Consider the following 41,593-nt stretch of genomic DNA (forward strand, 5'->3'; position numbering starts at 1 on the left):
CTTGCCGGGCCAGAACGCCTTGGTGGCCAGGTGCAGCATCACCACGGAGTCCTTGCCACCAGAGAACAGCAGCGCGGGCCGCTCAAACTCAGCGACGACCTCGCGAATGATGTGTATCGCTTCGGACTCCAAAGCGTCGAGGCTTGAGAGCCCCTTCGCTACGATCGGGTCCTCAATGGTCTGGGATGAATGGCTCATTGGTGGATTCCGCACTCTGTCTTCGCTAGACCGGCCCAGCGGCCGGCTCTTGGGTCTTCTCCTGGGGCTACCGGCCGGGTGCAGGGCTTGCATCCGATGGAGGGGTAGCCGCTGGACAGGAGCATGTTCACGGGCACTTGATGCTCGCCGGCATAGTCGAGGAGTTCATCGAAGGTCCAGGCGGCAAGCGGGTTGATCTTCACCAGGCTGTGGACGTGGTCCCAGGTCACCAACGGGGTGTTGGTGCGGGTGGGGGCTTCGTCGCGGCGCACACCGGTGAACCAGACCTCGTATCCGGACAGGGCCTTCTTGAGCGGGTCCATCTTCCGCATGGCGCAGCACTGGGCTGGATCACGGCCGAACAGGTCCTTGCCGAACTGGGCATCCTGCTCAGCAACAGTCAGTTCCGGCATCACGTCGACGATGTTGATGTCCAACTGTTCCGCGACTTCGTTTCGGGTGATGTGGGTCTCCGTGAAGTGGTAGCCCGTTTCGAGGAACAGTACGTCCACTCCGGGGAACTGCTGCGACACCAGGTGCGGCAGCACGGCGTCGGCCATGGAGCAAGCCACAGCGGCCTGGGTGAGATCGAAGTTCCGGGCAACCCAGGCGATTACGCTTTCGGCGGGCGAATCCCAGCCAAGCTCCTCGGCTCCTCTGACGGCGAGCGCCCGCAACTCTTCCTCCGGGCGGCGGGCAGGACGCGCAGCGATCTGGCCTGACGGCAGACCCGTAACACTGTGAGCACTCACTGCAGCACTCCTTCCTCGGCGCGGTGCGCCCATTGGGCGAAGGTCTCGTTGTCCTGGCGATCCGCCGCGTACTGGCGGACTACCCGCTCCACGTAGTCAGGGAGGTTTTCGACGGTGACTTTGAGGCCGCGGATGGTTCGGCCGAGGCCAGCTTCTTCGCGGCTGGAATCTGCGAGCCCACCGCCCAGATGCACCTGGAAGCCGGGTGTGGGGTCACCGTCGGGCGTTGGCAGCATCATGCCTTTGAGGCCGATGTCAGCGGTCTGGATGCGAGCGCAGGAGTTGGGGCAGCCGTTGATGTGAAGGGCAATCGGCTGGGTCAGGGTCCCGTTGTCCACCAAGTCGGCGAGCCGCCGCTCAAGCTCGGAAATCGCGGTGGCCGCGGTGACCTTGGTTTCCACGATGGCGAGCTTGCAGTATTCGATGCCGGTGCACGCGATGGTGGAGCGGCGGAACAGCGATGGCCGGGCGGAGAGCCCAAGCGCATCCAGTTCGGCTACCAGCGGCTCAACGTGGTCCTTGTCGACGTCGAGCACCACGAGTTTCTGGTGCGGCGTGGTGCGCAGGCGGGTGGAGCCGTGCGCTTCAAGCGTGTCCGCGAGCCTCGTCAGGATCTCCCCGGAGACTCGGCCCACGGTGGGCGCGACGCCGATGTAGAACTTCCCGTCCTTCTGCTCGTGGATACCCACGTGGTCGCCCGGCGTCGGCGGTTTGGGGGCAGCCGGGCCCTCGGGCAGCTCGAATCCCAGATACTCGTCCTGCAGGATCTGGCGGAACTTCACCGGTCCCCAGTCATTGAGGAGGAACTTCAGTCGTGCCTTGGTACGCATGCGGCGGTAACCGTAGTCGCGGAAAATGCTGGTGACGCCGAGCCACACCTCAGCGGCGACATCCGGTGAGACGAAGACTCCAAGCCGCTCAGCGAGGCGGGGGTTGGTGGAGAGGCCGCCGCCAACCCAGAGGTCATACCCGATACCAAGTTCAGGGTGAGTGACACCAACGAGGGCGAAGTCGTTGATCTCGTGGACTACGTCCTGGCTGGGGTGCCCGGTGATTGCGGTCTTGTACTTGCGAGGAAGGTTGGCGAGTTCGGGATCGCCGATGAAACGCTCGCTCAGCTCGTGGATGAGTGGCGTGGGATCGATGATTTCGTCCTTGGCGATGCCCGCTACCGGGGAACCGAGGATGACGCGCGGCACGTCGCCGCAGGCTTCGGTTGTGGACAGGCCGATTGCTTCCAACCTGTTCCAGATCTCGGGAACGTCCTCCACACGGATCCAGTGCAGCTGAATGTTCTGGCGGTCTGTGAGGTCCGCGGAGCCTCGGGCGAATTCGGTGGAGATTTCACCGATCACCCGCAGTTGCTGGGTGGTGAGCGCACCGCCGTCGATCCGAACTCGGAGCATGAAGTACTTGTCTTCGAGTTCGTGCGGCTCCAGTGTGGCGGTCTTGCCGCCGTCGATGCCCGGGCGCCGCTGCGTGTACAGGCCCCACCAGCGGAAACGTCCATGGAGGTCGGTGCCTTCAATCGAGTCGAAACCGTTCTTGGAGTACACCTGCTCGATGCGCTCGCGGACGTTGAGCCCGTTGTCTTCCTGCTTCCAGGTTTCATTGGCGTTGAGCGGAGTGGTCCCGTCAACCTTCCACTGGCCGTGCGGCTTTTGGGCAGGCCTCGTCTTGGCCGCTGGTTTCCGCTCGGCTGGGCTCGCATTGGTCACGACTGAACTCGTCATAGAAAAACAGTAGGTCCGGCGTTTGAACCCCATCAAAGGACCGGCAACACCCGTTCACGTGACGACTCCTCGCGTCACAATCACGTCAAAAGGTTGACATGCCCGGCCCACGCGAAAACGGGGACGCGGTCAGAGCCTTGCGCAGACCTCCACCAGCGGCCTGCACGGACGGCCGCAATCCCGGTTTGGGTTAGGGGTAATAGCCCGACGGACCGCCTCGTCGTAGCGCGCGAGCGCCACTTTCGCGATGTCCGTGGACGGCAGCAGCGGCGCGCTCACCACCGATCCGCCGGCCTTGAAAAGCTGGTCATGAAAGTAGCCCGGCGCCAGGAGATATGCCGCGACAGCCGGAGCTTTCCCCGTCAGCGATTGTTCCTGCACCGCAACAGACACCGACGGCTTCGCGCTGGCTCCGTAGCCGGGCTGGATGCGCCCATTCCGCAGGCCGCCCAGCTGACTGGCGAGCTCTTCCACGTCCACGGCCGCGCAGGCATCCGAGGAGCCGGCGGCCGCGAGGACGACGGCGTCATCCTCCTCGACTCCGGCCTCCTCCAGCCGCTGCTGCAGCAGTGCCGCGAGCCGGGGGTCTGGGCCGAGCGGGGCGGCCGCCACGGTCTGCGGGCGGCTTGCCACCGCTTGTGAAATGTCCACCTTCACGTGGTACCCCACGGACAGGAGCAAGGGCACGACGACGGCCGGGCCTTCCGGCAGCGCAGCAACCACTGACGGAAGGTCAGGTTCCTGCACATCGACGTAGGCCTCACGAATGTCCAGCTCGGGGCGCAGCTCGGCCATCTCCTGACGGAGCCGATTGACGGCCGCCTGCCCCTCGGCGCTGCTGGTGCCATGGGAACAGGCAATCAGCACGGGATTTTGAGCCGGCTGGTTCGGAGTGTGCATGTTGGCCATTGAAGCACCCGCCTGCGACCATTGTCAGTTGTGCCCCGTAATCCAAGGACCTCATGACTGCCGCGCTGATCCTCGACCTGTTCGGTGTTTTCTTTTTCGCGGTATCAGGTTCCCTGCTTGCTGCCCGCAAGGGATTCGACCTCGTCGGGTCTCTGCTGCTCGCCTCACTGGCCTCGCTGGGAGGCGGCGTTGCCCGCGACGTGATCATCGGCGTCGTCCCTGTTGCGTTCTCCAACCCGCTGTACCTGGCTCCCCCTCTGCTCGCGACACTGCTGGTGTACTTCCTGTACTCCCGCCTCGAGCGGGTGTCCAAGCTGCTCGTCCTGTTCGACGCCGGCGGGCTGGCACTGTTCTGTATTGTCGGCGCGCTCAAAGCCGTTGACGCCGGGCTGCACCCCATAGCGGCCGTCCTGCTGGGGGTGACCACCGCCGTCGGGGGCGGCCTGCTGCGTGACGTCGTCGCCAATGAAGTGCCGCAACTGTTCAACCCAGGTGACATTTACGCCCTGCCCGCCTTTCTCGGCGCGGCACTGACGGTGGTGCTCGCCCGGCTGGACTGGTTCAACGCCCTCACGGGAATCGCCGTCGCCATCCTGGTCTTCGCGCTGCGCGTGCTTGCCTGGCGGGCGGGGTGGCATGCACCGCTGGCGGTCCTGTCCCACCTGCGCGGGACGCGGGACCCCGAGCCGCCGCGGGCGGGATAGGATTGCAGCAATCCCCCCAACCCCACCTGGAGCCACCCGTGACCGAGCTGTTCCTGGAAAAATTCCGCGCCCTGGTGCCCGCCTATTTTGACGAGCCCTGGGTGGCGGAAGACGGCCTCTCCGAAGACGAGCTCACTGAACTGCGTGAGGGCCAGGACTTCCCGCTGCCGTTGGCGCTTCGCGAGTTCTACCTTGCAGTCGGAGCGTCCGAGGACCTCATGGAGGCATTCCACTACGTCTGGGATCCTGACGAGCTGGAAATCGAAGACGGCTACCTGCTGTTCATGGAGGACGTCGACGAGAAGTTCGTGTGGGGAGTCCGTGCCGACCAGCTCGCCGTACCGGATCCCATTGTGTGGCGCCGCAACAACGCGCGTGCTTCCTGGAAAGACGAGGAAGGCACCTTCAGCGAATTCATGCTCGACATGTTCGAGTGGGTGTTCGAGGACGAAGAGGACGCGTGAGCTGGACACACCACGCACCTGCTGGGTACGAGTGCCCATTCTGCGACCTTGCATCGGGTGAGTTCCGCTTTGCGTCGAACCTGTGCCAGCCCGGTGACCTGATCTACTCCGATGACCTGGTGCTCGCGTTCATTGCTTCGCACGGTTTTGAACCGGAACCAGGGCACGTGCTGGTCACGCCGCGGGATCACTACGAGCTGTTGTATGAACTGCCCGACGACGTCGCCGGCCGCATCATGACGGTCAGCCGGGACATGGCCATCGCCATCAAACGCGCGTGGGACCCCGACGGCGTTTCCACCCGCCAGCACAACGAACCGGCGGGAAGCCAGCACGTGTGGCACTATCACCAGCATGTGCTCCCGCGCTGGCACAAGGACGGTTTCTACTTCACACCGAAGCGTCCCATCGTGGATCCTGCGGTACGGGCACGGAAAGCCGCCGAACTTCGCGCTGTGCTCTAGGCCTGCCTCGCATCAGCTTCCCGGCCTTTACACTGGACGTTTCTGAAGTGCTCATTCTGCAAACTGGACAGCACACCTGCGACCCCGAGGACGCACGGCCCATCAAGGTGAGTGCGGCCAAAAGTCAAACGTCCCGGCTCACGACAGCGTGCGCGAAGCTGGCCAGGGCACTCTTGACCGTGCTGTCCGGCAGCGGTTCGAGAGCAGCGACGGCGTCATCGGCCCACTGCTGGGCGACCGCCCAAGCCTGCTGGGTCGCGGGGTGTTCCCGCAGGGCGGACACCGCGCCGGCCAAAGCCTCATCGGAGGTCAGGTCGCCGTCGACAAGTTCCAGCACCCGTGTAGCCGATTCGTCGCCGTCGGCCGCTGCATGGCGGAGAAGGAGTACCGGAAGCGTCGGGACGCCCTCGCGGAGGTCGGTTCCCGGGGACTTGCCGGACTTAACTTTGAGGCCAGTGACGTCGATGACGTCGTCAGCGAGCTGGAACGCCACGCCCACCTTCTCGCCATAGGAGACCATGACGTCGATGGCTGCTGCCGGTGCGTCCGCAAAGATTGCCCCCAGTTGGCCGGAAGCGGCAACCAGCGAGCCGGTCTTGTCAGCGATAACCGAGAGGTAGTGCGCTACGGGGTCTTCGCCGTCCTGCGGTCCCACTGTCTCGTGGAGCTGGCCCAGGCAAAGCCGCTCGAAGGTGCGTGCCTGAATGCCGAGCGCGCGGCTTCCCAGCTCGGACACCAGGATGGACGCGCGGGCGAAAATGAGGTCGCCCGTGAGGATGGCGACCGAGTTGCCCCATACTTCATGCGCAGTGGGCGCACCGCGACGGAAAGGGGCGGAGTCCATAACATCGTCGTGGTAGAGCGTCGCCAGGTGGGTGAGTTCGACAACGACGGCGGCAACCACCACCTCCGGCTTGGTCGCGTCGCCGAGGTGGGAGGCGAGGATGGTGAGCAGCGGGCGTATGCGCTTGCCGCCGGCTTCCACCAGGTGCCGCGAGGTGGCGTCCGCGATGGGGTCCGAGTTGGCTATCGCTTCCCTCAGCTGCTTCTCGACCTTCGCGAGGCAGGTCGAGACAGCCGGCCCGAGCTCCGGGTCTTCTGCAATCAGCGCGAATCCGGCGGGCAACCGCAGACCGGTGGCAATGACGCCGGTCGAAGGGTCCAGCTCGTCGATGAGCGGACGCGGGTGGCCGGCGCTGGTCCAGCTGGTCTGGGAGGAATCCGTCATGGGGCTAAGCCTATCGGCAGGATCCGGGTGCGAGCGCAGCGAGCCCCTGGGAGCCGGTAGGCGCTATCGGCAGGATCCGGGTGCGAGCGCAGCGAGCCCCTGGGGGCCGGTAGGCGCTATCGGCAGGATCCGGGTGCGAGCGCAGCGAGCCCCTCGGGGCCGGTAGGCGCTACTGGGCGAGGGACCGCGACGAGCGCTACTGGTTCGACGTCGCCGGCACCAGGCTTTCGAGCACGCGGATCACCCGGTCCTCGAAGCCCTTCCCGGACGCGTCAGTCAGATTCGCGAGCATCCGCACCACAAAACGCATGAGCACGGGGATCGGCATACCGGTGCGCAGTGCCAGCTTGAGGATGGCGGGTTTGCCGATCAGCGTGGCGAACATCCGGCCCAGTGTGAAGTGGCTCCCCCACTGGTCCCGGATGTAGGGCGAGTAGTCGGCAAGCACTTGGTCACGCGCGGTTCCTGGCGCCACGGCCAGCGACCGCTCGATGAACTCCGCGGCGTAACGGGCAGATTCCATGGCGTAGGAGATGCCCTCCCCGTTGAAGGGCGACACCATTCCGCCGGCGTCCCCAAGGAGCAGCATCCCTGGCACGTAATGCGGCGTGCGGTTGAACCCCATCGGCAGCGCCGCCCCGCGGATCTCACCGACCTGGTTCTCCTCGGTGAATCCCCAACCGGCTGGCATGCCGGCGGTCCAGTCGCGCAGCACTTGCTTGTAATCGAGCTTCCCGAATGACGCCGAGGAATTCAGGATCCCGAGCCCAACGTTGGACGTTCCATCACCCACACCGAACACCCAGCCGTACCCGGGCAGCGGCTTGCCCGTGGCGTCCGGCAGTTCCAACCAGCCTTCCATCCACGGGTCTTCGTGCCGCGGGCTGGTGAAGTAGGTGCGTACTGCCACGCCAAGCGGGCGGTCGTCGCGCTTTGCCATTCCGAGGCTTACGGCCGTTCGGGTGGAGTTGCCGTCAGCCGCCAGCACGACGTCGGCGGTGAGGGTCTTCTGCTCGCCGGTGCGGCGCCCATTCGGTGCAACGATATTGACGACGACGCCGGTCACTCGTCCGGACTCATCGCGTACCGCTTCGGTGACCGAGTGCCCCTCCAAAATCTGCGCACCAGCGGCGCGCGCATGAGCGGCCAGTTGCTCGTCGAAACCGAGCCGCGTGCGCACCAGCCCGTAGGAGGGGAAGTCGCTGAGTTCGGGCCAGGGCAACTCCACAGTGCGCCCACCAGCCAGCAAACGCAGCCCGACGTTCCGCCGCCAGCCGAGCTCCTCACCGTGCGGGAGGCCGAGCAGCTGTATCTCTCGGACGGCCCGGGGCGTAAAGCCATCACCGCACACCTTTTCGCGCGGGAAGAAGGTCTTCTCGACGACGGTTGTCTCAATACCCGCAGCAGCGAGGTAGTACGCAGCGGTTGACCCTGCGGGCCCAGCACCGACGATGAGGACGGACACCTAGTTTGCAGCCCTGCTGCTGCGGCGGCGCCCTCGCGTCTGGGAAGCTGCCGCCGTCGTCGTAATGGTGTTTACAGGTTTGGTAGCGCGGTGTACCGCTACGATGCCGCCGTTGAGGTTGCGGTATGCCACCGATTCCCAGCCGCTTTGGGTGATCCAGGCCGCGAGTTCGTCCTGGTTGGGCCACGCGCGGATGGACTCGGCGAGGTAGACGTACGCGTCAGGGTTGGAGCTGACCTTCGTCGCGATGGCAGGCAGGGCGCGCATGAGGTACTCGGTATACATGGTGCGCCACAGCGGGACGGTGGGCTGTGAGAATTCAGCAATCACCAGGCGGCCACCGGGCTTGGTGACGCGGAGCATCTCCTCAAGCGCCTTGATGGGCTGGTCAACGTTGCGCAGGCCGAACGAGATGGTGCTCGCGTCAAAGGAGTTGTCCGCGAAGGGAAGGTTGGTGGCGTCACCGGCGATGAAGTCGATGTCGGGCCGCCGCCGTTTGCCCACGCGCAGCATTCCAAGTGAGAAATCACACGCCACGACGTTCACGCCGGCGTCAGCGAACGGCTCGCTGGAGGTGCCGGTACCGGCTGCCAGGTCCAGGACCCGGTCACCGGGTTTGGCGTCCACCGCGTCGACCACAATCCGCCGCCATCGGTGCGTTTGCCCTAGCGAAAGCACGTCATTGACGACGTCGTACTTAGGAGCCACGTCGTCAAACATGGCCGCAACTTCCTCGGGACGCTTATCCAGCGATGCTCGATTCACCCGCCCATTGTCTCAAACAATCCGGCCGCACCTGCAATCCGGCCCGATCAGGAGCTGCAGCGGAGCGGAGTACGCTAATGCATCATGAGTAACCCCTCCCCTGCTGCAGTGGCAACGCCGCTGAATCAGGCGCCGGCGCTTCGGAGCATCACCGTCGAGCGGGGTGATCTCGAACTGAGCACCGGCCTCCTTGACTATGTGATGCGCAACGACGTCCATACCTGGATCCGCCGCGGTGGAGGAATGGTGGGCTTCGGCGAAGTAGCCCGCTTCACCACTCACGGACCCAGCCGGTTTGCGCAGGGACAGGCATGGTGGCGCGACATCGTTGCCGCATCCGACGTCGTCGATCCCCTCTCCCAGCCTGGTACCGGCCTACTGGCTTTCGGCTCCTTCGCCTTCTCGAAGACTTCCCGGCACCTCTCGCGCCTGATCGTGCCCCAGCTGATCGTCGGCAGCCGTGACGGCAAAAGCTGGCTCACCTATATAACGGACGACGGCGATGCAGAGCTGAGCGCCGACGCCGCCGAGGCAGCGTTAGCGTCCTACCTGGACGACGTCGATCCCGAACGGGAACCGTCCCCGGAGGACCGCCTCGCGCCCGGAGTGCTCACCGAGGAACAGTGGATGACGGCGGTGAGCCGCGGCGTCGCGCACATCCGGGAGGGCGAGCTGAGCAAGCTCGTGCTCGCGCGGGACGTTGTTGCTGAGCTGGGATCACCGGTATCGACGGCGCAGGTGCTGCGGGAACTCGCCGTCCGGTACTTCGACTGCTGGACGTACGCCGTGGACGGCCTGATCGGTTCCACGCCGGAGATGCTCATCAAGGTGGAGAACCAGACCGCACAGGCTCGTGTGCTCGCCGGCACCCTCGACCGTTCCTCAGCTCCCTCCAGCGAGAGCGGCTACGCGGACCGCGTGCTGGCAGGGTCCGAAAAGCAGCAGCACGAGCACGAAATAGCCATCGATTCACTCACCCGGCAGCTCGAACCGTTCACCCGGACAATGACGTCCCACAGCGAGCCCTTCGTGCTTGAGCTCCCCAACGTGTGGCACCTTGCCTCTGATGTGAGCGCTGAACTGACGGTCGACGACGACGGCCAGGTGCCGTCGTCGTTGGCTCTCGTGGAGGCCCTCCATCCCACCGCAGCAGTGTGCGGCACGCCCACCACCGTCGCGGGCGAGCTGATCCGCGAACTCGAACACCTGGAGCGCGGGCCCTACGCCGGCCCGGTCGGCTGGATGGACGCGCATGGCAACGGCGAGTGGGGAATCGCGCTGCGGGGCGCCGTCGTCGAAACCCCAACCCGGGTGCGCATGTATGCGGGCTGCGGAATTGTGGAGGCATCACAGCCGGTGGCGGAGCTCGCGGAAACGTGGAGCAAGTTCCGGCCGATGATCGAGGCTCTTGGCCTCCGGGTCCCCATCAAGTACTGACCGATGCCTGAGGGTGACAGCGTTTTCCGGCTGGCCGTGCGGCTCAGGAGGGCGCTCGACGGCCGCACCCTCAAGCGCGGCGACCTGCGCGTTCCAGCCCACGCCACCGAGCCGCTGGACGGTATGCGCGTGACCGGGCATGACACCCACGGGAAACACCTGCTCACCCGTCTCGACAGCGGCCTCACCCTCCACACGCACCTGCTGATGCAGGGCTCGTGGACGGTTACGGCTCCGGGCAAGCGGCTGCCGCGCACGCTGCTTCCTGACGCCTGGGTGATCCTCGAGGTCGACGCCGGTCCCACGGCCTACGGGATGCACCTTCCCGTCGTCGAACTCCTTCCCACGCGGGCAGAGCACGACGTCGTCGGGCACCTCGGGCCCGATCCGCTGAGAAGCGACTGGTCGCCAGGGGAAGCGGTGGACCGGCTACTGCGGGACCCCGGACAGCGGGTTGCCGCGGCGTTGCTGGACCAACGCAATGTCGCGGGCTTCGGCAATCTGTGGGCCAACGAGCTTTGCTTCCTGCGCGGAATTCATCCCGATACGCCGGTTGCCGACGTCGATGTGCCCGCGCTAGTGGCACTCGGGGCTCGTTGCCTGCGCTTCTCTGCCACGCAGCCCGGCGCCCATCAGGTGACAACAGGGAACACGCGTAAAGGTGAGCAGCACTGGGTCGCTGGACGTGCAGGCAAGCCGTGCCTGCGATGCGGCGCGGCTGTCCTTGTCCGCACCGAAGTCCCGGGCGATCCCGGGCGTCGCCGCACCTGGTGGTGCCCGAGTTGCCAGCCACTCAAACCTCACTAGCCGGAAATGTGGGCTCGACTGTTGGTTACTAATAGGCAATGCCTGTAGCCTGTGATGAACATCTCTATTCCGGCTAGAATCGTCCATGACGTTTCTTTACTCTGTCCCCTTACCCCCTTCAAAGCTGAGGTACCGCATGTTCTCGAAGATCTCCAAGTCGCTTGCCGTAGTGGCAGTCGGCGCACTGACCCTGACCGCCTGCGGCGGCGGAAGCGAATCGGAAGGCGGTGGAGAAGCAGGCAGCTCGGAACTCGGCCTCGTTTCCGCAGGCACGCTGACCGTTTGCTCTGATATCCCCTATGAGCCGTTCGAATACGAAGAAAATGGCGAGTACGTCGGTTTCGACATGGACTTGATGAAGGAAATTGCCGCCGGCCTGGATCTCGAGTTCACCGTGCAGGATGTTGGCTTCGATGGCCTGCAGTCGGGCGCGGTGCTGGCTGCCGGCCAGTGCGACGCCGGAGCAAGCGCCATGACCATCACTCCTGAGCGGGAGGAAAATTTGACGTTCTCCGAGCCTTACTACGATTCGCTGCAGTCCCTTCTAGTACCCGCTGATTCTGACATCGCGACTCTGGAAGACCTTGCGGGCGAGTCGGTTGGAGTCCAGCAGGGCACCACCGGTAAGGCATATGCCGAGGAGAACTCACCGGAGGGTACCGAGGTTGTGTCCTTCCCGAGCGACGCGGAGCTATACGCGGCTCTGCAGGCCGGGAACGTGGCGGCGATCCTTCAGGACCTTCCCGTCAACCTCAATCACACTCAGGACGGCGAGTACACCATCGCGGCGGAATTCGAAACGGATGAGCAGTACGGTTTCGCCTTCTCGAAAGAGGGCACTGAGGCACTCGTCGAGGCCGTAAACACTCAACTCACCGAACTGCGCGACAGCGGGACGTATGACGAGATTTACAACACCTACTTCGAGGAGAAGTAACCCCTTCCACACCCCTTGCGGCAGTTCCAGCTCCTGGAACTGCCGCAGTCGTGTTCACCTCTTTCCAAAGATAGGTAGAAGTCGTGAGACCCACCACCCGCAAGCGGTTGTTCCGCGGTGTTCTGTATGCGATCTTCGTCATCGCCGTTGCCCTCATCATCTTCATCGCCGACTGGGAGGCGATACGCAAGAACTTCTTCAACCTTGATGTGGCGGCAGCGACTTTCCCAACGATCATCGTCGAGGCGGCGAAGAACACCGTTGTCTACACCATCATCGCCTTCATCGGGGGCATGCTCGGGGGCCTGATCCTGGCCTTGATGAAACTCTCCCCCATCGGGCCTTACCGCTGGGTTGCCACTGCTTACATCGAGCTCTTCCGCGGTCTTCCGGCGCTCCTTGTCATCTTCGGCTTCGCTTTCGCAATTCCAATCGCGTTCCAGTGGCGCCCGCCGGGGGGTGCAGTCGGCGCCGGTTTGATCGCGTTGATCGTCGTTTCCGCCGCCTACATTGCGGAAACCATTCGCGCAGGCATTGAGGCTGTGCCGAAGGGACAGGTTGAAGCTGCCCGTTCCCTTGGCATGCGTCCATCGTGGACGCTGGTGTCCGTGGTGCTGCCGCAGGCGTTCCGCATCATCACTCCTCCGTTGACCAACGAATTAGTCATCCTGATCAAAGACACCTCGCTGCTGTTCATCGCCGGTATGGCGCTTGGTGAGCGGGAACTCACCACCTTCGCCCGCGACACCGTCTCCTCCCAGGCAAACTCGACGCCGTTGGTAATCGCAGCGCTGCTGTACCTGGTCATCACCCTCCCGCTCACCCAGCTGGTTGCCAAGCTGGAACGCCATAACAAGAGAGGCCGGTAACCATGGCCGAGTTACAGAAGACCGGCGTGCCCGCAATCGAAGTACGCAACCTGCACAAGAGCTTCGGCGAGAACGAAGTGCTCAAAGGCATCGACTTCCACGTCGATCAGGGTGAAGTGGTGTGTGTCATCGGCCCGTCGGGGTCCGGCAAGTCCACGCTGCTGCGCTGCGTCAACCGGTTAGAAGAGCCGACGTCGGGCACCATCATTGTTGAGGGCGTAGACATCACTGACGTGGACACCGACCTCGATCAGGTGCGCACGCGAATCGGCATGGTGTTCCAGCAGTTCAACCTGTTCCCGCACCTGAACGTAACCGGCAACCTGACGCTCGCGCAGATGCGCGCCAAGAAGCGCAAGAAGCCCGAAGCCGTCGAAATCGCGAAACGTAACCTCGCGAAAGTGGGCCTCGCGGACAAAGCCGACGCCTTCCCCTCGCAGCTCTCCGGCGGCCAGCAGCAGCGCGTCGCCATCGCGAGGGCGCTGTCGATGGACCCTGACATGATGCTCTTCGACGAGCCAACCAGCGCACTTGATCCTGAACTCGTGGGCGACGTGCTGGACGTGATGAAGCAGCTGGCACGGGACGGCATGACCATGATGGTAGTGACCCACGAAATGGGCTTCGCCCGTGAGGTCGGTGACCGTGTGGTGTTCATGGACGGCGGCGTCGTCGTCGAGCAGGGCAACCCCGAGGACGTCCTCGGCAACCCGCAGCATGCGCGGACGCAGGAGTTTCTTTCCAAGGTCCTCTAGCGAATCCATTCCGGTTTGGGTTGGTGCGTGGGAGGATGGGCGCACAACCCCATGCACCAACCCAAACTCCGCGTGAAACGGGATTCCCATGTCCGAGGTGACCACCGCCGAACGTCCGCGCCTACAGGCGCGGGTTGCCGCCGTCGTCGTACTTTGTCTTGCACTACTCACCGGCCTGCTCACGGCACCCACTGCCCAGGCGGCTGTGCCGATCGGCGACCCGAACAACATTCAGGTGCTGGTCACGAAGTCCCGGCCGCTGAATCCCCTGCGCTACGTCGCCCCGGATCTGGTCTATTACCCCGGAACCAACTTTGTGCTGCGCCGCGAAGTGTCGGCGAACCTGCAGTCCCTTTTCAGTGCGGCCCGGAACGCCGGCTCTCCCCTTGCAGTGGTGAGCGCGTACCGCTCCTACGACCAGCAGGCGGCGCTCTACAACCACTACGTCTCGATCTACGGCCAGGCCACCGCCGACACCATTTCCGCGCGGCCCGGGCACAGCGAGCACCAGACGGGGCTGGCCGTCGACGTCGGGAACGTTGACGGCAGCTGCGGCCTTGGCGCGTGCTTCGGGAACACACCGGGCGGCCGCTGGGTGGCTCAGAACGCCCACCGCTACGGGTTCATTGTGCGGTACCCGGACGGCTATCAGTCCACCACTGGATACACGTACGAGCCGTGGCACCTCCGCTATGTCGGCAAGTCCATCGCCACCGAGATGAAGACCCGCGGCTTCCCCACCATGGAGCACTATTACAACGGCTCCAACCCGTCGATCAAGGATGCGGCCGAGGTTCTGGCACTAGATTCGGCAGGCGTCCTATACCGGTACCCGCCGGACTACCTGGGCGGATTCCGTCCACGTACCCGGCTCGGCACTGTGTGGGCAAACGTCAAAGCCGGTTTCAACGTCGACTGGAACGATGACGGCGTGCAGGACATCCTCGCCCAGTGGAAAGACGGCAGGTTGACCCTGTACCGCGGCCAGAAAGGCGGCGGCTACCTGGCTCCGATAGCGATCGGCCATGGCTTCCAATCCTTCGAGCTCGTCGTCGGGAAATGGGTTCGAGGAAATCGCTTCCCATCGGTGGTCGCGAAGAACACAGCTGGGGACCTCCGACACTACTCAAACAACGGCGGTGCGCTCTCCGTTGACCGATCGGCACGGATAGGCATGGGATGGCAGCAGCTGCGCATCGCGATGGCTGACTGGGACCGCGACGGAAACCAGGACATCCTCGCCATCAGACCGAGTGGCGACATGCTGCATTACCGCTCCAACGGCCGCGGGAGCTTCGTCATTGAACCCCGGCGCGCCATTGGGAGCGGATGGCAGAGCCTGAATAACCTGACTGCTATTTCCGGGTTCAAGGGCCCCGGGTCCTATGGGCTGCGCGCGAGGACGAGCTCCGGGTCGATGCGCTACTACCCCCTGCCGGGCAATTCGTGGGGGGCCCTCTCCTCAATGGGCCACGGCTGGCAGACCTACCGCCCGTTCCAGTAGGTCTAATCCAAAGCGCTGAAGACGGCGTTCTTCACCCGCGCGTGAAGCGCGCGCAGCCCAGCGCGCTCGGTCCGCACCTCCACGATCGAGCGGCCCTTGATTGGCGCCTCCAACGCCTCATCGAGTTCGTCAGGCGTGCTCACCAACCGGTGCCCGACGCCGTACCCGCGCGCGATTGACGCTATATCCGCGGTGTGCGGCGTGCCGAACAGACGCTCGACGGCGGCGCCGTAGCGTTCCAGCGTTGCCGGTTGGCCGTGCTCCAGCAGCCCGAAGATCCCGCCACCGGAATCGTTCAACACCACCACCTGCAGGTCCGCTTCCTCTTCGCCGGTGCCCAGCAGCAAGCCACCGGCGTCGTGCAGGAAGGTGAGGTCTCCCACCAGCAGCCTGGTGGGGATGCCCGCTGCGAGGGCAATACCGCTCGCTGTCGAAATTGTGCCGTCGATGCCCGCAAGCCCCCGGTTCGCGTACACCTCGAGCGGATGCCAGTCACCGGAGGCAACGAGGTCGACGTCGCGGATCGGGTTCGACGAACCAAGCACCAGATTCCCGCCCGTGTGCTCCCACACAGCATCGGCGACGTGGAGCCCGGTCAGGGTCTGATCCTCTTCGAGGAGGAGCCGGATTGCAGCTTCCGCGCGGGCCGAAGCGTCCTGCCACTCCCCAAGCCAGCCCGGTGCACCCTGACCGGCAAAAGCAAGCAACTCATCCAGGGAGCGCAATTGGAGCTCCGTGCGACGCCCCTCCTCGAACCACGGCTGGGGCTCCGGAACAAACATGGCGCGTTCGACGTCGGTGCGCGCTAGCAGCGCTGCCACCGGACGGGACAGCGTAGGCCGGCCGAACACCACAACCTTCTCGATCCGCGGTCCGAAGTCCGCCAGGAGCAACCGGTACGGCGCGATCACTGACGAACCGAACCGTGCGTTCGACGACGGCTCTGCCAACAGCGGCAGGCCCAGATGCTGCGCGAACACGGCGGCAAGTTCCCCGGCTCCATGCCCGGCGAGCACTACCGTCCGGGCGTCAGCAGACGGCGAAATACCCGCCGTCGCCGTTGTCAGGTCCAGCGGCGAATAGGCTGTCGCCGTCGCGCCAGCCGGCCCACCGGCGTCGTGCGTTGGCACCAGCGGGTCGCGGAAAGCGAGATTGACCTGCACCGGTCCGGCAGGGGCGACTCCCCCACGCGCCGCCGCAAGCGCCCGTTCCAGGAACGGGACGGGATCAGTTCCGGCGGGGATGTCGACGGCGGCGCGGACGTGGACACCGAACAGGCCGTCCTGGCGCGTGGTCTGGTTGGCGCCGGTGCCGCGGAGTTCGTCCGGGCGGTCGGCGGAGAGGATCACGAGCGGAACGCCTGCGTGGTTCGCTTCCATCACGGCGCACAGCAGTTCGCCCACAGCGGTACCGGAGGTGGTGAGGACGGCGGCGGGCCTGCGGGACCCAAGTGCTAGACCCAGCGCCGTGAAACCAGCAACGCGCTCGTCGATGCGGACGTGCAGTTTCAGCTGGCCGGCTGCCTCTGCCTCCGCGAGCGCGTACGCCATGGGCGCGCTTCGGGATCCGGGTGCGACGACGACATCGGTTACACCATGAGCGGCGAGGGTTGCGGCCACGCGGCGGGCTGATTCGGTTGCGTCCACTCCCCCATCCTCACACTGATGTGAACCAGAATGGAGTCAGGCCCTGCAAACGCCGCAGATTGGCTGCAGCTTAGAAGAGAAATTCAAAGACGAAGGGTCCGCACTCCCCCAGAGTGCGGACCCTTCAGCGTTGGAGCCTTTTGAGCTACTGGCGACCGCCGCGGTTGTCATCGTTGCGGGGCTTGCCCTTGCCGCGGCCGCGGCCCGGGCGGTCATCACCCTTGCCTGCCCGCTCCTGCGGGAAGACCTGGATGACCGATGGGCGGGGCAGAGCACCCTCGCCGCGGGCGGGCGCTGCGCCTGCCGGTACGTAGTCCGGGAAGAGCGAGCTCTGCGCGCCCCAGGTGCCATCTTCTCCCGGGTGCTGCACGGCGACGAAGACGTTGCGCTCATCGTCGTGGATGATCGGTCCGCAGGTTTCGCCGTCACGTGGCACTGCGAGGAACTGATCCACGCGCCCGCGGTCCGCGCCTTCCAGCCCAACACGGAAGAGACCGTCGCAGAGGCCGATTGTGCCGGGCTGACCGTCCGTCGAAATCCACAAGTTGCCGACGGAATCAAATGCCAGGTTGTCCGGGCAGGAGATCGGTGAGACTTTGTCAGCGGGGTACCCGCTGAAGTAGGTGCTCGAGTTCTTCGCCGGATCGCCGCACACCATCAACAGGTTCCAGGTGAAGCGGGTGGCAGTCTGGTCACCGCCGTTCTCCATGATTTCGACGATGTGGCCGTCACGGTTAAGGGTGCGCGGGTTGGCTTCATCAGCTGGTGCGTTGGTTCCGACACCGCGGAGGATGTTGTTGGTGCAGGCGACGTAGACCTTGCCGGTGGCGAGGTTGGGCTCAACGTCCTCGGCGCGGTCCATCTTCGTGGGGCCCACCTTGTCAGCTGCGAGGCGGGTGAACACAGCGACTTCGGCGGCGGTCATGCCAGGGACAGCCGACGCGTTATTGATGATCAGCGGCAACCACTCGCCGACGCCGTCGAACGCGCCGTCGGAGGGAAGCGCGCCGGTTCCGTTGATCTCCGGGGCCGAGTTTCCCTGGAAACGTGCAACGTACAGTGAGCCCTCAGAGAGCAGAGTCATGTTCGCGCGGCGGTCCTCGGGGCGGCCACCCTTACGGACCTTGTTCTTCGAGACGAACTTGTAGAGGTAATCGAAGCGCTCATCATCACCGGAGTAGGCGACAACCCGACCGTCGTCGGCCACGATCACGTTGGCGCCCTCGTGCTTGAAGCGTCCCAGCATGGAGTGCTTCTTCGGAGTGGACGTCGGATCGAACGGATCGACCTCGATGATGTAGCCGAAGCGGTTCGCTTCGTTCTCGTATCCGGCGTTGCGGGTGTCGAATCGGGGGTCGTCAAGTTCCCACTGGCGTGCGGTGGGCTTTGCCGTAAGTCCGTAGCGGCGGTCCGCTGCGGAGGTACCCGGCGTAGCGAAGTAGCCGTTAAAGTTTTCTTCACCGGAGAGAATGGTTCCCCAGGGGGTGGTGCCGCCGGCGCAGTTGCCGAGCGTGCCGCGGATGGTGCGGCCCTGAGGGTCGTCGATGGTCTTGACGAAGTTCGAGCCGGCTGCTGGACCGGTCAGTTCGTACGGGGTGTCGAGGAGGAAGCGGCGGTTGAGACCCGCACCAACAACGTAGTTCCAGGGAGCGTTGGTGTTCTTCCGCTCAAGTTCGACGACGGACAGTCCGTGTGCCGCACGTGCAGTCGCTCGCACCTCCGCGGCAGGCATGGTCGGCGGGAACATGATGTTTTCGTTGGTGTACTCATGGTTCGCGAACAGGGCAGCGCGGCGGCCCTTGGTGCCCGGAATCTCGATGATGTCCGTGTAGTCGCAGTTGTAACCGAACTGCTGTGCCTGGGCAGCAGCGTTCTGGTTGTTGGCATCAAATGCGGGGGCTCCCTTGAAGATCGGGTCACCCCAGCGGATCACTGGCCGCCAAGCGAATCCCTCAGGCACGGTGAAATCATCGACATCCCATTTCACGGGATCGATGGGCGTGAAGGCAAGCTTGCTCTTCGCTGCGCCGCGCTTTGCGGAAACCGCTGGGGCCAGACGCGTTCCACCCTGACCAGCGTTGGCTCCAACGAGCATGGTCAGTGCACCGACGGCGCCTGCACCCATCACGCTGCGGCGGGACAGTTCATTGGACACAATGTCGCGGAAATAGTTGTTGTCGCTGGTGTTACAGACGGCTGAGGCGCAGGCATTGTCACACTTGAGAGCGCAGGTCACTGCACTGCGCTTTCCGCTGGTGTGGCCGAGCATGGGTAGGAGACGGCGCTTGGTGTCGCTCACTGGTAGACCTTCCGGATACGTTCGGTGTGGGGTGTGTCTCACACTCCCAACCGAAATGAACTGTCACGGGGTCCTTAGGTGAACGCGAGTTCAACCCGCGGCGAATACCGGGTGCCGCCACCAGGGTTCAGATCTTGCCCGAAACCCGCTCAAGCCGGTCCAGCCACCAGGTGGTCAGGTCCGCCGGGGCGCGGTACCGCTCAAGCAGCTCCTCGTCGACTGTCGCCGCCCGCACGGGCAACCATCCGCCGTCGGGCAGCAACGGTTCCGCTGAGACATCCCCTTCCATCAGCGAAAGCGTCCCCAGCCCGCAGGCAAACGGGAGTTCCGGCAGGGCAGCTGCCAGCGCAACGCCGGCGCGGATCCCCACGGAGGTGTCGAGGGCCGAGCTGACGACGGCGGGGAGTCCCGACTGCGCGACAATGTCCAGCGCACGGCGAACCCCGGCGAGCGGCGCCACCTTCACGACGATCAGATCGGCGGCGTCCTCCCGCGCAACCCGGAGGGGGTCCTCGGCCTTGCGGACGCTTTCATCAGCCGCGATCAGGACCGGGATCTGCCGGCGCTTCAGTTCCAGGCGGACCGCCCGCAGGTCCGCGATCTCCATCACGGGTTGTTCCGCGTACTCAAGGTCATACGGGGCGAGGTCCGTGAGCGCCTGAAGCGCTCTTCCCACGTCCCAACCGCCATTCGCGTCCACCCTGAGACGGGCGTCCGGCAGGAGGCGCCGTACCTCGGCCACCCGGGCGACGTCGTCATGCAGTGTTTGCCCAGGTTCAGCAACCTTGATCTTCACCGCGGTCACTTCGCCGAAGCGCGACAAAACGGGTTCGACGTCGGCAGGCGCCACGGCGGGGACCGTCGCGTTCACCGGGATGCGCGTGCGCACTGGAGAAGGGAAACCGTCCCAGCCCGCCTCGATGGCCGAGCGCAGCCAGGCGGCGGCTTCGTCGTCGTCGTACTCGGGGAAGGGAGCGAACTCGCCCCAGCCTGCAGGCCCACGCAGCAGGAGCGCCTCGCGATGCGTCACGCCGCGAAAACTGACTCGCATCGGAATCGAGACAACGCGGGCCGTGGAACGCAGTTCGGCGCTGGACGGGTGCGGCATCCGTCCAGCGTACGCCGAAGCGTTGGGGCGGTCAGGAGAGGGTGGAAACGCCGAGCGTTGCCAGTACACCGAATGCAACGCCCCAAATGATGATCGAGATGACCTGCCACAGGATCACAACGTTCTTGGCGGCTCCGAAGGAGACCATCGCAGCGGACGTGATCTGGCTGGGAAGGACAGTCTGGCCGAGGAGGCTGACACCCGCAACGCCGTACTTGTCGAAGCGCTGACGCAGTTTTTCCTTGCGGGGAGACAGCGGCTTCGGTTCCTTGTTCTGGATCGCCTTCGAGCGCACACCGTGTGCACTGAGCACGAAGATCAGCATCGAGGCAACATTTCCCACAATCGCCGCTGCGATAGCAACGATTGGGTTGATGCCGGCAAGAATGCCGATCACTGACCCGGCATACGATTCCACGAACGGGATCGCCCCAGCCAACATCACTCCCACCCACTGCAATACGTCCGGGAGTGAAGAAGTGAAGTTCTGCAGGTTCTCGATCATGAGGCACGCCTTTCGTTGATGCTGTGAACTGTTGATTCAATCCTTGTCGCCTCCTTCGGGCTCCTGTAGTGCCGCACTGTCACAGCATTGACGGACGGATTGCACGCCCGGTGGATGACAAATGTCATTGCTCTACGCTGGACCCATGGTTCAGTCAGCGCTCCCGCAGAGCCGGGCGGAGGTGTCTTTTCCTCCCGAAACGAACGACGACGGCGGCGGGCCCTCCGCGCAAGGGCGCAGCGTTCACACCACCTGGCTCTACACCCTCGGTTCCATCGTCTTTTTCAGCCTTATCCTTGACGCCCTGCTGCTGATGATGGCTTACTCGGCCATCGAGACACGCACCGCGGGACCGTTGATTTTTCTCCTGCTTGCCGCAAGTGCAATGCACGTCCGCTACAGCTGGTTCCTTCGGGTTGGGCGCGGTGGCGGCCAGCCCCGGACGGCTTGGACACTTGCGCTCCTGGCACCAGCGGCGGCCATCTGGGTGCTCGGTTTCTTCTGGCCCGTCGGTGAGTTCCCTGCGGCGCTCCCGCTGTGGATGGCAATGTGCCTGTGGGCTTCGCTGCTCCCGAAGCGGCAACGCTGGCTCATGCTGGCGGCCGGACTGGCGCTAGTGGCCATTCATCTGTTCCTAGCTTCCCACCCGCCCGATTACTGGCTCGGATTTGGTCCGGATTCCGGGCTCGGCCCAACTCTGGTCTATTCGCTGGGATTCCCTGTGATGCTGTTGAGCAGCCTCTGGTGGTGGGAAATTGTTGTGAAACTCGATGAGCACCGGCGCACTGCAGCGGAGCTCGCGGTCACTCAGGAGCGGTTGCGGTTTGCAGCTGACCTACACGACATTCAGGGCCATCACCTGCAGGTCATCGCCCTCAAAGCGGAACTGGCCGAACGGATGCTGGCGATCGATCCCGACACTGCTCGGCAGCACCTCCACGACACCCGTCTCATCGCGAAGCAGGCGTTAGAGGAAACCCGCTCGCTGGTCTCCGGGTACCGGGACAGCGCTCTGGACGATGAATTGGAGAACGCTCAGGCCGTCCTGACCGCAACGGGCGCCGAGTGTGACCTCGAGGTCGGCGTTCTCCCTACTGATGCCGGTGTGCTTCACGCACTGGCGATGGCCGTCCGCGAGGCAACCACCAACATCCTCCGGCACAGCAACGCCTCGAAGGTCTCGATCCAATTCGCCACATCCCCTAATGGGAGCTTGCATCTTGAGATCGTCAATGACGGCCTTGTGCCGGGCCCACTCACCGGACGGACTTCCGGGACAGGGCTTGCCGGTCTTCGGGACAGGGTGACCGCGCTCGGCGGCACGCTTGAGACCCGTCTGGACGTTGAGGGTGACCGGTTTGAGCTCCGCCTGTCCATTCCGTCAGGAACTGCAGCGTGAGCGAATTGCTCGACCAGAAAATTCGGCTGCTCATTGCCGACGACGAACACCTGATCCGGGGCGCCCTCGAAGCGTTGCTGGCCCTCGAACCGGATATCGAAGTGGTTGCCAGCGCCGACAACGGGCTGGCCGCCGTCGAGCTTGCACAGAGCGCTAAACCCGACATCTGCCTCCTCGACCTCGAAATGCCGGGCGCCGACGGATTGGAAGCCGCCGCGCGGATCCTCTCCACAGTTGCCACCAGGGTGGTTATTGTGACCAGGCATGCCCGCCCAGGGGTGCTCAGGCGGGCGCTGGCAACGAGGGTTTCCGGTTTCGTTCCGAAGTCCACTCCGGCTGAGGAACTCGCGGACGTGATCCGGGACGTGGTTGCCGGCAAGCGCTATATCGATCCCGAGATCGCTGCGACGGCGTTGACTGCCGAGCGGTGCCCGCTCACCGAGCGCGAACTCGACGTCCTGCGCCACAGCCGAACCTCCGCACCGGTGCAGCACATTGCCGGGCAGCTGCACCTGGCACCGGGCACGGTGCGCAACTACCTTTCCTCCGCGATGGCCAAGCTGAACGCAACGTCGAGGCACGATGCCGCCGAGAAGGCCTGGCAACAGGGCTGGATCTGATCGGAACCATCTTCGGGCTGTGTCAGTGTTAACCAGGTGATCTCCACCCAGTCGACTACTGAACACCGCTATCGGATTGCCGCCAGGCAACCCGCGCTCTTCCTACTCGGCGCACTGGGTTGTTTTGCTGCCTTGGGCTACACCTACTGGGCTTTCGTCAGGACCACCACCGGCCAGTTCGCGGATGAATCGGCGTGGCGGGAGGCGGACATTGCCGCCCCGGACAGCGAGTTGCCGCTGCTTCAGTTCCTGGACAGCCTGCCCCTGATCTCGGTATTCATCGCCGCCGCAGTGATCCTGTTCGTGACGCTGGGACGACGCCGGTGGGTCGCCGCGGTGATAGCGCTGGGGACAATAGTCGGGGCCAATCTGACCACTCAGGTGCTCAAGAACCTTGTTCTGGATCGGCCTGACCGCGGCGTGCCCACCCTCGACTTCAACTCCCTGCCATCGGGCCACACCACGCTCGCCGCGTCAGCAGCCGCGGCCATCTTCCTCGTGGTCTCCCCCCGGTGGCGCCCGCTTGCGGCAGCCGCCGGTGGAGCATATTCGGTGCTGGCCGGAGCCGCGACGTTCATCAACCTCTGGCACCGCCCTGCCGACGTCGTCGCCGCTTTCCTCGTGGTGGGTGCGTGGACACTGCTCGGCGGACTGCTCATCATGCGCACCGGCAATCCTTGGAATGTGTGGTCGGGATACGACGAGCACTGGGCCGCGTCCCGGCTGTGGCTCATGGTGTGTTGTGTTCCCGGGTTGCTCGGGCTGGCACTGTCATTGGGCTTGTACATCTACGTTCAGTGGATCGGACCGGCGCCCGTCCCCGGAACAGCGAGTGTGCCGTTGTTCTTCTGGTCCGGTCTGGCGCTGATTCTCGGTGTCGGATTCACCCTCAGCGGGACGGCCTGCTGGCTGTTCTCGGCTCAGGCTCGTCTCCGCAGCGAGGAGTGAGCACGTATCCCTTGCCTGTCTAAAGGGCCCGGGAACCGAAAACGGGTAGACCATAAGTGCCAGCCATCCGAGTGCGAAGAGTGTCTGATAGGGCCAATGGGTACGGCGAAGATTCGAAGCAGCATCTGATCGTTCCCTCGCGTAGAAGGGAGACCCTGGTGGAAGACGGGTGCTCAGCTTGCTGGCTGGGGGACTTGCTCTAGCCAGTTCCAGAGGGCGGACTCGCGGGCGGCGTCGTAGGATTCGACCGATGACGCCGTGGCCTTGGTTTTGTGGATGTACTCACCGGTGACGGCGGCGGTAATGGCGAGGTCCGCGTCGGCGAGCTTCGAGCCTGCTGGCCCCGGGGTGTCCACGAGGGACGTAGCCGAGAGCAGCGGGATGATCTTGCTCATCAGGAAAGGAAAGGCACCACCGGCCTCACGCGCGAGCCCCGTGCCGAGGTCGAACCCGCTTGGACGGAATATTTTCGGCAAAGCCCAGCGGGGTGCGGGCATTGTTCCCGCGGTGTGGCGGAGATCTCCGAAGTGGGCGTCACTGACCGTGACGACGATGCGCGCCGGCGCCTGGAGGTGCGGATGCAATTGCCGAGGGAGCTGATGGGTGGACATGACGTTCATCGCGAAGGTCTTCTCGTAGCCGTCGATCGTGGTTTCGAGCGAGCACCCTTCGGGTACGAGCCCGACGTGATTGTCTACCATCCCAAGGTTTTGTCGGCTCCGCTGGTAGCGGATGCCATGCGAGTGCCGCATGTCGTGGTCGAGATTGCGCCGGCGCTTACGCCTACCGGAGCTATTCCTGCCGCAGGCACAGTTGCTCGCAGCCTCAGACCACTATATTGAATGACCTACAGAGCAGCTGGCGCCGCAGCGACCATGTTACGGTCCCTGCTCGAAGTCGTGCGCACCACTCTCGGGTGCAAAGAAGCGCAGATCCTCCTCACCCGCAATCACCCTCCTGCCCATCAACCCCGCCATCCTTCCGCGTCCACGACTGGCCGGACTTGGTATACCTGGGAGCGGCCGGCACCACGCAGGGCGAAGCGCAGTGCAGGACGGCTTGCATGCAAGGGCTGGGCTGGATCACCAAGCTCTTTCGCGTGGCTGGGCCGGGTATCGCCCCCACCAATACCGGTGAGTGGCAATTTCTAATCGCCACTCACCGGTAAGTACAAGGAAAGAAGAAATTCATTTAAGCACTCCTGTGCAGTGCGGTGGTCCGGGTAAGACTTAGGTCATTAAGCCCACTGGGGGCTTTCTTTATGGGGAGTATGAATTGAAGTCTCTTCTTCGTCGCGCCGTCATGCCGATGTCAGTTTCAGTAGCCGTTCTTATTGGCGGGCTAGCAGCGCCCGCTACGGCTCAAACACCTTCCGTCAACCCGATCCTCAGTGAGGTTGGGCTTGAGGAGCAAGAAGCCGCGAAAGCAGCCGAGGTCAATGAGTGGGTGGTCCCTGCAAAGGTGAACAGAACCACTAAAGGCGGGAACCCGAAAGGCGATTACCAGGAGCAGAGCGTCTCCCCAGATTCCATCCAGCGGATGGCTCTAGCCCCTGCCACTGAACGGCTCGGGGTTTTGCCGTATTACCCATTCCACCAGATAGAGCTTTATGGGGAGACGACCGCAGCGGTCAACCTCTCCACCGGCAACCTGGTCGTCGCCAACTCAACGTTGAGCACGAACTCGCCGGGTGTTTCCGCGCAATATGCCGAGTTCTACAACAGCCTCGACCCATCCCAAGGATCTCTCGGCGGCAGGTGGCGTGCATCCTTCGGGCAAGACATCGGCCTACTTATCGCCGCCGACTCGGTGACCTTCAGGGATGCGACCGGCATCTCGCAACGGTTCACAAAAAACACGGCAGGCGCATGGGTCCCCCCAACGGGCCTCAAAGCCCAGCTAAAGCAGGAGACAAACGGGAACTGGCTGCTGACCTACAACCAGTCCGGGGAGAAGCTAACCTTCTCCGCAGGCGGTAACCTGCTCCGTAACACGGACCGGAACAACATCGGCATGACGTACGCTTACGCGAACAATAAGGTCGTGTCCATGACCGACGCTGCGGGCCGGGTCAGCACCATCACCCAGGCCGCCGGGAACACCACCATCGATCTTCCCGACTCCCGCGACATCATTTACAGCAAGGACGCCCAGGGTCGGCTGATCAGTGCACAGAACCCGGAGAACAAGATGGAGTACATCTACAACAGTGCCGGCCTTCTCCACCAAATAGAACAGCGAGACACCGTATACCCATCTGTGACGGGGTGGTATAGGACCACGTTCGCGTATGACACTACGGGTAGGGTCATAAGCATCGAGCAAACACACGTTGTCACCGACGGCGACGGAAGCATCACGGATGAGAAGACGAAGAGCACTGGGTTTGCCTACGGTACCGATCAGACGACGGTGACCGATCCAGCCGGTAATCCTTCGAAAATCAATTTTGATTCTGAAGGTCGCCAGATTTCGGCAGTAGATCAGCTTGGCCGGACGAAATCCCAAAGCTGGACGGCGAACAGTGACGTGCTGTCCGTTACCAGCGGAGCGTCGGCCGGCGGACCCGCGGGCGATGTCACCGAATTCGAGTACGACGCCCTGGGGAACCGCTCCGCAGCTCGCCTACCAACCGGTGCCGCGGCAACCGCAGCCTACGCCGCGACTTCAACCTGCCCGTCCGACGGAACCGGTGACCCCTACCAGGTCAAATGCTCCACTGACGCCCAGGGCAACAAGACCAGCGTCTCCTACGACACAACAGGCAACCTTCTCAGCACCACGGATCTGAAGACCAACACCAAGAACCTCACCTACAAACGCGAAGTGGCTGACAGGTCTGTGTGCGGTGCTTTCGCGGGCATGGTGTGCGCATCGACCGATGAAAACGGGAAAACAACCACCTATACCTACGACGCGGACGCGAACTTGACCAGCGTTATCCCTCCAGCGCCGCTGGGGAAAACCACGTACACCTACGACCAGATGAGCCGGCCAATCACCACTGTCGACCCGGCAGGCACCGAACTGGGATTTTCCTACACGGGGGATGATCGCATCTTCGCCACGACCTACAACGGCGACACCACAGGCAACCGCATCTCACACAACCGTGACTACAAGGGCATGAGCTTTTCTTATGATGCCCTCGACGAGGCATACCCCCGCGATCTCGGACCGTCCTTGTCCCAGCTGAAAATCAGAAACGGCATTTATGGCGATCCGCTCTCCCAGGTCATCAGTCGCAACGGCGAGGGCCTCACCATGGAATCAACCTCTGATACCCGCGGCAACCTCACACAGACATACATTTTTTCCGACGGATCCCTACCGCGCACATACTCAGATACCTTCTTCAACTACGACGCGGCGAACCAAATGACTCGTAGCAGTTCCAGTGACACCGCTACCTGTACCACCACTACGGCGATCGCGGCGAACACGGACTGCCTCGCGTACAACTACGACAGCCGCGGACGCGTCGACGTCAAAGCGCTCCCCGGTGGTACGAAGCAGACCACTGCGTATGATGCTTCCGACCGAATCACCCGAACGACCGTGAAAACCGCTACCGCCGCTGTCCTCTACGACGTGTCCTACAACTACAAGGGCGCCGACGGACTCGACAAAGCACTCCTGCAGTCCAAGACCTCCCACGTCGAGCAAGGCATCACAGCGGGAGCTATGACCACCTACACCTACGACTCGAAGAACCGCCTCACCGCGGCCACCGAAAAAGCAGGCACCACGACCACAGCGTCATGGGCGTACGCCTACGACAAAGCCGGTAACCGCACCAGCGTCACCTACGCCGGCAACACCGGCTCCCCCGCCGGCACCACCACCTACACCTACAACGCCGCGAACCAGGTCATTGCCTCAAGCAAGAACCCCACAGGGTGGACCTTCGACGCGTCCGGCAACCTCACCAAGAACCCGCAAACCGGGGTTAGCCACACCTACGGGGTCCGCCAAGAAGTTCTCACGACCACCAAGGGCACGACGACTCTGAAAGGTAAGTACTGGGCCGCCGGTAACACCAACCGCACCCACGCCAACGGGACCGAAGAATTCAGGACCATCCTCGGACTCACCGAAACACGCACCAACGGGACACCGACCAAGTACACCCGTGACCCCCAGGGCAACCTGCTCAGCTCCACCACCGGAACCACGAAAACCTATTACGTCACCGACAAGCAAGGCTCCGTCGTCCTACTCCTCAACGGATCCGGACAAAAAATCGGCGCCTACAGCTACGACCCCTACGGCGTCACCCGCTCCATCAACGGAACAGCAGCCCAAACCAACCCCTTCCGCTACATCGGCGGCCAGCTCGACTCCACCACCGGCCTGTACAAGTTCGGGGCACGCTACTACGACCCAGCAATGGGACGCTTCACCCAACTCGACCCATCCGGCCAAGACCCCCACTACACCTACGCAGGAAACAACCCCATCAACTACACAGACCCGACAGGTCTGAGCTTTTGGTCTGAATTTGGAGGCGAGCTCGTCACCGGCTTAGTGAGCTTAGTTGGTGGTCTTGCCTTCGCTGGATCAAAAACTCCCGTGGGAATAGTAGGAAGCCTTGCAGTCGGGTGCGCGGCAGGCGCCGCTGGCTCAGTGATTAGTCAGGGCGAAGACGGGGGCAACATCGACGGCGAAACAGTCCTAGGTGGATGTGCCGGGGGTGCCGTTATGGGTCTACTCGGCTTCGGCATAGGAAAGTGGAAGATGGCCGAATGACTGAAAACCAAATCTACATAGCTGGCCTGTTCGCTGGACTAATAATCGGCCTCGTACTAATGGGAACGGCGTGGCTAAAACGCAAGCCGCATGAGGCCCTCGATAGTCCGAGGCTTCGCCCTTGGATGATTCCGGCTTTCACGTTCATCGGATTTAGCTTGGTATGTAGTGGGATTCTCATCATCACTAATTGGTAACCGATTTTTGTAAGCACCAACCAACTTGCCGCGGTTACAGGCATTGCATCTAAGGTCCCGGTCTGGCTCGTGTTGCATCATTCGGCGAGACTGGTAATCCCGTAGTGAACTACGGGTGGTGGCGGGAAGTGAGCATAACGGTCACCGCCAAGAGAAGAGAAGTGAACGTTCTGTCGGCAGCTCGTCGGTTGGTAGCGGTGAACAGCCCATCTGAATAGAAGCAGGACCTTGACCTCAAGTCAGGGTCCTGCTTCTATTAGAAGCAGGATCCACCGGCGTGGGCGGCGCCATGGTCGGACTTTCGAAGGCAACACTCGGAACCGCCATTGCTAGAGGGTTGGCGGCTTGCGGTGCAGGCATCGCGTGGTCCGCTCGCCTTCGACAGCCAGATGCTATACGACCCTGACAACGACCATTGGGCCATGCGCTCCACACCGCAGCCCGTTCGAGGGCGCCTTACCGCTGCCCTGGGGCTAGGGCCCAGACGTGGGAGTGGAATGTGCCACCCACGAAACGCAGGACGGGATTGCTCGTGGCGCATTGATTAGATGGGCCCAATTTATCTGCCGGTGAGGTGTATGCGTTCGCCGTGGGGGCTGAAGAGGCCGATGATTTCGACTGGGTCAGGGGTTGCGCTTGCGATTGTGTGGGGGACGCATGTGTCGAACTGGGCTGCTTCACCGGAACCGCGGTGGCGCTTTCGCCCTGTCGACCCTGATCGGCGCGGGTATGTTCGGCGTGCTGCTCTTCCTCGCCTACTACCTCCAATCAAACCTCAACATGACTCCCGTACAAACGGGACTGTCGTTCCTACCCTTCAGCGGATGCATCATTCTCACGGCCATGATCGCACCCTCCCTCATCCCCCGATGTGGTGAAAAAACCCTGCTGGTGCTCGGAGCGACCATCGCGGCCCTCGGCATGGCGCTACTGTCCCTGCTGCAAAACCCGTCAACATTCCTCACCGGCATCCTCCCTGGGGAAATCATCGTCGGTCTCGGCCTCGGGCTGATCTTCGTACCGCTGAACTCCATCGCACTATCGAGGGTTGATCCGCACGACATGGGGGCAGCGAGCGCCGTGGTCAACACCACACAGCAACTTGGAGGCGCCATTGGAGTTGCCCTCCTCAACACCATCTTCGCCTCAACCATAGCCGGGGCAGCCCTGTCAAGCGCCGGAGGCGCGACGGATACCCAAAGCATTGACGGCTACAAAATGGTGTTCCTCGTCGCCGCTGCACTTTTCGCGGTGGGCGCCGTTATCGCAGGAGCACTGATGCGCCGAACTCGAGTCGTCGCCGTTGGGAAGATATAAAGTGCTCTATGCCCAGTTCGCGGCCGGCTCTGGGTGCTCGAATCTATTTAGTTCTCGCCCGCTTTCGTCAGGTGCCTCCTGCGCGGCGGCACCCACAACCAGAGCGCTCCCGCACCGATCAACCCAAGCACGCCGGTGGTCCAGATCCCGCCGGCCAGGCTCGCAACCGCGGTTACCGCAGAGACGGTTCCGGGCCCGGCCATGGTTCCGATGTCCGTCAGCAGCCTCCAGATCCCAAGGAATTGGGGCCTGCCCGGTGATGGTGAGAAATCCGCCCCCAGCGTCATGACGATCCCCGACCCGATTCCGTTGCCGAACCCGATCAGCATCGCGACGAGCAGCAGGCTGAGGGCATCATGTGTGAACGGCAGCGCCAGCAGTCCCGCACCCATAATGATCATGCAGGGTACAGCGACCCAGCGCCTCCCGTAGAGGTCCATTACCTTGCCTGCGGGGTAGAAGATCAGCATGTCGATCGCGCCGGACAAGCCGTAGATGAGTGCCGTCGTCGTCGGGTCCAACCCGATCTCCTGCGCCCACAGCGGGATGACCGCCTGCCGGGTGGCGCGGACGGCGGCGATCAGCAGCACTCCGACGCCTACTGTGGCGAAGATTCGGGTGTGGCTGCGGAGGATCGCACGAACGGTAGCGGGCGCTGGAGCATCGTCCACAGCGCCCGTCGACGGTGCCTTGCGGGTTCGGGCCACCAGTTCCGGAACTCGGTAGCTCAGCACCGCCGCTGCGACACTTGCCGCGGCACCCACCCAATACGCGCCGTCGAGCCCGCCGAAACTCATGGCGAGCGCACCGGCGAAGGGGCCGATGAACACGCCGATCCGCGTCACCCCGCCCAGGGTGGAGAGTGCCCGTGCACGGAAGTCGACCGGTACAGCCTCCGTCAGGTAGCTCTGCCGTGCGAGACCGAACACCGCACCGGCCATGCCGACCATGAACACGGCGGCTGCGAAAACGAACAGGTTGGGCGCCGCGAGGGCCAGCACCATGGCCGCGGCACACCAGAGCGACGCTCCGACCAGCGACCACCGCTCCCCGAATCGCGTGGTGACCAGCGTGGCCGGGACGTTCGTGACCAATGACCCGATCCCAGTGAGCGTAATGATGAGTGCCGCCGTCGGAATATCCGCGCCAAGTTCCCGCGCCGACAGCGCAATGACAGGGACAATTGAACCGATTGCGGCGCCATACAGCAGTGACGGACCGTACGCGCCGACAGCTATCTTGCGGAGGCTGAACGGTTCCTGAGGCACCGTTCAACGCTAGCGCACGGCGGGCGAACAGTGCCCCTGTCAGTCCGCGCCCAGACGCTCTTGCGATAATTGTCCAGGACCATAGGCGGAAGAGGCGGGAAATGACCGGCGTTGAATCACGGCGGCAGCATCTGCGGGTAGTGCTGCTCGGCATCGACGGTGCCGGCAAGACAACGGTTGCCCGCGCCGTCGTCGGCTCGCTGCGGCAGCAGGGCCAGTCGGCGTACCTGTACCGCAATCCGGGTGGGCGGCGGACCCTCAACCGCTGGGCGTCGCGCTACGCTGCCACCGCCGAGGCCCTCCTCGGAACCCGCGTCCTTGACGCCGTCGAGACGTCCCTCCGCGTTGGTTCGGTACTTCGTTCGGAATTAAGCGCACGACGACGGCGGGGGGTCGTCGTCGTCGACCGGCACCTTTGGTGCCAGCTGGCACTGCGGAAAGTGCGCGGTTTACGCGCTGGCGCAGTGCTTCCGTGGTTGCTCCGGATACTGCCGCAGCCGGATCTGGTGGTCTACCTCGGGGTGGACCCTGCCGTTGCGGCGGAGCGCATCTCGACGAGGGCTACCGATGAGGAGACGCTCGAGTTCCTCACCGAACTTGATGCTGCGTACCGGTCCCTTGCCGACTTCTCGCGGTTCGTTGTGCTTGATGGCAACGGGTCCAGCGAACAGGCCGCGGCGGCGATGCTGGCTGCGATTCAGGAGCGGCCGCTCCGGGTAACCTAGCTCCCCTGCCGCTCGAGCCACTTCCAATGCGCGAGGGTGCGCAACCGGGTCAGGAGCGCCCGCGACTGCTCGGGACCGTAGGGCAGGATCGGGATGGCTTTGGTCATGTCGACCGATGCTTCGTCCATCGCCACCTTGGTCACCCGGACGGCGCTGCGCATCTTGTTCAGCTGCGTGGTCACGAAGTCGATTCCCACTGGAGCGCCGTGACCGGGTACGAACACCTCGTACAGATCCTCGAGGGCAGCGATCTTCGCCAGCGTGCGGATCCAGTCGCTCGGGAAGGAACCACCAAAATTGGGGTCTGCGCCTTCTTCGACCAGGTCCCCCGTAAAGAGCACGTTCGCTGCTCCCACCAGGAGATCGTGGTCAGTATGGCCCCGGCCGAGGTGGAAGAGGGTCACTGATATGCCACCGAGGTCCAGATCTACGGGCGAGCCGGCAACCAGCCTGTTCGCGGGCACTATGCCGGTGTGCGCGCCGTCGTTAGCGGCCATGGCTGGCTCCGAGTAGGCGACCTCCCCGCGTTGTTCCTCACCCAGTTCAGCGACGACGGCGGCACACCGCTCGGTCGCCCAGAAGTCCTCGACGCCGTTCGCTGCGAAGTAGGCGTTCCCAAACACGTGGTCGAAGTGTGCGTGCGTGTTGACCACCGAGAGCGGCCTGTCGGTGAGCTGCCGGACCGCGTCCAGGATTTCGGCGGCCTGTTGCGGGCCTGTGCCGGTGTCGATGACCAGGGCGCGTTCGGTGCCGACCACAAGTCCCACATTCATCCGGTAAGACTCGGTCTGCAGAACCCAGGTGTGATCCCCTAATTGCTGCCAGGGGGACTGGTCGGCGTTGAGCTCAGTCATGACTTCCTCTCGCGTTTACGACAGTGCTAAGCGTATCGGCAGGGTACCGCGGTGAGCGAAGCAAGGGCTGGGGCACCGTTCCCGGCTAGAGATCAGCCAGCAAGCCACCCGGCTTCTCGATCGCGTCCGCCACGTAGCGCAGGAACCCACCGGCCACACCGCCGTCGCACACGCGATGGTCGAACGTGAGCGTCAGCTCGGTGACCTTCCGGACCGCTAGCTCCCCGTCCACCACCCACGGCCGGTCGATGATCCGACCCATTCCAAGGATTGCCGCTTCCGGATGATTGATGATCGCCGCACTGCCGTCTACACCGAAGACTCCGTAATTGTTCAGCGTGAACGTTCCGGAGGTCAGCTCCGCCGGGGTCGCCTTGCCATCGCGTGCGACGGCGGCTAGTCGCCGGATCTCGGCGTCCAGTTCGCGGGCGTTCAGCCGATCCGCGCGGGACACGCTGGGAACCATGAGCCCACGGTCGGTCTGCGCGGCGATCCCCAGGTTGACGCCGTCGAACGTGAGGATCTCATGGCTGCCGTCTTCCCGCTCGACAATCCGTGTGTTGAGCTCCGGGTACTTCGCGAGACCGGCGAGCACGAACCGCGCCACGAACGCGAGGAGGCCCGGCGTGGAATCCGGCTGCCGTCGCTTCAGCTCGGCGCGCAGGTTGACCAGGGCGGTGGCGTCCACGTCCACCCAGACAGTGGCTTCCGGTATTTCCCGGCGGCTGCGCGTCATGGCCTCCGCGACGGCCTTGCGCACACCCTTTACGGGGGTCCGCTCGGCGATGCGCAGGCCGCTGCGACGGTCGACGTCGGTTGCACTGTCTGTCGCGGTTGAAGCAGTAACAGGCTTCTCGGCAACGGGCGAAGCAGCACCACCAGCGGCAAGCGCCTGCTCGACGTCGCGGCGCAGGATCATTCCATCGGCACCGGTTCCGGGGACGTCGCGAAGATTCAACCCGGCATCGCGGGCGAGTTTCCGTACCAGCGGCGAGACACACAGGACTGCGCGGGCGCCGGCCTCGGGCACGGGTGTCTGCGAGGCCGACGACGGCGAACCTGCCGTCCTAGAATCCAGCGAACTCCCCGTCACCCCACCCTTTCGCCGGCGCGTACGCCCACTGGAACCCGACCCGGATGTACCGTAACCGATCAGGACGTTGCCCGACCCGGAGTCTTCAGCTGTTTCCGTCACGGTGGGCGCAGCGGCAACCTCTTCCTCAGAAGGAACTTCGACGCCGGCGCGCTCCTCTTCCCGGTATTGCTCCGCTTCTGCGACGGGCGCGCCTGACGAAGCTGGAGTTACCGAGATCAGCGGAGCACCAACGTTGATGGTTGTTCCAGCTTCACCGTGCAACTGAGTGATGACCCCGGCGAACGGCGACGGCACCTCCACCATGGACTTCGCGGTCTCGACCTCGGCAACCGGTTGGTCCACCACTACGGTGTCGCCCTCGGCCACGAGCCAGTTCACCAGCTCGGCCTCGGTCAGTCCTTCGCCGAGGTCCGGCAGCAGGAACACCTTAGCGGTTGTGGATAAGGCCTGGGCGCTCATGCGTCCTCCCACTGCAGCTCATCGACGGTGTCGAGGATCCGGTCAACGCTGGGCAGGAAGAAGTGCTCCAGCTTCGGCGACGGGTACGGGATGTCGAATCCGGTCACCCGGCGCACCGGCGCAGCGAGGGAGTGGAAGCAACGCTCCTGCACCCGGGCAACGATTTCCGACGCAACGGACGCAAAGCCCGGCGCCTCCGCGATGACCACGGCCCGCCCGGTTTTCCGCACACTCGCGGTCACGGTTTCATCATCAAACGGCACGATCGACCGGACATCGATCACCTCGAGGCTCCGGCCCTCTTCCGCAGCTGCCGCAGCCGCCGCAAGGGCAGTTGGCACGGAGGGTCCGTAGGCGATCAGCGTCGCGTCTGTGCCCTGGCGGGCGACGACGGCGCGACCCACGGCGGAGCTGGAAGCCGCGCGGGCGTCGTCGTCGGCTGCTTTCCGCAGCTCGTCAAGGTCCAGGGTCTCCTTGGCCCAGTACAGCTTCTTGGGCTCCAGGAACACCACGGGGTCGGGAAAGCGGATCGCCTCGCGGAGCATGAGGTACGCATCGCGGACCGTGGCGGGCGCGAGGACCGTCAAGCCGGGGGTGTGCGCGTAGTAGGCCTCGGAGGAGTCGCAGTGGTGCTCCACGCCCCCAATTCCGCCGGCGTAGGGGATCCGGATGACCAGCGGCAGCTTCACGCGGCCCTTGGTGCGGTTCGGCATTTTGGCGACGTGGCTGACGACCTGCTCGAACGCCGGGTAGGCGAAGGCATCGAACTGCATTTCGACGACGGGGCGCATGCCGTTCATCGCCATCCCCACGGCCATGCCCATGATCCCGGCTTCGGCAAGAGGAGTGTCAAAGCAACGCTCCTCGCCGAACCGGGCGGTCAGCCCGTCCGTGATGCGGAAGACCCCACCCAGGGGCCCGACGTCCTCACCGAACATGACAACCGACGGGTCGGCTTCCATCGCATCGGCGAGCGCGGCGTTGAGCGCTTTCGCGAAGGTGAGCGGCTGAGCACCCGTCTTAACGGACGCCGCTTCCACTTGTGGGCCGGTTCGGACGGCAGTGTCAGTCATCGCTGCGCCCCTTCCGGGGACATCTCGCGGGAGAGTTCTTCCCGCAGTTGGGCGGCCTGTTCGCGGAGCTGGCTGGTCTTTTCGGAGTACACATACTCGAACAGGTCCGCCGGGTTGAATTCTGGTTCCGAGTTCAGTCCGTCGCGCAGGGTGGTGGCCGTGTCCTCAGCGGCTTTCGTGATGTGCCGTTCCACCTCTTCCGTGAGGAGGTTGAGGTTGGCCAAGTAGGTGCGCATCCGGGTGATCGGGTCCTTCGGCACCCACTTCTCGACGTCGGCCTGCAAGCGGTAACGCGAGGGGTCATCGGCGTTGGTGTGCGCCTGCATCCGGTAAGTGTGGGCTTCCACAAGGGCCGGTCCGCCGCCGTCGCGCGCCCGGTCCACCGCCTTGCCGAGGACCGACATCATCGCCGCGAGGTCATTGCCGTCCACCCGCTCCCCCGGCATGCCATACCCGATGGCCTTGTGCGCCAACGACGGCGCCACGGACTGGTTCTTCAGCGGAACCGAGATGGCATATTCGTTGTTCTGGATGAGGAAGACCACGGGCACGTGGAAGACGGCGGCGAAGTTCAGTGCCTCGTGGAAGTCGCCCTCGCTGGTGGCGCCGTCCCCGCACATCGCCAGGACGACGGTGCTCTCGCCGCGCAGCTTTGCGGCGTGGGCTACCCCGACGGCATGCAGCAACTGGGTTGCCAGCGGTGTAGCCTGCGTGGCGGTCTTGTGCTCGTGTGGGTCATAGCCAGCGTGCCAGTCGCCGCGCAGGAGGGTCAGCACCTCGAGGGGGTCAACGCCGCGTGTGATCACCGAGACTGTGTCGCGGTAGGTCGGGAAGAGCCAGTCGTCCTTTTCGAGTACGACGGCGGCAGCCACCTGACACGCTTCCTGACCGTGGGAGGACGGGTAGACAGCCATCCGGCCCTGACGGACGAGAGCGTTTGCCTGCTCATTGATGCGGCGCCCGATGACGAGCTTCTCGTAGGCGGCAAGGAGTGCGCCGCCGTCGGGAAGCGGGTAACGGTCATTGTGGACGTGACCGCCGTTCTGATCCACTAACTGAACCGGCTGTGCGGACGGGAGCATGAACTCCTCCGCGGAAGGGGTAGCATCCTGCGAACGGCCGCCGCGCCTCATTGACTCGCCGTACTGATTCCCGGTTGAAATAGTCATCTCTACCTCCATCAGCCGCCGTGGCTTACGTTGGCGGCCCCTCTGCCTGGACGCACCCGACTGTTGCGAGTGACGATGGTCTGTAACCCAATTATCCGTGTGACAGTTGTTTCGTATCCACTAAACGCCTGAATCGTGGATCATTGGTGGTGGCACGGGTATTCTTAGAGACAGATTGTCAGTGTGACCTGGATTACGAACGGAGCGGTAGACAAAATGGGTGAGCAGCCGCTTGATGAGGTGGACCGGAAGATCCTCGCGGAACTGACTCGGGACGGGAGGCTCTCGGTAACGGCGGTCGCGGAGAACGTGCACATTTCGCGGGCGCACGCCTATTCGCGCATTGCGCGCTTGACGGAAAGCGGGATCCTCACCAAGTTCACGGCGCTGATCGATCCCATCAAAGCGGGGCTTCGGTCCTCGGCGTACGTGACGCTCAAGGTCCGCCAGCACGCGTGGCGCGAGCTCAAGGAGAAACTGCGGGCAATACCGGAGATTCACCACATTGCACTAGTGGGAGGCGACTTCGATGTGATCCTGCTGGTCCGTGCGGAAGACAACGTTGACTTGAGGCGCGTGATTTTTGATCAGCTGCAGTCAATGCCCGGGGTGCTGGATACTCAGACGTTCCTCGTTTTCGAGGATGTGGACACCCGGTAGGGAGTTGCGGAGCCCAACTCGCCAGCCTGAATAAGTTCGGGCGTGCGGCGGGTCGCCCGTGAGATATAGGTCTCACGCTAAGCGCTCACTAAAGATCTCTTTGGGGACGGCAACGGTCACTGGGATGCCGCGCTGACGGAGATGGGGCATGCTGGGCAAGTACCTCTTCCGCAACTCTCGGCGAAGCGACACCGGAAGGAAACGTTTAAGCTGAGATAATAAGTGCGCTTATCATCTCAGGATCCTGTTACTTCTGTTTGCTGGGTGTCGGTGCTTATCGGGCTCCCAGGAGGTTGTTTTGAACGAACAAGTGCAAATCAAAATGACGACTTCCGCCCTATCAGAGGCTGGGCTGAGCGTCGAGGATCTATGGGTTCGTTACTACGGGCTTGGCGGGGCTATCTCAGCGTTCGAGGTCCAGTCCTACCTGACGGGCCTCCTCTCCTTACCGTCCCATGAGCGGAATCTCTTAGCAGAAGCTGCGAACGAATTGCTGGAGCTAACGGCGGTGCAGACCCGTGTGCCGGCCGATACCAAGGACACTGTCGAGTTCTCGCGGGAGGATTTACGGCGTGAGATCGGCGCGGCAGGTGCTTTTATGTTCAGCGTCAACGAGCAGGAAAGTGAACGCCTGGCCGCGTTGGACGGGACCCAGTTGCTGGATTCCGAATCTGAAGCCCGGTTCGATCGGTTCACTCAGCAGGCGAGGGATCACTTTCATGTCAGCTCTTCAATTATCGCTTTGCTCGATGCCCGGCGCATGTTCCTCAAATCCGTACTGGGACCAGTTGAGCAGAATTTGCCTCGGGAGATTACCTTTTGCCACGCGACGGTTCGCAATGCTGGCCCGCTCATCATCAACGACGCTCTCGAAGACGAACGATTCAACAGGAACCCCCTTGTGCTCGGAGAGCCGTTCATACGTTTCTACGCCGGGTACCCACTGCGGGGGCCGGGTGGGTGGACCGTTGGCACGCTGTGTGTCATCGATCAGAAACCACGCGAGTTTTCAGACAACGACAGACGCTTCCTGAAAAAACTGGCCCACCTCGTGGAAGAGGAAATCAACGCCTAACCCAGAAACGGGGCTTACAAATCTACTCTGGTCGGCTTAGATGAAGTGGGTTTGGTTCATCCGGCATGAGGATCTGACCTCAACACTGTAGCGGTGCTCTTTCGAGCACAGCGAAAGGTAAGTAGGCTGAGTAATTACCCTGGGTCGAAGTGCGAAGCGTTAGGGGTGGGCAATGCAGGAGTTTCTATCAGAGCCAACGCATGAGTTGCTCGCCCAGGCCTCGCGGCTACTGGCCCACGTCTGGAACGAACATCTCCTGGAGCTAGGGATCACGTACGCCGGCTACATCGCTTTGTCCGCGGCGGCAGCGAATCCAACCTCCCATCAGGCCACACTTGCGCAAGTACTGCACGTCAAAACGCCTACCATTGGCGGGACGCTCGACCGACTGGAGGAACAAGGGCATGTCATCACGCATCGCAAGCCTGGTGACACCCGATGCCGGGTTATTCGCCTCACGCCCCGCGGTCAGGATGCCCTTCGCTTGGGACGAGAAATAGAGCAATCCCTCCTAGCGGGAGCCGAGGGGTTGCGCGCCCACCTTCTTCAACTTCTTCCCCGAATCATGCAGCAGCAAGGCGCCGCTTAATCCCTGTCAATAAGCGTGAGACAAGGTCGCATCACCAGATTTAATAAGAGAGCCTAGTAGTCAGCATGCTTCCTATTTAATGCCTTTTGTGGTTACGGTTAGGTCACACAAACCTCGGTGGGGGCCGACTACACCTGGTCACTCACACTCGGAGGCATAGATGGAAGAAACACTCAGAAGCGGTCTGGCGACGGTTGTCGAGTTCGTCCCGAAACTGTTGCTGTTCCTGGTCATCCTGATCGTGGGACTCCTCATAGCCAAAGCGATCTCCAAAGCGTTGTCCAAGCTTCTCGAGAAGGTCGGTTTCGATCGCGCGGTTGAGCGCGGCGGCGTGAAGAAGGCCCTGGCCAAGTCGTCCCTGGATGCCAGCGACATCATCGCGAAGATCCTTTACTACACTCTCGTTCTGTTCGTGTTGCAGTTCGCCTTTGGGGTGTTCGGGCCCAACCCGGTCAGTGATCTGCTGGGAAGCATCATCGCGTTCCTGCCCAAGATCATCGTCGCAATCATCATCGTCATCATCGCCGCTGCTATCGCCGCTGCAGTCAAGACGCTGATTCAGAACACGCTCGGTGGGCTTTCCTACGGCAAAGTCCTGGCAAACATCGCCAGTATCTTCATCCTCGGTCTGGGCATCATCGCCGCCCTGAACCAGGTGGAGATCGCCACGACTGTCACCACACCGATCCTCATCGCAGTTCTTTCCGCGATAGTCGGCGTGATCATCGTCGGCGTTGGCGGCGGGCTGATCAAGCCAATGTCCCAGCGCTGGGAGCACTACCTGAACAAGGCTGAAGAAGAAGCACCCCGCCTGAAGGCTGAAGCCCGGAACTCACCCTCCGCCAAGGAGCAGCTGAAGAGCAAGGCTCAGCAGGCGAAGCCCAAGACACAAACCAACGATGGATCCGGCGCCCACCGGATCTGATTCATCCAAACTCCCGAGCAATATCAACGCAACAACACTGATAAAGGAGAACACCATGATTTCCCAGAACAATATTTCCCAGATCCTCGAAGCCGGCGGCAACGTCATCGATAACGACGGCCAGAAGATTGGCTCCGTGGGCCAGGTCTACGTCGATGACCAGACCAACGAGCCCAACTGGGTCACCGTCAATACGGGCCTGTTCGGTTCCGGTGAGTCGTTCGCTCCTCTGGAGGGTGCATCGCTGGAGGGCAATGACGTCCGCGTGGGCTACGACAAGTCCACCGTCAAGGACGCACCCCGCGTGGCTGCTGACGGTCACCTGAGCGAAGCGGAGGAAGCCGATCTGTACCGCTACTACGGCCTCACCGACAGCTACGGTGCAGGCACAACAGGTGACTACGACACTCACACCGATGCTGACCGCGGCATCGTCGGCCACGACACTTCCGGGCCCACCACCGATGATGCGATGACCCGCTCAGAGGAACAGCTCCACGTCGGCACCGAACGCCGCGAGGCAGGACGTGCGCGACTGCGTAAGTACGTTGTGACCGAGAACGTCACCAAGACGGTCCCAGTGCAGCGCGAGGAAGTTCGCATCGAACGTGAACCAATCACCGACGCAAACCGTGGTGACGCTATGGGCGGACCCGAGATCAGCGAGGAAGAACACGAGGTTGTCCTTCACGAAGAGCGCGCCGTCGTCGAGAAGGAAGCCGTACCGGTTGAGCGGATCCGCCTGGATAAGGAAACCGTCACCGAGCAGCAGACCGTCAACGAGGAAGTCCGCAAGGAACAAATCGACACCGACGACGTCGACAACCGCTAACTACGACGGGAAGTCACTCGCACCACCTAGTTTTGAGGAAGAGATCATGAGCACTAGCGCAGGATCAGCACACGACGGACCCGATGACAACGACAAGGTAGATCAACGCCACCGCCAAGTCGATCGCCATCATGACGTTGACCGGGACCAGCGGGATCATCTGCTGGAACGTGAGAAGGAAGAGTTCGGCGGTATCAAGATCGGGTCGGCGTTCTTCGGCTGGCTCACTGCCACCGGCACCGCGATCCTCCTCACCGCCCTGGCAGCCGCATTGGGCGCAGTCGTGGGCAACGTGACGAACACTGACGTTGCGAGCCAGGCTACTCAGGACCCGCAACAGGCCGGCATCATCGGTGCGATCGTTTTGGCAGTAATCCTGTTCATCGCCTACTACTGCGGCGGTTACGTCGCAGGGCGGATGGCACGCTTCAACGGAATGAAGCAAGGCATCGCAGTGTGGGTATGGGCTATCGTCATCGCGATCATCGTAGCCATCCTCGGTGCCATCGCCGGGGATCAGTTCAACATCCTCGCCCAGCTCAACAGCTTCCCGCAGATCCCCAACGCGGAGAACATGACCACAGCCGGGATCATCTCAGCGGTCATCGCCGCTGTGGTTGCCCTCATCGGGGCAATCCTCGGCGGCCTGGCCGGCATGCGTTTCCACCGCAAGGTCGACAAGGCAAACCTGGTCGACAACCACTAACCAAATACCCCGAGTTACACATGAGATGGAGGCAGCACCATGAATATCGATAAGCAACAGATCATCGACCTGCTGAAGAACCGTGGAGATAACGATAAAGCCGATCAGGCGCAACAGGAACTACCCGATCAGGTCGACACCGACCAGGACAAAGACCTGCTGGACAAGTTCGGCATCAACCCTCAAGACCTGCTAGGCAAGCTCGGGGGCTTCGGAGGGTAACCAGCTCCTCCCCTAACAATATCTAGTTCGTAGTGGCGGGCCCCCTGGGGCCCGGCACTACGCGTTTCTCAGACGCGGAGAGCACTAGAGCAGTCACAACGTTGGGCAATATTCGTAGGGATGCTTCCAACAGCCGCACGCCCCAGTTGTTGAACATCGCC

Annotated in this window: 39 protein-coding genes (1 of these 39 running past the window's edge); 22 read left to right on the top strand and 17 right to left on the bottom strand. The window is 63.2% G+C overall.

What is annotated here, in order from left to right; genetic code table 11:
- The 4 genes from cysD to ACWA1U_RS16785 form a co-directional block, all read right to left on the bottom strand.
- Positions 1-198, bottom strand: partial view of a sulfate adenylyltransferase subunit CysD gene (gene cysD / locus ACWA1U_RS16770; RefSeq protein ID WP_463723274.1) — the 5' end (the start) only. It extends 738 nt beyond the left edge of the window; only the first 198 of its 936 coding nucleotides appear in the window; the start codon lies at positions 196-198; its stop codon lies off the left edge, out of view.
- On the bottom strand, positions 195-983 hold the full coding sequence (locus tag ACWA1U_RS16775; RefSeq protein WP_463723275.1) for a phosphoadenylyl-sulfate reductase: 789 nt from the start codon (positions 981-983) through the stop codon (positions 195-197). The genes cysD and ACWA1U_RS16775 overlap by 4 nt, the downstream gene beginning before the upstream one ends.
- Positions 947-2,683 carry a nitrite/sulfite reductase gene (locus tag ACWA1U_RS16780; protein ID WP_463723276.1) on the bottom strand — a complete coding sequence of 579 codons (1,737 nt, stop codon included), beginning with the start codon at positions 2,681-2,683 and terminating at the stop codon, positions 947-949. The genes ACWA1U_RS16775 and ACWA1U_RS16780 overlap by 37 nt, the downstream gene beginning before the upstream one ends.
- Positions 2,684-2,812: 129 nt before the next feature.
- Entirely contained in the window at positions 2,813-3,592 is a 780-nt protein-coding gene (locus tag ACWA1U_RS16785; RefSeq protein WP_463723277.1) for a sirohydrochlorin chelatase, read from the bottom strand.
- Positions 3,593-3,645: 53 nt separating this feature from the next.
- On the opposite strand from ACWA1U_RS16785, the gene ACWA1U_RS16790 reads away from it, so the two are divergent.
- Genes ACWA1U_RS16790 through ACWA1U_RS16800 form a run of 3 tightly spaced genes read left to right on the top strand, consistent with a single transcriptional unit; the run spans position 3,646 to position 5,224 of the window.
- Entirely contained in the window at positions 3,646-4,296 is a 651-nt protein-coding gene (locus tag ACWA1U_RS16790) for a trimeric intracellular cation channel family protein (protein ID WP_463723278.1), read from the top strand.
- Between the two features lie 38 nt (positions 4,297-4,334).
- Positions 4,335-4,760, top strand: a complete 426-nt coding sequence (locus tag ACWA1U_RS16795) for a hypothetical protein (RefSeq protein ID WP_463723279.1) — start codon at positions 4,335-4,337, stop codon at positions 4,758-4,760.
- On the top strand, positions 4,757-5,224 hold the full coding sequence (locus tag ACWA1U_RS16800) for an HIT family protein (RefSeq protein ID WP_463723280.1): 468 nt from the start codon (positions 4,757-4,759) through the stop codon (positions 5,222-5,224). Before ACWA1U_RS16795 ends, ACWA1U_RS16800 begins: the two co-directional genes overlap by 4 nt.
- Positions 5,225-5,348: 124 nt before the next feature.
- Here ACWA1U_RS16800 and ACWA1U_RS16805 read toward each other — a convergent pair whose 3' ends face one another.
- The 3 genes from ACWA1U_RS16805 to ACWA1U_RS16815 all read right to left on the bottom strand — a co-directional run bounded on the left by ACWA1U_RS16805 (position 5,349) and on the right by ACWA1U_RS16815 (position 8,682).
- Complete coding sequence (locus tag ACWA1U_RS16805) at positions 5,349-6,452, bottom strand: polyprenyl synthetase family protein (RefSeq protein ID WP_463723281.1); 1,104 nt, start codon at positions 6,450-6,452, stop codon at positions 5,349-5,351.
- A gap of 196 nt (positions 6,453-6,648) precedes the next feature.
- Positions 6,649-7,917, bottom strand: a complete 1,269-nt coding sequence (locus ACWA1U_RS16810) for a geranylgeranyl reductase family protein (RefSeq protein ID WP_463723282.1) — start codon at positions 7,915-7,917, stop codon at positions 6,649-6,651.
- On the bottom strand, positions 7,918-8,682 hold the full coding sequence (locus ACWA1U_RS16815; RefSeq protein ID WP_463723283.1) for a demethylmenaquinone methyltransferase: 765 nt from the start codon (positions 8,680-8,682) through the stop codon (positions 7,918-7,920).
- A gap of 84 nt (positions 8,683-8,766) precedes the next feature.
- On the opposite strand from ACWA1U_RS16815, the gene ACWA1U_RS16820 reads away from it, so the two are divergent.
- The 6 genes from ACWA1U_RS16820 to ACWA1U_RS16845 all read left to right on the top strand — a co-directional run bounded on the left by ACWA1U_RS16820 (position 8,767) and on the right by ACWA1U_RS16845 (position 14,991).
- Positions 8,767-10,119: an isochorismate synthase gene (locus ACWA1U_RS16820; protein ID WP_463723284.1), complete on the top strand. Its 1,353-nt coding sequence runs from the start codon at positions 8,767-8,769 to the stop codon at positions 10,117-10,119.
- 3 nt (positions 10,120-10,122) lie between these two features.
- The gene (locus ACWA1U_RS16825; protein WP_463723285.1) at positions 10,123-10,926 is read left to right on the top strand and encodes a DNA-formamidopyrimidine glycosylase family protein; all 804 of its coding nucleotides are present in this window, start codon (positions 10,123-10,125) and stop codon (positions 10,924-10,926) included.
- 136 nt (positions 10,927-11,062) lie between these two features.
- Positions 11,063-11,863: a transporter substrate-binding domain-containing protein gene (locus ACWA1U_RS16830; protein WP_463723286.1), complete on the top strand. Its 801-nt coding sequence runs from the start codon at positions 11,063-11,065 to the stop codon at positions 11,861-11,863.
- An 83-nt stretch (positions 11,864-11,946) separates the two neighbouring features.
- Complete coding sequence (locus ACWA1U_RS16835) at positions 11,947-12,732, top strand: amino acid ABC transporter permease (protein WP_463723287.1); 786 nt, start codon at positions 11,947-11,949, stop codon at positions 12,730-12,732.
- Between the two features lie 2 nt (positions 12,733-12,734).
- Positions 12,735-13,487 (top strand): amino acid ABC transporter ATP-binding protein, encoded by a 753-nt coding sequence (locus tag ACWA1U_RS16840; RefSeq protein WP_463723288.1) that lies wholly within the window; start codon positions 12,735-12,737, stop codon positions 13,485-13,487.
- A gap of 88 nt (positions 13,488-13,575) precedes the next feature.
- A complete protein-coding gene (locus ACWA1U_RS16845) occupies positions 13,576-14,991 on the top strand; it encodes a M15 family metallopeptidase (protein ID WP_463723289.1) in 1,416 nt (471 codons plus the stop codon).
- 2 nt (positions 14,992-14,993) lie between these two features.
- On the opposite strand, the gene menD is transcribed toward ACWA1U_RS16845, so the two are convergent.
- From menD to ACWA1U_RS16865, 4 genes are all read right to left on the bottom strand, one after another.
- Entirely contained in the window at positions 14,994-16,637 is a 1,644-nt protein-coding gene (menD, locus tag ACWA1U_RS16850) for a 2-succinyl-5-enolpyruvyl-6-hydroxy-3-cyclohexene-1-carboxylic-acid synthase (protein ID WP_463723290.1), read from the bottom strand.
- A gap of 145 nt (positions 16,638-16,782) precedes the next feature.
- Positions 16,783-18,906, bottom strand: a complete 2,124-nt coding sequence (locus ACWA1U_RS16855) for a PhoX family protein (RefSeq protein ID WP_463725077.1) — start codon at positions 18,904-18,906, stop codon at positions 16,783-16,785.
- Positions 18,907-19,063: 157 nt separating this feature from the next.
- Positions 19,064-20,044 carry an o-succinylbenzoate synthase gene (locus tag ACWA1U_RS16860; protein ID WP_463723291.1) on the bottom strand — a complete coding sequence of 327 codons (981 nt, stop codon included), beginning with the start codon at positions 20,042-20,044 and terminating at the stop codon, positions 19,064-19,066.
- A gap of 31 nt (positions 20,045-20,075) precedes the next feature.
- The gene (locus ACWA1U_RS16865; protein ID WP_463723292.1) at positions 20,076-20,549 is read right to left on the bottom strand and encodes a hypothetical protein; all 474 of its coding nucleotides are present in this window, start codon (positions 20,547-20,549) and stop codon (positions 20,076-20,078) included.
- A gap of 145 nt (positions 20,550-20,694) precedes the next feature.
- On the opposite strand from ACWA1U_RS16865, the gene ACWA1U_RS16870 reads away from it, so the two are divergent.
- Genes ACWA1U_RS16870 through ACWA1U_RS16880 form a run of 3 tightly spaced genes read left to right on the top strand, consistent with a single transcriptional unit; the run spans position 20,695 to position 23,516 of the window.
- Positions 20,695-21,948 carry a sensor histidine kinase gene (locus tag ACWA1U_RS16870; protein ID WP_463723293.1) on the top strand — a complete coding sequence of 418 codons (1,254 nt, stop codon included), beginning with the start codon at positions 20,695-20,697 and terminating at the stop codon, positions 21,946-21,948.
- A gap of 5 nt (positions 21,949-21,953) precedes the next feature.
- Positions 21,954-22,568, top strand: a complete 615-nt coding sequence (locus tag ACWA1U_RS16875; RefSeq protein ID WP_463725078.1) for a response regulator — start codon at positions 21,954-21,956, stop codon at positions 22,566-22,568.
- 36 nt (positions 22,569-22,604) lie between these two features.
- Positions 22,605-23,516: a phosphatase PAP2 family protein gene (locus tag ACWA1U_RS16880; RefSeq protein WP_463723294.1), complete on the top strand. Its 912-nt coding sequence runs from the start codon at positions 22,605-22,607 to the stop codon at positions 23,514-23,516.
- A 173-nt stretch (positions 23,517-23,689) separates the two neighbouring features.
- Here the strand turns inward: ACWA1U_RS16880 and ACWA1U_RS16885 are convergent, their stop codons facing one another.
- A complete protein-coding gene (locus tag ACWA1U_RS16885; RefSeq protein ID WP_463723295.1) occupies positions 23,690-24,217 on the bottom strand; it encodes a hypothetical protein in 528 nt (175 codons plus the stop codon).
- Between the two features lie 574 nt (positions 24,218-24,791).
- On the opposite strand from ACWA1U_RS16885, the gene ACWA1U_RS16890 reads away from it, so the two are divergent.
- Together ACWA1U_RS16890 and ACWA1U_RS16895 are read left to right on the top strand one after the other, a co-directional pair.
- Positions 24,792-28,265 carry an RHS repeat-associated core domain-containing protein gene (locus ACWA1U_RS16890; protein ID WP_463723296.1) on the top strand — a complete coding sequence of 1,158 codons (3,474 nt, stop codon included), beginning with the start codon at positions 24,792-24,794 and terminating at the stop codon, positions 28,263-28,265.
- An 854-nt stretch (positions 28,266-29,119) separates the two neighbouring features.
- On the top strand, positions 29,120-29,779 hold the full coding sequence (locus ACWA1U_RS16895) for an MFS transporter (RefSeq protein ID WP_463723297.1): 660 nt from the start codon (positions 29,120-29,122) through the stop codon (positions 29,777-29,779).
- 47 nt (positions 29,780-29,826) lie between these two features.
- Here ACWA1U_RS16895 and ACWA1U_RS16900 read toward each other — a convergent pair whose 3' ends face one another.
- Complete coding sequence (locus tag ACWA1U_RS16900; RefSeq protein WP_463723298.1) at positions 29,827-31,047, bottom strand: MFS transporter; 1,221 nt, start codon at positions 31,045-31,047, stop codon at positions 29,827-29,829.
- A gap of 101 nt (positions 31,048-31,148) precedes the next feature.
- Here ACWA1U_RS16900 and ACWA1U_RS16905 point away from each other — a divergent pair, with 101 nt between their 5' ends.
- Complete coding sequence (locus ACWA1U_RS16905; protein ID WP_463723299.1) at positions 31,149-31,772, top strand: dTMP kinase; 624 nt, start codon at positions 31,149-31,151, stop codon at positions 31,770-31,772.
- Here ACWA1U_RS16905 and ACWA1U_RS16910 read toward each other — a convergent pair.
- The 4 genes from ACWA1U_RS16910 to pdhA all read right to left on the bottom strand — a co-directional run bounded on the left by ACWA1U_RS16910 (position 31,769) and on the right by pdhA (position 36,387).
- Positions 31,769-32,626 carry an MBL fold metallo-hydrolase gene (locus ACWA1U_RS16910; protein WP_463723300.1) on the bottom strand — a complete coding sequence of 286 codons (858 nt, stop codon included), beginning with the start codon at positions 32,624-32,626 and terminating at the stop codon, positions 31,769-31,771. The two genes, ACWA1U_RS16905 and ACWA1U_RS16910, sit on opposite strands and share 4 nt — an antisense overlap.
- 85 nt (positions 32,627-32,711) lie before the next feature.
- Entirely contained in the window at positions 32,712-34,181 is a 1,470-nt protein-coding gene (locus ACWA1U_RS16915; RefSeq protein WP_463723301.1) for a dihydrolipoamide acetyltransferase family protein, read from the bottom strand.
- Positions 34,178-35,254, bottom strand: coding sequence for an alpha-ketoacid dehydrogenase subunit beta (locus ACWA1U_RS16920; protein ID WP_463723302.1), 1,077 nt, complete (start codon positions 35,252-35,254; stop codon positions 34,178-34,180). Before ACWA1U_RS16920 ends, ACWA1U_RS16915 begins: the two co-directional genes overlap by 4 nt.
- Positions 35,251-36,387: a pyruvate dehydrogenase (acetyl-transferring) E1 component subunit alpha gene (gene pdhA / locus ACWA1U_RS16925; RefSeq protein WP_463725079.1), complete on the bottom strand. Its 1,137-nt coding sequence runs from the start codon at positions 36,385-36,387 to the stop codon at positions 35,251-35,253. Before pdhA ends, ACWA1U_RS16920 begins: the two co-directional genes overlap by 4 nt.
- A gap of 252 nt (positions 36,388-36,639) precedes the next feature.
- On the opposite strand from pdhA, the gene ACWA1U_RS16930 reads away from it, so the two are divergent.
- The 7 genes from ACWA1U_RS16930 (at position 36,640) to ACWA1U_RS16960 (ending at position 41,432) form a co-directional block, all read left to right on the top strand.
- Positions 36,640-37,083: an Lrp/AsnC family transcriptional regulator gene (locus ACWA1U_RS16930; protein WP_463725080.1), complete on the top strand. Its 444-nt coding sequence runs from the start codon at positions 36,640-36,642 to the stop codon at positions 37,081-37,083.
- Positions 37,084-37,381: 298 nt separating this feature from the next.
- Positions 37,382-38,158, top strand: coding sequence for a GAF domain-containing protein (locus tag ACWA1U_RS16935; protein WP_463723303.1), 777 nt, complete (start codon positions 37,382-37,384; stop codon positions 38,156-38,158).
- A 172-nt stretch (positions 38,159-38,330) separates the two neighbouring features.
- Complete coding sequence (locus ACWA1U_RS16940; RefSeq protein WP_463723304.1) at positions 38,331-38,747, top strand: MarR family winged helix-turn-helix transcriptional regulator; 417 nt, start codon at positions 38,331-38,333, stop codon at positions 38,745-38,747.
- 160 nt (positions 38,748-38,907) lie between these two features.
- Entirely contained in the window at positions 38,908-39,672 is a 765-nt protein-coding gene (locus ACWA1U_RS16945) for a mechanosensitive ion channel family protein (protein WP_463723305.1), read from the top strand.
- A 55-nt stretch (positions 39,673-39,727) separates the two neighbouring features.
- On the top strand, positions 39,728-40,504 hold the full coding sequence (locus tag ACWA1U_RS16950) for a DUF2382 domain-containing protein (protein ID WP_463723306.1): 777 nt from the start codon (positions 39,728-39,730) through the stop codon (positions 40,502-40,504).
- A gap of 46 nt (positions 40,505-40,550) precedes the next feature.
- Entirely contained in the window at positions 40,551-41,210 is a 660-nt protein-coding gene (locus ACWA1U_RS16955) for a hypothetical protein (protein WP_463723307.1), read from the top strand.
- A gap of 39 nt (positions 41,211-41,249) precedes the next feature.
- Positions 41,250-41,432 carry a hypothetical protein gene (locus ACWA1U_RS16960; RefSeq protein ID WP_463723308.1) on the top strand — a complete coding sequence of 61 codons (183 nt, stop codon included), beginning with the start codon at positions 41,250-41,252 and terminating at the stop codon, positions 41,430-41,432.
- The last annotated feature ends 161 nt before the right edge of the window (positions 41,433-41,593 follow it).

The organism is Arthrobacter sp. TRD_SC_6, assembly GCF_055361185.1.

Bases quoted from the DNA above. Each gene is read 5' to 3' on its own strand.
- ACWA1U_RS16775 (WP_463723275.1), bottom strand. From the start codon at position 983: ATGGGCGCACCGCGCCGAGGAAGGAGTGCTGCAGTGAGTGCTCACAGT.
- ACWA1U_RS16780 (WP_463723276.1), bottom strand. From the start codon at position 2,683: ATGACGAGTTCAGTCGTGACCAATGCGAGCCCAGCCGAGCGGAAACCA.
- ACWA1U_RS16785 (WP_463723277.1), bottom strand. From the start codon at position 3,592: ATGGCCAACATGCACACTCCGAACCAGCCGGCTCAAAATCCCGTGCTG.
- ACWA1U_RS16790 (WP_463723278.1), top strand. From the start codon at position 3,646: ATGACTGCCGCGCTGATCCTCGACCTGTTCGGTGTTTTCTTTTTCGCG.
- ACWA1U_RS16805 (WP_463723281.1), bottom strand. From the start codon at position 6,452: ATGACGGATTCCTCCCAGACCAGCTGGACCAGCGCCGGCCACCCGCGT.
- ACWA1U_RS16820 (WP_463723284.1), top strand. From the start codon at position 8,767: ATGAGTAACCCCTCCCCTGCTGCAGTGGCAACGCCGCTGAATCAGGCG.
- ACWA1U_RS16825 (WP_463723285.1), top strand. From the start codon at position 10,123: ATGCCTGAGGGTGACAGCGTTTTCCGGCTGGCCGTGCGGCTCAGGAGG.
- ACWA1U_RS16830 (WP_463723286.1), top strand. From the start codon at position 11,063: ATGTTCTCGAAGATCTCCAAGTCGCTTGCCGTAGTGGCAGTCGGCGCA.
- ACWA1U_RS16840 (WP_463723288.1), top strand. From the start codon at position 12,735: ATGGCCGAGTTACAGAAGACCGGCGTGCCCGCAATCGAAGTACGCAAC.
- ACWA1U_RS16845 (WP_463723289.1), top strand. From the start codon at position 13,576: ATGTCCGAGGTGACCACCGCCGAACGTCCGCGCCTACAGGCGCGGGTT.
- ACWA1U_RS16855 (WP_463725077.1), bottom strand. From the start codon at position 18,906: ATGCTCGGCCACACCAGCGGAAAGCGCAGTGCAGTGACCTGCGCTCTC.
- ACWA1U_RS16860 (WP_463723291.1), bottom strand. From the start codon at position 20,044: ATGCCGCACCCGTCCAGCGCCGAACTGCGTTCCACGGCCCGCGTTGTC.
- ACWA1U_RS16865 (WP_463723292.1), bottom strand. From the start codon at position 20,549: ATGATCGAGAACCTGCAGAACTTCACTTCTTCACTCCCGGACGTATTG.
- ACWA1U_RS16870 (WP_463723293.1), top strand. From the start codon at position 20,695: ATGGTTCAGTCAGCGCTCCCGCAGAGCCGGGCGGAGGTGTCTTTTCCT.
- ACWA1U_RS16885 (WP_463723295.1), bottom strand. From the start codon at position 24,217: ATGGTAGACAATCACGTCGGGCTCGTACCCGAAGGGTGCTCGCTCGAA.
- ACWA1U_RS16895 (WP_463723297.1), top strand. From the start codon at position 29,120: ATGTGTCGAACTGGGCTGCTTCACCGGAACCGCGGTGGCGCTTTCGCC.
- ACWA1U_RS16905 (WP_463723299.1), top strand. From the start codon at position 31,149: ATGACCGGCGTTGAATCACGGCGGCAGCATCTGCGGGTAGTGCTGCTC.
- ACWA1U_RS16910 (WP_463723300.1), bottom strand. From the start codon at position 32,626: ATGACTGAGCTCAACGCCGACCAGTCCCCCTGGCAGCAATTAGGGGAT.
- ACWA1U_RS16915 (WP_463723301.1), bottom strand. From the start codon at position 34,181: ATGAGCGCCCAGGCCTTATCCACAACCGCTAAGGTGTTCCTGCTGCCG.
- ACWA1U_RS16920 (WP_463723302.1), bottom strand. From the start codon at position 35,254: ATGACTGACACTGCCGTCCGAACCGGCCCACAAGTGGAAGCGGCGTCC.
- pdhA (WP_463725079.1), bottom strand. From the start codon at position 36,387: ATGAGGCGCGGCGGCCGTTCGCAGGATGCTACCCCTTCCGCGGAGGAG.
- ACWA1U_RS16930 (WP_463725080.1), top strand. From the start codon at position 36,640: ATGGGTGAGCAGCCGCTTGATGAGGTGGACCGGAAGATCCTCGCGGAA.
- ACWA1U_RS16940 (WP_463723304.1), top strand. From the start codon at position 38,331: ATGCAGGAGTTTCTATCAGAGCCAACGCATGAGTTGCTCGCCCAGGCC.
- ACWA1U_RS16945 (WP_463723305.1), top strand. From the start codon at position 38,908: ATGGAAGAAACACTCAGAAGCGGTCTGGCGACGGTTGTCGAGTTCGTC.
- ACWA1U_RS16950 (WP_463723306.1), top strand. From the start codon at position 39,728: ATGATTTCCCAGAACAATATTTCCCAGATCCTCGAAGCCGGCGGCAAC.
- ACWA1U_RS16955 (WP_463723307.1), top strand. From the start codon at position 40,551: ATGAGCACTAGCGCAGGATCAGCACACGACGGACCCGATGACAACGAC.
- ACWA1U_RS16960 (WP_463723308.1), top strand. From the start codon at position 41,250: ATGAATATCGATAAGCAACAGATCATCGACCTGCTGAAGAACCGTGGA.